General features: G+C 30.0%; 22 protein-coding genes. 6 read left to right on the top strand and 16 right to left on the bottom strand.

Annotated elements, in window-relative coordinates:
- Window positions 1-295 precede the first annotated feature (295 nt).
- The 8 genes from QZ138_RS06400 to QZ138_RS06365 all read right to left on the bottom strand — a co-directional run bounded on the left by QZ138_RS06400 (window position 296) and on the right by QZ138_RS06365 (window position 26854).
- Window positions 296-1345 carry a hypothetical protein gene (locus QZ138_RS06400; RefSeq protein ID WP_292887640.1) on the bottom strand — a complete coding sequence of 350 codons (1050 nt, stop codon included), beginning with the start codon at window positions 1343-1345 and terminating at the stop codon, window positions 296-298.
- Between the two features lie 141 nt (window positions 1346-1486).
- Window positions 1487-6634: an Ig-like domain repeat protein gene (locus QZ138_RS06395; protein ID WP_292887637.1), complete on the bottom strand. Its 5148-nt coding sequence runs from the start codon at window positions 6632-6634 to the stop codon at window positions 1487-1489.
- 90 nt (window positions 6635-6724) lie between these two features.
- On the bottom strand, window positions 6725-8920 hold the full coding sequence (locus QZ138_RS06390; RefSeq protein WP_292887635.1) for a right-handed parallel beta-helix repeat-containing protein: 2196 nt from the start codon (window positions 8918-8920) through the stop codon (window positions 6725-6727).
- 69 nt (window positions 8921-8989) lie between these two features.
- Entirely contained in the window at window positions 8990-14359 is a 5370-nt protein-coding gene (locus tag QZ138_RS06385; protein ID WP_292887633.1) for an Ig-like domain repeat protein, read from the bottom strand.
- Window positions 14360-14409: 50 nt separating this feature from the next.
- Window positions 14410-19968 carry an Ig-like domain repeat protein gene (locus tag QZ138_RS06380; protein WP_292887630.1) on the bottom strand — a complete coding sequence of 1853 codons (5559 nt, stop codon included), beginning with the start codon at window positions 19966-19968 and terminating at the stop codon, window positions 14410-14412.
- Window positions 19969-20014: 46 nt separating this feature from the next.
- Complete coding sequence (locus QZ138_RS06375; RefSeq protein ID WP_292887627.1) at window positions 20015-22504, bottom strand: hypothetical protein; 2490 nt, start codon at window positions 22502-22504, stop codon at window positions 20015-20017.
- Window positions 22505-22601: 97 nt separating this feature from the next.
- Window positions 22602-25130, bottom strand: a complete 2529-nt coding sequence (locus tag QZ138_RS06370) for an Ig-like domain-containing protein (RefSeq protein WP_292887624.1) — start codon at window positions 25128-25130, stop codon at window positions 22602-22604.
- Window positions 25131-25210: 80 nt separating this feature from the next.
- Window positions 25211-26854, bottom strand: a complete 1644-nt coding sequence (locus QZ138_RS06365) for a hypothetical protein (protein WP_292887622.1) — start codon at window positions 26852-26854, stop codon at window positions 25211-25213.
- 1077 nt (window positions 26855-27931) lie between these two features.
- Here QZ138_RS06365 and QZ138_RS06360 point away from each other — a divergent pair.
- The gene (locus tag QZ138_RS06360) at window positions 27932-28246 is read left to right on the top strand and encodes an HNH endonuclease (RefSeq protein ID WP_292887619.1); all 315 of its coding nucleotides are present in this window, start codon (window positions 27932-27934) and stop codon (window positions 28244-28246) included.
- Window positions 28247-28385: 139 nt separating this feature from the next.
- Window positions 28386-29417 (top strand): RhuM family protein, encoded by a 1032-nt coding sequence (rhuM, locus tag QZ138_RS06355; protein WP_292887616.1) that lies wholly within the window; start codon window positions 28386-28388, stop codon window positions 29415-29417.
- A gap of 105 nt (window positions 29418-29522) precedes the next feature.
- Here the strand turns inward: rhuM and QZ138_RS06350 are convergent, their stop codons facing one another.
- Entirely contained in the window at window positions 29523-34139 is a 4617-nt protein-coding gene (locus tag QZ138_RS06350) for a hypothetical protein (protein WP_292887613.1), read from the bottom strand.
- A gap of 10 nt (window positions 34140-34149) precedes the next feature.
- Window positions 34150-34746 (bottom strand): hypothetical protein, encoded by a 597-nt coding sequence (locus tag QZ138_RS06345; RefSeq protein WP_292887610.1) that lies wholly within the window; start codon window positions 34744-34746, stop codon window positions 34150-34152.
- Window positions 34747-35128: 382 nt separating this feature from the next.
- Here QZ138_RS06345 and QZ138_RS06340 point away from each other — a divergent pair, with 382 nt between their 5' ends.
- Both QZ138_RS06340 and QZ138_RS06335 read left to right on the top strand, forming a co-directional pair.
- On the top strand, window positions 35129-35842 hold the full coding sequence (locus QZ138_RS06340) for an Eco47II family restriction endonuclease (RefSeq protein WP_292887607.1): 714 nt from the start codon (window positions 35129-35131) through the stop codon (window positions 35840-35842).
- On the top strand, window positions 35843-36556 hold the full coding sequence (locus QZ138_RS06335; protein ID WP_292887604.1) for an Eco47II family restriction endonuclease: 714 nt from the start codon (window positions 35843-35845) through the stop codon (window positions 36554-36556).
- Here QZ138_RS06335 and QZ138_RS06330 read toward each other — a convergent pair.
- The gene (locus tag QZ138_RS06330; protein WP_292887646.1) at window positions 36553-37551 is read right to left on the bottom strand and encodes a DNA cytosine methyltransferase; all 999 of its coding nucleotides are present in this window, start codon (window positions 37549-37551) and stop codon (window positions 36553-36555) included. The genes QZ138_RS06335 and QZ138_RS06330 overlap by 4 nt on opposite strands.
- A gap of 120 nt (window positions 37552-37671) precedes the next feature.
- Between QZ138_RS06330 and QZ138_RS06325 the strand changes: the two genes are divergently transcribed.
- Both QZ138_RS06325 and QZ138_RS06320 read left to right on the top strand, forming a co-directional pair.
- Complete coding sequence (locus QZ138_RS06325; protein ID WP_292887601.1) at window positions 37672-37836, top strand: hypothetical protein; 165 nt, start codon at window positions 37672-37674, stop codon at window positions 37834-37836.
- Window positions 37837-37853: 17 nt separating this feature from the next.
- A complete protein-coding gene (locus QZ138_RS06320) occupies window positions 37854-39743 on the top strand; it encodes an AAA domain-containing protein (RefSeq protein WP_292887598.1) in 1890 nt (629 codons plus the stop codon).
- Between the two features lie 3 nt (window positions 39744-39746).
- Here the strand turns inward: QZ138_RS06320 and QZ138_RS06315 are convergent, their stop codons facing one another.
- From QZ138_RS06315 to QZ138_RS06295, 5 genes are all read right to left on the bottom strand, one after another.
- Window positions 39747-40145, bottom strand: a complete 399-nt coding sequence (locus tag QZ138_RS06315; protein WP_292887596.1) for a hypothetical protein — start codon at window positions 40143-40145, stop codon at window positions 39747-39749.
- Between the two features lie 49 nt (window positions 40146-40194).
- A complete protein-coding gene (locus QZ138_RS06310; protein ID WP_292887593.1) occupies window positions 40195-41109 on the bottom strand; it encodes a hypothetical protein in 915 nt (304 codons plus the stop codon).
- Window positions 41110-41118: 9 nt separating this feature from the next.
- The gene (locus QZ138_RS06305) at window positions 41119-42057 is read right to left on the bottom strand and encodes a hypothetical protein (RefSeq protein WP_292887590.1); all 939 of its coding nucleotides are present in this window, start codon (window positions 42055-42057) and stop codon (window positions 41119-41121) included.
- Window positions 42054-42539, bottom strand: a complete 486-nt coding sequence (locus QZ138_RS06300) for a hypothetical protein (RefSeq protein WP_292887587.1) — start codon at window positions 42537-42539, stop codon at window positions 42054-42056. Before QZ138_RS06300 ends, QZ138_RS06305 begins: the two co-directional genes overlap by 4 nt.
- A gap of 226 nt (window positions 42540-42765) precedes the next feature.
- Window positions 42766-44046, bottom strand: a complete 1281-nt coding sequence (locus QZ138_RS06295; protein ID WP_292887584.1) for a helix-turn-helix domain-containing protein — start codon at window positions 44044-44046, stop codon at window positions 42766-42768.
- Window positions 44047-44553 lie beyond the last annotated feature (507 nt).

Genomic DNA, 44553 nt, shown 5'->3' with positions numbered 1-44553 from the left:
ACATTATTAATTTAATGTCATCTGATTTGATGGTTTCTGCAAACTCCTTGGCTATTTTAATTCTATCATGCACATAAATCACCCAGTACAATAAGTAATATATTATATTAAATTTATTTATAATAAATATATTGCTTGAACAAAACTTCAAAGATTATCCCGAATCATTCAATAGAATGATTATCTAAGTAATTATTTGTTTTATCAAGTATTTAAGTATTTATATATTAAATAAAGCAAATATTACTGGATATTTACAAAATTACAATGTTAAAGCAATACTTATCTTCCAATATTACAAAGGCTTTGAGATAACCTTTACCTTCCCATTTACAATTTTCCAATCATACATTCGATAAAGCGAGATGTTGCTCATAACCTTAATATACTCCAGCTTTAAAAAGTCCGGATTGTCCTTGTAATAGCTCTGGCGAGTCTTGTTTTTTCCACGGCCATGCAGCAAATCAATGCTGTCCATAGCCAAGAGATCACCTTCCAAGGTTCCCTGACTCAGGTATGTTGAGTTGAACTTACGAAGCATGTGGGGGCGAAGCCTTGCATATCCGCCAATCTCTCCAAAGCCCAGATAGTCATTGAGCACTTTGAACTTGTAATTGACATGGTTTAACTCATACTTTAAAAGCGGACTTTCCAAATCAAAGTCCTCCTGCTTTAGCTTCACTTTGGCAATCCTCTGCACGCATTCGGGATTGAGGAATGTGTAGTAGGGCTTATCGGTCTTTTGTCGAAGCAGCTTGCAGGTGCATACCACATTGTTTTTTCGTGACAGATATTTCATTGCATCTCTAAAATCGTCTTTTTTGTGATACATCCTTGTTCCTTCAAAGAATGTCCGGTTGGTCATGGATTTGGCCTCACACCTAGTTGTACCTGATGAAATCATCACCAATATCCAGAGCTTAAGATTATCATCTGCAAACTCTAAAGCTAGCCTCAGTTCATCCTTGGTCGGCAAATCATCAAAGCTTATTACATCGTTTCTGGCAACATGTTTACTGTTCAATGGCGGAATAAAAGGTATCTTTACCCTGTTGTAATGGTAGAATGTCTTGATTTTTGATATTGAGTTTGGTATTGTGCTTCCTATATTGTTTTTAATCAGATGGTCTCTAAATGAGATTATCCTGTCATATATGCTTAATCGGTTTTCCGGAATGTTGTTTTCCTGTTCGGTTATTGCTTCTGTTAACAGGTCGCATAGACTCATGTTGTGGAATGTTGTGTATTTGTTGAATGTTGTCTTGTATGATTTTTTAGATCCAACACTATGACCTGATTTTATGTGAAAATCATCTATCAAATCCTGGTCTCTAGTATAATACATTTTCATAACCTCTGAATTATTTTCGATTGATTAAATATGCATCCAAATGTAAAATGCATTTCGTAATATTCTAGTTATCCACCAAGTATATATAAGTTATGTTACTGTATTGATACCTGAAACAGAAAAAGAAATCAGATACTATCTTTTAAACTTTATAGTTCTTTTAATAGTATCCTTGCCATAAGTCACTTTATAAGTGTATTTTTTACCTGCTTTAAGCTTTTTGTAGACACTGTTTTTAATTGTAAATGCTGCAACACCTTTACTGTTGGTTTTAACCTTAAATGTCTTCTTGTTGAACTTCAAGGTCACGACCTTGTTTTTAAGGTACTTGCCGTTCACTTTCCTCAAGCTGACTTTGATTTTAACCTTTTTTGATGACTTTTTGACATTGATGTTTTTTGCTTTTATAATGGATTTGACAACAACCTTATTTTTAACAGAAACACCACCATAGCTGGCTGTTATAGCATATGTTCCCGGCTTGAGATTTATTTTAAAAGAAGCATAACCGTCCGTATTGGTTTTGACACTATACTTTTTACCGGCGATGGTGATTGTCACTTTCACACCTGCCCCAACAGCCTTGCCACTTGAGGTATAAGCCCTGACCTTGAAACACTTGTTTTCACCATAGTTCTGGGTTAAATCATTATTATTCATCAATCTGTTGAATATAAAAATTGAATTGTATGCAATCTCACCTGTTTTTGGGTTGATTGCCTCAATAACATACCTGCCGGGATTCAGGTTGATGTTCAGCCTTGAAATGCCGTTAGGAAGAGTTGTTGCAGTAAATGACCTATCACCAATCCTGAAAGTTACCTTGAAATTGCCTATTGCCTTACCTTCACAGTCAAGGAATACTGCAAAGTATTGGGATGATGTACCATACTGTTTGGTAACGTCAATGCCCGATACGGTTGATTTTACTTCAACAGACACATTCAAATCCTTAAAGCAATACCTTTCAGAGCCATTATACTTTATTGATGCTGTGTAGTTTCCGACATTTAAATTAAGCTTCAGATAAACCTTGCCTTCACCATCAGTTGTAAGCTGATATTCCTCATTGTTTAGTTTAACATGGATGATTTGATTTTCCAACGGGTTGTTGCTTGCATCGGTTAAAAGGACTTCTAGCTTCTGATTTCCTTTATAATACATTGTGACGTTATGAGAAATCAAAGAAACATCAATTATCTCATCAACCCTAAATGAACCACTTATCTTTTGGGATGTGTAATTTTCATTGCCTTTATAGAACGCCTCATAGGAATATACTCCTATTGGAAGCCTTCCAATTATCAGACTGCCTTTACCATTGCGTACAATCACATCATACTCTCTGGAATACAATTTAACACTTACACTACCATCCAAAGCCTCATCATTTGAAGTCAATCTAACAGCAATTGAAACCCGCTCATTTACAACCACATCCCTGATTTCAACAGACAAAGTGGTTTTCTTTTGAGAGATATTGATTATATAAGTGGTATTTGACGGATTGTAATTGTTATCCCCTGGATAATATGCCTTAACTGTGTATACTCCGGTATCCAGTGGTGAAATGTACCATAATGCTATTGCCTCATCGATTTCCTTATCCCTTGAAGTGTAATATCCCGGCATACTGAATGTAACATGACCTGATGCATTAGGAGGAAGATAAGCATAAATCAGAACGTTTTCACCAAGTGCTGCATCCGCCTGTATGGAAATTTCAGAATCGGCTTTGAATACTTCAAAGCTGGTGGAATTAAAAGAACTGATATAATATGCATCCCCATTATAAATGGCAGACAGACTGTAAATACCTGCATTTAAATTATCCAATGACAGCACTGCCTCACCATCAACAATCCTTACTGTTTTTGTGATGTCTCCAACTGCAAATGTCACGTTTCCTGTTGCGTTGCTGTCCAGTTTAGCAGAGACATTGAAAGCATCACCATAAGTTATATTAGCCAATTCCAGAATTACCTCGCTTCTTAAATCCTTGATATAAAAAGTGGAATTTAAAGAATTCGGATTATAATTTCTATCACCATCATATGTAATATTGATAATGTGGTTTGCTCCACCGATATTAGGTACAAATAAAACCGCCTGATTATTTTCAATTTCAACAACAGTTGACTGCCCATCCAAAATAAATATTACATTACCATAAGTGTTATCAGACAGCGTCAATGTAATGTTTGCATCCTCACCAGAAATTACATTACTGACCGCCAAATCAAAAATTGAATCAGCCTTATCAACCTTAAACATAACTGATTTGACTGTTGAGTTGAAATAGTCATTAGTATAAAATGCATTTAAACAATAATCATCAGCATCAATATAAGAAACAGTTATTTGTGCTTTTCCATCACTTATATTAACAATTTCACTGAAAACACCATCAACTGTAAAATTAACACATCCTTTGACGTTTTTATCAAAACTTGCAGTAAAAACCAAAGGAGTACCATAAGTCTCATTAGTAGCAGTGAGATTAAACAAGATCTTTTTAACTTCCAGACTATTGGTTATTGTCTGATTTTTATAACTTGCAGCGATTGTGTAATTTCCCTCATTCAGGTTAAGGTTGAGGTATCCGTAACCGTCATCATCGGTAGTGACGTTATACAATATGTTTTTGAAGTTTATTGTTACAACTCTTGACGGCAACGGCACACCGCTAGGCTCAATTAATCTGAAGGCATATTTAAAATCATTATGCTCATATGAAGTTACGTTTTCACTCATCAGGATAAATTCATCAGCAACACCAATTGTAGTATTCCAGCCAGCATCCGCCCAGTAATCATCACCCTCATAATAGACATAAATATAATTAGTTCCCTTATCGTAATTGACCGGGAAATTAGCCTCACCATTAGTGAGATTCATTCGATAGATTTTATAGTTAACATAAAGGCTGATTTCACCTGTGCAATTCTTATTTCCGGTTTTGACAAGAATGTTTCCTTTAAAAGTGGTTTCATTATAATTCACTTTTACATTTAATGTTGTCGGATATTTCAATACACTAAAAGAATGGCTTGAAACGGCTTTTGAAAACTTGGCATCACCGTCAAAAACCAGCTTCAGATTATAATCCCCTGCCCTAAGGTTAGGTATGGTAATGTTTGTAGTAGTGTCATTTAAAAATATCAGATAATTATTGCCGTTAATATTTAATATAGCTTCTCCTCTTAAATCATCCGGATTAACTGTGATTTTAACGGTTTGAGTTTCACCTAACATAATGTCCGGCGCTGTGATATTAAATACCGGTTTGTATTTCTTGATTTTTAAAACACCACTGACATTAGTGCTTTTGAAATAGGCGTTTTCCACATAAGATACTGTAATGTTGTATTCACCTTCACCAAAACCTGTTAAAGCTATCCTATTTTCCTGATTATCATATAAGTATATTACCTTTTTTCTTATGCCGTTAATGTATAGCACTGCAGTTGACTTGGAGCCTGCAGGATCTAAATTGACATTGAGATAATAACTTTGATCTATGAAAAACTCAGGAATGGTTAAGTTCATGTATACGCTTCGTTTATTAACAGTGACTTTTGATGTATAGTATGATTTAAAATAATTATCTGACCCATTATATGATACTTCAAGGTTGTAACTTCCAGGATTTAAACCGTGTATTGTATAATTTGCATGACCATTTATGAGTGTAATATTATATACATTACCACTAATAAAAATCAGCACTACACCGTCAGGATTCAGATTATCCTCACCCCTAACACTAACATCAATAATTAAATCATCCATATAACTTAAATTACTGTTTACATTAACATCAATGTTTGTTTTGATTTTTCCCACATCAACCTCAACGATTTTGGAAAAATCATTCAAAACAACAGGAACAAAATACAATCCTTTAACGTGAGTGTCACTGAAAGTATAGGTAAGCTGATTAGCGAAAGTATAATTACCATCATTGATTTTAATATCTGTTTCAGGCACTAAATCCAAATTCAAAGTTGCATGTGTATTAGTTATCCAATTAATTTGAATATCACTTGATTTGCCAATGTTTAAAGCAGAATATTGTGGTGTGATGTTTAAAACCAGCCATGAATTTACCTTCTCATCTAAATTTAAGGCACCTGTGGCATATGGGTTTTCATTTGAGCCCCACCAGTTGTTGTCCAATGATATGATTTCACCGCTGGAGATATAAACATCCTTTGACACTCCTTCAAAAGGAGCATTTCCCAAAAAGAGATTATAAGTTAAATTCAATTCACCTGTACTGTAGATTGTTGGTGAACCTCTACTTGGAATTGAATACACGCCAGTGTTGTTTCTAAAAATGTTGCTATATGCTGTGAAGGTTCCTGCATTATAAATGGCACCATAAATATATTGGAAATTAGCTTTGGAGACAACATTATCCTCAACTATGGATCGGATTAATTTGAAGTTGCCTGTATTATATATTACTCCCCCTCTTGATTCCTGTGAAGAGCGGGAATTGGCAATTAAAGTGTTATCAATTGTCAAATCACCACTGTTGGCAATTACACCACCATATGAAAAATCATCACTCAAAGATTTTAAAAATTCTGAATGATAGATTATTAGTTTTCCGTTGTTGTAGATACTTCCACCATAGGAGAACAATCCTGAAGTGGAATGAGCGATATTTGAGATGAATTTTGAGTCTATTACTGTTAAAGTACCACTGTTACTTATTGCACCACCATAGATGTTTTTATTGTTGTTGCTGTAGTCCAGGACATTGTATTGGAATGTGCAGTTGTCAAGTATGACTTCGCCGCTTCTGATTTCAAGAGCAGATCCGTAAACTGAGTCAGGATAATTAATACCGTAAGATTCAGGAGACTTATATGCATTAACAAAGACCATATTTTTAAAAGTGACCTTAGCATTACCTGTAACTGTAAACAAATAGTTTTTGCATTCACCATCAACAACCGTGTTGTTTCCAATGAAATTTACTGATTTATCAATGATTACTCTTGTGTTTTTATCACCGGCATATGTGTCGCTTGTTAAATAGATATCTGAACCGTTATCTGCATTATCAACTGCCTGACTAATTGATTTAACAGGACTTGTAATGTTACCGGTATTTAAATCATTACCTGCTTGATTATCAATATAAATTGATGAATCATGATTTATATCCTCCAATTCCATCGTATCATTCACTTCAGCACTTACTGCTGAAATGCTTAATAATACTGTGAATATGAGGATTATTAGTATTGTTTTTTTGAAAATCTTTAACACCTCAAAATTTATCGTTAATATTTTAAATTATGTTAAAGATGATATATAAAAATATTGAAAAAAAGAAGTATGATTAGTCAAATTTTTTGACTAATCGAAATTTGAATTTTTACGTTTATATCCCGCAATTATTAAAATCAATGCAGCAATCACATAAAATATTGAAGGTATAAACTCACTTTTGGTTAAATCTTCAATTTCATATGCTTTTTTAGAAACACCTGAAGACCCACCACCAGATTGTGACCCTCCGACTAATGATTGAGTGCCTGCATCAGATGGAGTTGCATCAGTATTGTTAGACACTATATCTGATGAAACAGCAGTTGTAGCCTGTGATGATGAATTACTATATGAGTTGGAATTACCATTATTATGGGAAATTCCATTGTCAGCACCATTATTGTTATTGCTACTGCCTTTATCCTCATTAATTTTTCTATCACCATCACTATGTCCTGTTGGATTATCAATAATTGTTTGAGTATACATTTCACTATTCTGTGAAGATGTACCTGGAATTATTGGATTATAAACCGGTTTGTTGTTATTGCTTACAGGATTAATGCCTGATCCATCAATAACATTTGAAATACCATTATTATTAACAGGAGTAATATAAGAATATTCCTCACCATTGTCCAGATTATTGTTCAGATTTGCAAAGTAATCAAAAGCCCTTATGACCTGATTGTTTTGAAAATTGATATTGTCATGTCTTGACAAATCACCATAACTAAAACCGTCATAGCCGTTTTTTGCATTTTCATTATAAGAGACTAAAAGATTATTCGCCACAGTCGAATCCTTGGAATCCAACAGATACACAGACTTGTAACCGTCACTGAATACAGTATTATTCTGTATACTGTAGGTATGGTCGCCGTCTGTGGACTGGCGGTAACTTACTCCATAAATATTATCGTCAATGTTTACCGGACCGACACTGTGCACTTCAATGATATTGTTTTCAACAGTTGAATTGGAATCCTGGGTTTCCACACCTGCAACCAAAGCCCATTCATGAGTTCCTGCAAGACCTGTAACGTTAATGCAATTATAGGTTATTGACAATTCCGTATTTCCATAGTAGTTTTGAGAGTAAATCCCAATGTTTGGACCGTTGGAAAATGAATACAAATCATTTCTTGTAATGTTCACCTTACTAATTGGTCCTGAAATCTGAATAGGATATGCAGTTCCTGCAGCCAGCCTTCCACCGGTCGTTACAATCGAGATATCATTATTTACTACAGTTAGATTATTTAAATTATAAATATCCATTCCGTATAAATAATTGTCAAGACCAGGATATGTGATAAAATCACTCATATGAATAGAGTTATTAGCTATCAGTGCATTATCACACTTACTGATCAGTAAACCATCTAAAGTAGGATACAATGAATCTTGTCTGTAATTAACCTCTGAAATAATAGTATTGTTTATGAACCTTAATTTATTGCAGTTTTCAACACCTACTGAAAGTACAAAGTCTGAATCCAGGCTAGTGCCATGAGCACCATGATTAACATCCTTTAAAGGCAAGGATGTTGTGATTGTGTTGTTTTCCATTAAAGAATCCTCATAGTTGATTACTTTTATGGCACAATTATAAACATTAATGTCATTGTTGTGGCCTTCAAAGTTGATTTTAGAGTTAGTCAGTCTCAAGTTCCTTGAAGACATCCTGTCGCCAACACCGCAAATCGCATAAGCCTCACAATTATAAGGCACATTATAGTTGATGTCAAGATTATCCAGATATATATTATTAGTATTGAATATTATTACCGCACCATCATTATCGCTTAAATCACAATCCAAATCAAACTTAAGATTTGACATTGAAACATTATCTCTGCAGATATCAAAAACTGTGTTTTTGAAAACCGCTCCATCACCTTTAATAGTGATATTTTGAGCATTGATTGACAACTTACCTAGATTACTGAAAGTGCCCTCAAAGACAAAGACCTTATTGTCATAATCATCTTCCAGATTACTGTCTTTGAAATATGTGGCGATATTTTCAGGAGTAATATAGATTGTCCTGTTTTGATTTACATCCGGTTCATCAGGCACATCGGGAATATGTGGAACTTCAAGAACAGAATCACTGACATTGATGTCTGCCTGAGAATCATCTGAAATATCCTCAAGAGCCAGATTATCAACACTGATACTCTCTTGAGAATCATCAGCCACACCAATATCGCTTGCATGAACCGCAGATAATGCCAACAATAACACCAATCCTAAGATCAATTTCTTCCAGATTTCCAAATCACCTCCTAAACTTTTAAATGATTAAATAAACATAATAATATTAAAATAATAGAGGAGTAAAATCCTCTATTTAAATTTTATAGTCTTTTTCACATTGTCTTTACCGTAAATCACTTGGTACGTGTACTTTTTACCTGCTTTAAGTTTTTTATATATGCTGTTTTTAATGGTAAATGTCACAACACCTTTACTGTTGGTTTTAGCCTTGAAGGTTTTCTTGTTGAACTTCAAGGTTATGACCTTGTTTTTCAGATACTTTTTGTTAACTTTACTTAAAGTAACTTTGATTTTAACAGTCTTTGCTGACTTTTTAGCATTGATGTTTTTGGCATTTACAATGCTTTTAACAGTCACAGTGTTTTTGGTTACTTTACCATTGTATGATGCTTTTATTGTGTATTTTCCAGGTTTAACAGCTATCTTAAAGCTTGCAATTCCTTTGCTGTCTGTTTTGACATTATAGTTTACACCATTGAAGCTAATTGTCAGAGTTTTGCCTGCCAGTGGCGCACTGTTTTGAGTCAGCTTAACCTTGTAGTATGAATTGCTAGTGTATAAAACTGTGATGTCGCTTCCTTTTAAAACAGGATTTGGAGCAGGCTTAACTGTGAAGCTGACAACACCACTGGTTTTATTAAACCTCAAATCACCACTATATGTAACATTAACATTATAACTGCCTGCCGGCAGATTAGGAATAACTTTAACTACAACCCCATCTGCAATTTCCTCATCATATGCAACTCCATTAACGGCAAATGAAACCCTGCCTGTTGCCTGGCCATCCAATTTGATAGTGATGACAGTATCTTTACCTTGAGTGCTACTTGATACTTTAACATCCAAAGAAGGATTTTTCAAAGTACTCTTAGATAAGGCAAACACTTTATTATCCTCAGAAGTTACATAGATAACACCATTCTTATCCATAACCGGAGAGCCTGTGATTTTAGATCCTAAATCTGATTTCCATAAAACATTACCTTCTGATGTGATTTCATAAAAGAGATTATCACAGCCAAAGTATAAAGTAGTATTTAAACCAATTAAAACACCAGAAGTAATGTTTAAATTGGAAACCAGATATTCCTTACCATTATTTGATAAATCATACTTGTAAAGGTTGCCTTTGGAATTGGCAGCATATAAAAACTCAGAATCTGAAAACAATTGATTGCCGGCACCACCAGTTATCCTGGTTTTCCACAATTGAGTGCCCTGAGGATTATATGCAACAATCACATCACCTAAAACAGCATAAATACTATCATCCTCACCAACCACCGGTCGGACATTTTTAAAATCACCAGTGATAATGGAATTTGACCTTAATGTTTTGGCATCAATTATTCTAAGCCTGCCCTCACTTAAAACAACAATAACATTTTCGTTTAATGTTGGTGAAGCCAAAGGAGCATATTTGCCAAGATCAATCAAGACCGGATTTCCTCCACCTTCCCATAACTTATACGGAATTTTAACAAGATTATAAGTTCCTGTTTTTGTTTGATATTCACTTACAATGTAAATATTGGCACTGGAATCAATTACCGGAGCATAGACACTTGATCCCTGATACAGGTTAGAAGAGCCATACTTTTCACCGCTACTTTGGTTAATGAAATACAATGTATCCCCGGATTTAGGTGCAATTACCACATCACGACCAATACATGTTCCTGAAAAACTGCTTTCACGAGTATCCGGAACAAATACATAATTCAACACACCATCTGGAGTGAATGAATAAATATTATCCTTAGTTGCAATGTAAATGTTGCCATTACTGTCAATAGTCAAGTCCCCTGCAATTTCCCCATCAATTTGAACAGTAAATAACATTTCACCATTAGTTTGTGATTCATAAATTGTCTGATGAGTATTTTGTGTGTTTGCTCCATTGTTTGTCCATTGAGGAGACTGATATTCACAAACCTTAAACTCAGTTGTATTGGAAACTGTAAAGTAATTATTTCCATTATAAGTTGCAGTAATAGTGTATTCTGCGATTTCCAAATCTTCCATGACATATTCAATATTGCCGGAAATAGGTATTGTGATTGTATCCTCACCTATTGTGAAAGTACCTGTTGTTTTTGCTGGAACAATGATTTTGATAACAGCGTCTTGACCAATCATAATATCACTAGCACTAATGGAAAATGTTAAATTGCTTTTAGCAATTGTAAAAACAGATCCCACTGTTTTATTGAAGTATGTATCATCACCAGTATAGAAAACAGTGATGTTTTTATTAACTCCCGCATCTAAATTAGCTATTGTGATTTGGGCTCTACCATTATTGACACTTGAAGTGTTTGATATGCCATCAACAGTTACAGTAACATTACCAGTTGCATTATCATTTAAATAAACATCAATGACTGCTATTTTACCGTAGGTAATGTCATTTGCTTTAATGTTCATTGTAGCTTCAATATTGTCAACTTCTATTTTAACAGAATCACTGCTTTCAAGATATTTATCATCACCACAGTAAATGGCTTTTATAATATAGTCTCCACGAATAATGTTTTTAATTGTGTAATTTGCTTTTGATTGTGATAATGTTAATGTTTCAAGTTTACTGTTAATGTAAAGTGAGATATTTCCTGTTGCATCAGCATTTGTTGTAATTATAATGATTAAGTCTTTGTCAACTTCAACTTCACTTAAATTTACTTTAACAAATGAAACATACTTATTGACAATAACATCAGTAGTTTTTACTTGTGAAGAATACTTCTGATTGCCTTCATAATTGACAATGACATTGTAATTATCTGCACTTAAATTACTGAAAACAAATTCAATAATTGGCTTTGAAATTTCTTTAACTTGAGTGATATTTCCAACATTTACAGTTAGATTACCTCCTGCATCACGAGGAACACTAACTTGGACAACTAAATCCTCTCCAATCTTAATATCCGATGTTTTGATGTTAATATTTGGATTGGATTTTAAAAATTCAAAGTTAAGTGATGTTAAGACATTATTATAACTCGCAGTTAAAGTTGCATTCTCAAAACCGGTTAAAGTAAATATAATCTTTGAATTTAATGGAGTAGCGTTTAAGTTTGTTATTCCATTAATTGAATTTAGATTTAAATTGATTTTTGGCAAATTCAAATATTTGGAGTCATTCAAGTAAAAATTAAATTCCACATTTGCAAACTGATTATTTTCCAGCTGTTTTTTATCAACGATTGTTTTTAATACCAACCAGTTAGTAATGATTAGATTATTTGGTTTGACTTGATTTTCCAAAGTGTTGCCCCACCAGTTATAATCCAAAACGTAATTAGAACTGCCTTGGATAACTTCAGTATTGTTTAACAAGATTGAATCCTGAATGCTTGCAAAACCATTATTCCTGACAATTATATTATTGTTTGTAAAAATTGACTTGGAAATAAATATTGAATCGCCTTCAATAAGTACAGATACGTTATTATCATTGAAAATACAATTTTGAACTGATAAAGTGGAATTAATCTCTTTAATGAAAGTATCACAACTTAAATTACTGATTTTTAGATTTTTCAATGTGAAATCATTGTTGGTGATAAATGAAGTGGCACCAGTTAATGTTGCATCATTTTCACCTTTCAAAGTCAAATCATAATTTACAACTAAACCAGATTCACTGTATTCCCCATCCAACAATATTATATTCTTACAGTTTACCGCTAATTCCAATGCGTTTTTAATTGATTTAACTGGAGTATTTCTGGTTAATCCATTGTTATTGTCGCTACCTTTATTTTGTGAGACAAAAATATACTCACGAGTACTTGTTATTGTAACTTCATTGGATTTGCAATTAGAGATAGTTGGGATGACATAGACTCGACAAATATCCAAATCACCAAAATCAACCGTGAATTTAGTTGAATTAACAGTTTTTACATACTCATCATTAACATAAACATCATATAATGTATTTTTTAAAATATCTGAATCATAATAACCTGGATTAGATAATTTAGCAGTGACCTGTAATGTAGCCTGATCATTACTCTGACTAAGAGTTTTCAAAGTTAAAGCAGAAAATTCAATAGAATTACCAATATAAGTATTATTAGCAATAGTACAAATTGTACCAACTACACGAACATTTAAAACATCCCCTACACGAGTATGATTAATGAAAGTATTATTCACAATAATAACATCTGGAGAACCATAACTACCTGCTTCAATAGCACAAATTGCAGTACCAATAGACGCAGAATTCGCAACAAATACTGTGTTTCTAACTTCAAGTGAACCTTCATCCATCAAAGATATAGCACCACCACGACCAGTACCATCAGTTGAGAGCTCATCTAATGACCAGCAATTGTTATTATTGTCTTTAAATAAACATCCTTCAACATAGATTCTAGGAATTCCACTATACTTACATGCGCCAATTGCACCACCACCATTATTAGTAGTGCAGTTATTGCCTTCAAATGTGGTATTGTAAATATTTACAATATTATAAACATATAATGCTCCACCATTCCATCCAGCAACATTATCAGTGAAATTACTGTTATAAATATTGGTAACCCCTGCACCATAAGTAGTTATACCTCCAGCCCATGCAGCAGAACGATTCTTGTAAAACTTAGTGTTATACATCGTAAGAGTACCCCAATTCATACCACATGTTGAATGCTCATTACCATAGTTATTGTAGAAATAACAATCACGCACTATCATCTCCTGACCCTCAGAAACCATAATACATGCTTTAGGAATCTTATTGTTTACAAAAGAACAATTTTCTAAAACTGCTTCACCCTTTTTAAGATGAACAACTGAACCTGCACCAACCATTGTATCAATAGTATCAAATGTGCAGCCTTTAATTAAAGTAGTACCACCACTACATAACTGCATTACAATACTATCCGGTTGTTTAAAAGTATGAATCCATTTAAAAGTAATGTTTTCTAAAATAATATCAATAGCAGTTCCTTCAGCAAGAATTGGAATGTATGTTATGTATCTACTGTTGCTTTCATGATATACTCCTCCATCAGGACTGCCATCTCCAATATATGATCCATTACTTCCAATAATTTTTACATTATTGTTAATTTTTATTTGATAATTGGAATCCTTAGGATTTGTTGGATAATAATTTGTATTTTCCTTCAATCTTAAAGTATAATCCTTATCTGATAAAGAACAATAATACTGCAATTCATCCCAATTATTAACTATGATTTCATTAGATTCACTGCTTTTCAAGCCATTTTGACTGTTAGAACTTTCTAAGATATTACTGGGATTAACATCATTATGAATTTCTAAATTCGGTTCAATATTGGATGTTTCTTCACAAATTGTTGAATTATTACTAATGTCTTCTGCCGATGCATATGAAACACTAAAGATTAGAACTGACAACAATCCTAAGAATACTAATTTTTTATTCATGTTCCACCATCCAAAAATATAATAAAAAGAGAAAAAAATATTTTTTCTCTTTATTTTACTTTAATTGTCTTTTTAACCACATCTTTCATGTAAGTAACTGTATAAATATATTTTTTACCTTTTTTGAGTTTATTTAGAATGGATTTATTGAGTTTAAAAGTTACAACTCCTTTTTTGTTGGTTTTAGCAGTGAATTTCTTACCATTAATTTTCAAAGTGATTTTTTTGCCTTTCAAGTATTTTCCATTAACTTTTTTCAGGGAAACTTTAATCTTGAATGATTTTACAGACTTTTTAACATTAACATTCTTTGCATTGATAATGTTATTTACTGTCAATTTCTTGGTTATTTTGATATTAACATAGTTTACACTGACTTTATAACTTTTAGGAGGTAAATTTATTTTAACTAATGCATAACCGTTTTTATCAGTTTTTACATTGAATTTATTAACTCCAATAGTTATTGTTACATATTTTCCAGATAATACTTTGCCATTTTGGGTTAAACGAACTTTATAATAAGAATTGCTAGTGTAGAGAACTGCCATATTGGATGCAGTTAATGTTGGAGTGGAAACTGAAGTTGTTTCACTAAAACCAGCGTATTTCTCATCACCATCATAACTCACAATGACACTATGGCTGCCTAAACTTAATTGAGCAATATTTATTTCTGCTTTTCCTTTGTATAAAAACACATTATAACTTTTTCCATCAACAATAACTGTTACTCTACCACTAGCATCATTTGCCACTGATACAGAAATTACTGAATTTTTTGAGTAATCCAAACTAACAACACACTTAGGCACTATTACTGATTTAAAATTATTATTAAATCTTAAATCACCAGAATAATTAACATTAATGCTATTAATATCTAAAATAGAAGAAATTATAGTACATGTCCCATCTTTTACGATACCTGAATAGGTGGCTTTGTCAATTGTTACATTAACATATCCAGTTGCATCACTATCTAAAGTTATTATAACTTGATTACCATTGACTTCAACTGCAATATCCGCATTCTTTAAATCGCCTTGCGTAATGGAATATAACTTATTATCATTGGAAGTTAGATAAATAACTCCATTTTTATCCATTATCATGTTGTTAATACTGGTATTTAAACTGGATTTCCATAAAATATCACTATGAGAGGATAATCTATAAAATACATTGCTAGAAGCAAATAATAAATCACCCGCATTAGTGATTAAAATGTCAGATGTTACTTTTAAACTTGAGAATAAAGTTTCTTTACCTGTGATTAAATCATAACGATATAATTCGCCTTTTGAATTAACGTGATATAATCCATTATCTGAATCTAAGATTAATTTATCACCAGCACCACCAGTTACTTTAGTTTTCCATAACTGAGTGCCTTGAATATCATAGGCCACAATGGCATCCCCTAAAACCAGATAAATAATGTTTTCACAAATTACCGATTTTACAGGTGCAAAATTACCGGTCATTATAAATTTAGTTGATAATGTCTTAGTATCCAATCCTCTAATTCTTCCTTCACTTAAAACAATGATAATATCATCACTTACAACAGGAGAAGTTAATGGTTTATAATTTCCTAAATCAATTAAAGTGATTTGTCCTCCATTTTCCCAAGCTCGATATGGGATTTTAACCAGTTTATAACTTCCAGAGGAATATTGGTATTCACTGGCAATGTATAAATTAAAATTGGAATCTAATGAAGGTGCAAATAGACTTGAACCTTGATATAGATTAGAAGATCCGTATTTATTACCTGAACTTTGGTTGATGAAGTATAATGTATCTCCACTTCTTGGAGAAACAATTACATCACGACCAATGATGATTCCTGAAAAGTTACCAAGATAGTCACTAGATTCAAAAGTCCATATTAAAGAACCATCATTTTTGAAAGAATAGATTCCATTTGAAGTTGAAACAATAATATTTCCATCACTGTCAACAGCCAAATTATTAACAGTTGAATTTAATATGTTTAGATAATTTATTTCACCGTTAACATTAGTGTCATATCTTGTTGTTTCATCATCTCCTCTCCATTGTGGCAGTGCATATTCTAAAACACTGAATTCTGTTGAATTATAAACTGTAAAGTAATTATTACCATTATAAATTGCAGTAATTAGATAATCATCGATTTGCAAATCTGGAATAATATATGTTATATCTCCAGATAGTGGGATGTTAATGATGTCCTCACCTATTGTGAAAGTTCCTGTTGTTTTTGGCGGAACTTTAATCCTTATAACAGCATCCTGACCAATCATAATATCACTGGAAGTGATAGTAAATGTTAAGTTAGCTTTTTTAATGGTGAAATTACTTGTTTCTGTTTTGTTGAAGTAAGTATCATCACCTGTGTAGAATATTGAAACATTTTTAAATCCTGCATCAATACCCAAAAGAGTAATATTTGCTCTACCATTTAAAACACTGGATGAATTGGTAATGCCATCAACAGTAACGCTAACATTTCCTGTTGCATTGTCATTTAAAAATACTTGGACAATGACTTTTTCGCCATAAGTAATGTCTTCAATTATATTGGACAATGTTGCATCAATATTGTCAACTTCAATAAACTTATAATCACTGCTTTTTAGGTATTTATCATCCCCATTGTAGATTGCAGTTATTCTATAGTCTCCACGAGTAATGTTTTTAATGGTATAATTTGCTTTAGCATCTGTTAATGTTAATGTTTCTAGCTTGTTGTTAATGTAAAGTGAAACATTACCTGTTGCATCACCTGGAGCTGTGATAGTTAATATTAAATCCTCATCAACATTGATTGTGCTTAAATTTAGATTAGTGAAAGATTCGTATTTGGAAACTGAAACTTTTCCTGTAATTTCTTTTGATAAATACTTATCATCGCCAAAATAATTTAAAACAAGATTATATTCGTCTGCTTTTAAATTAGTGAAATTGAAAATAACATTATTAGAATCGATAATTTTAAATTGAGATTGATTTGAAACATCAACAGTTAAATTACCAGCTATATCCTTTGGAAGTGATATTTTAACTATTAAATCATCACCTACCATAATATCATCATAATTTATTTTAATATTAGGATTGGATTTGATAAATTTAAAACTGACATGAGTTTCAATGTTATTGTACTTAGCTATTAACTCCCCATCCCCTAAAGCAGTTAACTTAAAAGCAATTTTAGAGTTAGAAGATGTTGAATTAACTGAACTACCATTAATGCTTGTTAATACTATATTAATATTTCTTAAATTAGTATATTTACTAATTTGATTATTATTTAAGTAAAAAGCAAAATTAACATTAGTTATTTGATTTATTTCTAACTCATTAATATCTGCTGTTGCATTTAGGACTAACCAATTATTAATTCCATTGAATGGTTTTGTTTGGAAATTTTCTAAAGTATTACCCCACCAATTATAATCCATATCATACGCTCCAACAATTAAATTGGAATTATTAAGTAAAATTGAATTTTCAACTGATGTGAATGTGTTATTTAATATAAGTCCATCGTTATTTATAATAATTGAATCAGTGATTGTTACATAATCCCCTTTGATTAAATTAACAACATTATTATTTGTGATAATGACATTACTAATTGATAAATTACCACAAATATGTGTTATGAAATTATTTGAGTTTAAATTATTAATAGCTAGATTTTTTAAATTAAACTGATTAGATGATATGGTAAATGAAGTAGCACCTGTTAATGTTGCATCATTCTCACCTTTCAATGTTAAATCATAATTTATAGTTAAATCAGATTCACCATATTCACCATCTAACAGAATTATATTTTTACAGTTCACTGCTAGTTCTAATGCTTTTTTAATTGATTTTACTGGAGCATTTCTACTTAAACCATTGTTATTATCATTACCATTATTTTGTGAGACAAAAACGTACTCACGAGTACTTGTTATTGTAACTTCATTAGATTTACGATTAGAAATCGTTGGAACGACATACACTTGACAGACGTCCAAATCACCAAAATCAACCGTGAATTTAGTTGAATTAACCGTCTTTACATATTCATCATTAACATAAACATCATATAAAGTATTTTTTAAAATATCCGAATCATAATAACTTGGATTAGATAATTTAGCAGTGACTTGAAGTGTCGCTTGCTCATTGCCCTGACTGAGAGTTTTCAAAGTTAAAGCAGAAAATTCAATACTATTACCAAAATAATAATTGTCTGAAATATTACAAATAGTACCAACTACACGAACATTTAAAACATCACCCACGCGAGTATGATTAATAAAAGTGTTATTAACAATGATTACATCTGGATAACCATACTGATTATCTCCAACAACACAAATAGCAGTACCAATAGATGCTGCATTTGCAATAAAAACTGTATCGTGGACTTCAAGTGAACCTTCATCCATCAATGAAATAGCACCGCCACGACCAGTACCATCAGTAGATAACTCATCTAATCCCCAACAATTATTAGCATTACTCTCAAACAAACATCCCTCAATATAAATATGTGGAGCGGAATTATATTTACAAGCACCAATAGCTCCACCACCATTATTGGTAGTACAATTATTGCCAATGAAAGTAGTGTTGTAAAGGTTTAAATTCCCATAAGTATATAATGCTCCACCATTCCATCCGGCAACATTATCAATAAATGTTGAATCATAAATGTTTGCAACCGCATAAAAGTGAGTGTGAATAGCACCTGCCCAAACAGAAGCCCTATTTTTATAAAAAGTAGTATTATAAACAGTTAACACTGCACAATTATTAATACAACCTGGCTCTGTTCTTGCATAATTATTTTCAAAATAACAATCTTTAACTACCATACGAGCATTATCAAAACTATTTTTATTATAAACACTCACACAACCAAAATCCGTTGTACAATTGATAAAACTACAATTTTCTAAAAGAGCATCACCTTTTTCAAGATATACAATACATGAATGACCTAAATTTGTATTAATATCTTCAAAAATACAATTTTTAATTAAATACTCGCCATCACCACCCATCTGGAGAAATACTGCATCTGGATTATATAATGTGCAAATCCATTTAAAAGTAATATTTTCCAATGTTAAATCCATTTGATTACCATAAGGTACAATTATTGGAGTATATGGAATATAGGTTCCTGAAATCAAACTAGACCCATTATAAACAAGATGGTGATTTGGAGCACTATCACCAATATACGAACCATTACTTCCAATAATCTTAACATTATTATTAATTTTTATCTGTTGATTTGGATCATTGACCCGTGGATAAAAATTTGTATTTTCCTTTAGTCTTAAAGTATAATCTTTATCTGATAAAGAACAATAATACTGAAGTTCATCCCAATTATTTACAATTATCTCTTCAGATTCCTCAGTTTGTATTAATTCAGAAGATAATGAATTTTCAAGCTTTTCATTTTCACAAGAATTTACTTCATCATTTATTTCAAGTGATGAATCTTCTTGAATTGATGTTATATTTGTATCTTCAACTGCAGATACAATATTAATTCCAAAAATGAATAGAATTAATAATATTATGATAAATGATTTTTTATAATTCATTTTAAATCATCTCCTAAGCATGATGAAAAAATAGAGAATTTAATCTCTATTTTTTAACTGTAATTTTTTTGCTTGAAGTTTCTTTTAAATAAGTTACTTTGTAGGTGTATTTTTTTCCAACTTTCAATTTTTTAATGACCTTATTTTTAATTGTGAATGTTGCTACTCCTTTTTTATTTGTCTTTGCTTTGTATGTTTTTCCATTGAATTTTAATGAGACTTGTTTTCCTTTTAAGTATTTGTTATCTACTTTTTTTAAAGTGACTTTAATTTTAAGTTTTTTAGCAGTTTTTTTAACATTTAAATTTTTAGCAACAACAATACTTTTAACAGTAATCTTATTTTTAATTATTACACCAAGATAATTTGCAGAAATAGTATATGCTTTGGATTTTGGAGGTAAGTTAATTTTTACACTTGCATAACCATTATTATCCGTTTTAACAATTTTTATTCCACCATTAACATTAATTGTAACAGTTTTACCAGTGATTGGTTTTCCCCCACGAGTAACTTTTACAATATACATTTTACTACTAGTGTATTGTATTGATACATCCTGTGCAGATAAAATAGGTTTTGGAATAAGAAATGATTCATTTATCATGCTAGGATAGAATTTACAGTTTCCTGAATAATAAATAATTGCTTCATAGCTACCTGAAGGTAAATCATCAATATTAATACTAACTTTACCATCAACTAATGTTTGAGTATAATTTTTTCCATTAACATTTACTGTTAAATTACCCTCTACATCAGTTGGTAAATTAAATATAAAACTTCCAACACTATTGCCTGATGGAGGTGTGAAAATTAAATTATTCTCCAAATTAACTTCAAATTTCTCAGCGGTTATAATTCTTTCAACTGATTGATTAACATACTTATTATCATTAGAATAAATTATTTTAATAAGATTTTTGCCTTCTACAAATCCATCAATTAAAATTTCAGTTGTATTTGAAACATCAATTGTGAAATTTTTTTCACCTAAAAATATTGTAATAATTCCTGTTGCATCATAAGGCATTTCAAAACTAATTTTATTAACTCCAACTTTAGCATCAGATGGAATAATTGGTATAAAATCATAATCTAATACTTTAGATACAATCAACATAGATGAACCTAAACCATGAACTGTATTCTCATTATTGTATAAAACAATTTGAATAGGATATATTCCTTCAGTTAAAATATCTTTGATAGTATAAACAAACAAATCAGTATTATCCACTTTTATTTTATCATAAGTTTTATTATTAACTGTAATATTAAGAAATCCTGATACTAGTTTGTTGAATTTGAGAATGACATTTTGATTATCACCATAATAAATATTTACAGGTTCAGTTTGAATATCAACAGTGTTGAAGTTTAATTTAATCTTTTGGTAATCTAATTGGAAAACGATTATGTCATTTAATGAATTGCTAGTATAATTGGCTTTAAAACTACCATTTATTAAAGTAACTGTTGATTGGATTCTTCCCGTAGTTGATGTTATGGTTACTGTCATTGGTGGGAAATTTTCCATTCCTTCACTACTATTAGTACCATTCCAAGTCAACCTACCAACAATCTCATACTGATTATCACCTAAATAATTTTCATAAACAGAGAATATTGCATATTTAATTATTGGAATATCCCTCTTTACATAATTACCATCAATAAATGTTCCAATATTTCGAACATATTCAGCTATTTTATTTTCACCAAACCATACACCATTTATAGAAATATTCTTATTATTGTTCATGGTTTGTGTTAAGTAAGACACTTTTGAATTTAGAAAAATGCAATTCTCAAAATAAACAAATTTAGACCCATCCAAACTATTTCGAAATAACTGATTTTCAAAATCTCTAATAATACAATTAATAAACCGTGAATTGAACTCTTTACTGCCATATAATTTTGTACATGATGTTGCTTTGAACGTGCAATTGATGTATGTTCCATAATCTGCTGTTCCTATAAATGGAGTGAATTGGCCTCCCTCAGCAGTAACTGACGAATTAAAAATGATATTTTTCATTGTGAAATTAGAAGTAGGAGATTGTAGTGAAAATGCTTGTTGATCCCACCAATTATCTTTTTCATTTCTAATAATCACATCACCATTAATTCCATTAATAAATAAATTACTTGTATTGAATTTTAATAAAGAACCTAAATAATAAGTTCCATTAAATATATTAATTGTTGCTTTATTTTCACCATTTACATTTTTGCATGCTAAATCTAATGTAGCATATGGATTATTATATGATCCATTTCCACCATCACTTGTTTTATTCATACCAACATATATTTCGATTGAATCATTACAATCTAATACCTCTTCTTCTTGAGAATTTTTTTCATCAAATAATGAATCATCATATTTGTCATCAACAACTATTTGTTGTTGATTTATAATGTTTTCAGAACTAATATTGTTTGTAATATTATCATTTGCAAAAACTAAACTACAAGATATAATTACATAAAATATTAAAAATATTATTAATAAAGACTTAATTTTCATTTTAATCAATAGATAATAAGTAATAAATCAAACCTCCTTAACAAGAATCATATTATTATTTAACAAATTAAAAAAAAATAATAGAGAGTTAATCTCTCTATTTAACAACAATATTTACTTTTTTACTTATGGATTTAAAGTAGTTATTTCCACCAAATTTAATTGTAGCTGTGTTTTTACCTTTTTTAGTTAATTTTGTTATTTTAAAGGTTGCTTTACCTTTTGCATTTGTTGTTGCTTTGTAGGTTTTGCCTTTAACTTTTAAGGTAACTTTAGCTTTTTTAATTGTTTTTCCTTTGTTGTCTTTTAAAACAATACTGTATTTTTTGGTTTTTGTTTTTGCTTTAAAAGTGGCTTTTTTAGCAGTTATTTTTGGTTTTGCTTTGTTTACCACTACTTTTGCAGTGTTTGATGATTTAGTGTTGATGCCATCTCCTGCATAAGTGAATGTTGCTGTGTAAGTTTTTGGAGTTAATTTTGAAACATCAACTGAAACTTGTCCTTTAGCATTGGTAGTTAAAGTTTTAGAAATTGTTCCAACTTTAACTGTTACTTTTTGGTTTGCTAATGCTTTACCATTAGCAGTTAAACTAACAACTAAATTTTTAGCAACATTATAAGTGGTAGTTACAGTAGTAGCCTTTATTAAAGAATCAATTTTGTTTATAACTACATTTGCAGTAGTGCTAGATTTAAGATATAAATCATCACCAGCAAAAGCAATATTTGCAACATAAGTATTAGGTGCTAAAGTAGAAACATCAATACTAACTTGACCACTAGCATTAGTAGTTAAATTATTATTGATAGTGCCAACAACAACATTAACAGTTTTATTAACTAAAACTTCACCATTAGAAGTTAAAGTAACAACTAACTCTTTAGCAACATTATACATAGTAGTCACATCAGTTGTTGTGAGAGTTGTTTCTTTTACAGCAGCCACCTTAATGATTTTTGTGTTAGGTTCATATTTATCATTACCTGAATATGTAATGTTAATTATGTTTTCACCTAGGCTAAATCCAGTAATATTAACATTGGTAGTGTTTCCATTGACTGTTTCAGTAAATTTATTAGTATTACCAATAGAAATAATAACTTGGCCTTCTGCATCATTTGGTAAAGAAATAGTTATTTCTTTAATATCTCCAACTTTAACATCAGTAATTTCACTAATATTAAAAGTATAATCTTTTACTTTAGATATTGTTATTGTAGTTGTGTTAAATCCATAAATATGATTTGTTTTATCAATAAATGTTACATTTACTTCATGATTTCCAATAGTTAATTCCTCAGTAATAGGGACAGTGATTGAATTAGAATCATTAACTTCAGCAGAATATTTTTTACCATTAACATTAACTGTAACAGTACCATTAATAAGTTGTGGGAAAGTTATAGTGATATTTTGTTTATCCCCAAAGCTAATAGTTGGAGCATCTAAACCTAAATCTAAGTTAGTAAATGTTAAATTAATTTCTTCAGAATCTAATTTAGCAGTGATTTTATGTTCAGAAGAACTACTGGTATAATTAGCTTTGAAAATACCATTTGTTAATGTAGCATTTTGTATTTCTCCGGTAGTTGATGTTAAAGTTACTGTCATTGGTGGGAAGTTTTCCATACCTTCGCTACTATTAGTACCATTCCAAGTCAATCTACCAACAATCTCATACTGATTACCATCTAAATAATTTTCAGAAACTGTAAATATTGCATATTTTTCTAGGCAGGTAGTATCCATGTTAGGAAGTGTATTTGTACCTAACCAAATTCCATTAACAGTTATTTTTCCATCATCACTTATGAACTTAGTGGAATCTGAAAAAGTTGAATTTACCAATATGCAATTTTCAAAATTACATAATCCTGCTGTACCTTTTGAACTAGTAAATAACTTATCTTTAGCATTAACGAAAATACAACCAACATAATTAATATTATATTCATTTCTAACTAATCCAACATACTTATTTTTAAATGTAAAAGTACAGTTATTAACACTAATAATGCTATTTGTTAATGATACAGCCTTATTGGTGTTTCTATCAAACCCATATACAACATCCCATTTAACACAAGAAATATTAAAAATAATATTATTTATAGTCAAATTTGAACCAGTATTAATATGAAAAGTTCTAGAGGGTCTATCGTCAGCAGATAAAATGACATTATCTCCCAATCCATTAACTGTTAAATTAATATCTGTAAACGCAAAATCAGGGTCTGAACTAGTAGCTTTTATTTTACATGGAATTTGATATTCCCCATCAGCAATATTAATTATTGCATTTTTAGCAGAGTTATTAATAATTTTATCATGCGCATCTTGAAGATTAGAAAATGGATTTTCTTTAGATCCATCACCACTTGAAGAAACATTCTGATTTACCCAGACTTCAGTTGTATTAGAATCAGATTCTAATATTTGTGACTCATCAGACATAGAAACTTCAGAATCAATATTAGATTCAGAAATATCATCCAAAACAACATCAGTCTCAGCATTTAATAAGTCACTAGACTCATTTAAATCAACATTAGTAGCTGAAATCACATTAATTGATAAAAAAATTGAAACAATTAATAATAAAGTAATTAAATATTTATGTTTCATTTAGATCACTTATGAATTAAATTTAAGAATTTTTTCTTTTCATAATTTTTTAATTTGTTTATAATATGATTTCAGCATTGTTAAGGATGAACTGGACAGTTTGTACAATTACAACCATGATTACCAGAAATTGTTACATCACTGACATGAAGAACTGCATTATCCCCAATATAATTAGTTGAAGTTAAACAATTATTAGTAACATAAGTAGTAGGTTCTGAGCTTTGTATATACACTGCATAATCTCCATTAATTAGGTTAACACAATTATTTGTAATGTTAAATATAGGATTTCTAAGACCCCATTGTGAGAAACTAATTCCATAAGCATTAGAACCATTAACATATCCTTGCTTATTGTATACTTTTATTTTGTTTCCAGCAATATATCCATAATCGTCTTGAAGTTCCATACCAGTAACTAATGACCATTGATGGAAACCAGCATTACCTTCAACATAAATTGTATTATTTAAAATAGTTAAATTAGTAACTCCACCATAATTTTGTGAATATATACCAGCATTAGGTCCATTATTTTTTGTATTAATATCATTATTCATGATTGTAATACTATGACCTCCAGTTGACTGGATACCATATGCAGTACTAGTACCATTGTTAGTACCATTTATAATTGTTCCACCCATACTTCTTAATTTGATAGTATTATTGTCAATCTTTAAATTGTCACATCTGTAAACATCAATTGCATATAAGTAGTTTGCACTACCTACTTGAGTTACATTATCAATTTCAGTTACATTATTGTGACCAATGTATGCATTTTCAGAGTCCAATACAATTACAGAATCCAAAGTAGGATAACCTCCACTAAAGCAGGTTACATTTACTTTGATATCATTATATGATAAATTAAATCCATTTGAATTTTCAATTCCTACAGCAGCAACTCTGTCCCAATCCATAGGAGTATCACCATCATAATATTTTACATCTTTTAAAGGTAAATATGCAGTTATTTTATTGCCTGTAATCAATGCATTTTGACTGTTTTTAACTCTAACTACATAATTTATTACATTAGCATTTGTATAATTACAAGTATAAGTTATTGTATTGTTTACTATTTTTGCATTTGCATCACCATCAACATTGATAGCTACAAATTCTGTACTATTAGGAGCATTTAACTCCATTATCACATTATTTACTCCAACATCTCCTGCAGAAATATCAATGACATGACTTAGAGTAGTTGTTGCAGTTGTTGTAAATGTACCGCCAGTTAAAGTTATATTTCCTACAGTTAAATCAAAACCAACATCTTGAAATGTAGCATTAGTTGCATCAATATCCATAGCATCATCAATAATAAAATAATCAAAATTTAATGAATTAAAGTTTCCATTGAATTTCAAATCAACACCATTAACAAGTAAATCCCCAGTATAATCATCAAAATAATTCTCATAGTCATAATCATTTACTTGAATTGTGATTGTATGATTTCTTGTAGGTTCTTCAACAATTTTACTACCATCATTTATTTGAGTATCATCAACACTATCATCAGTTTCCACATCCTCAGATCCAGAAACATCATCACTTTCTACATCGTCTACAGATTCCACTATATCATCAGTGATGATATTAGTATCATCTGGTACAGTTATGTTATCTACATCTGTTGCACTAGCTGCACTAACGCAACAAATCATAACAACCATCAATAGAAATATACTTAAATATTTTCTTGACATTATTTAACCTCCATAATGGATTTTTTAAATACAAATTTTTTTCTAAAAATTTGCAAAAAATATCATTTTATCCAAAAAGAAGCCAAATCCACTCTTTAAATTCTGAGAGATTATATCAATCTATCAGATTTTTAAGCTTAAATTTAACTCCACTTGAATTAAATGAAATTAGCTTTAAGCAGTTATTTTTTACTAAAATAAACTTAAATGAACTTAAAGCACTAATTAGTACAGATTACTTTAACATCCATACTATATAATATAATTATATCTAATTATTAATATATACTTTCCCATTACTCAATCATGCTTGATTTTATTAAAATTTGCAAAATCATCAAAACCCAATAAATTTCTTGCAAAAAGGATAACAAAAATTTTTAAAACATCTTAAAGAAATTATAAGTTCAAAAAATTCTTAACTACTTATTTAAAGGTTAAACAATTCAAATAAGCTAATTTAAATGCCATTTTAAAAAATCAAGTTCACTGGTATTGCACAATAATTCTAAAAAAATAATTGGATTATCCACTCGTTTAACACAACTTAGATTGGAATATTTTTTTCAATTAACTAAAATCAACTAAAGACGCTAAATCCACTAGTTTAAAGATAAAATCACCCAATTAACAACCTTTCCAATTTTTTAAGCCATTCTTTAAAATCAGCCAGAAATCACCCTAAAAAAATCAAGGTAACCAAAAGGTTACAATCACCTAAATCAGCAAAAACAACCTAAAACACAAAACCATTCAAATCAGCAAAAACTCTTTAAAGTAAAATAAAAAACATGAACTTAAAACATGAATTTGAAAGTTTAAAGCAAAAATCAAAAAGTAATTATTATTGGTAAAATCTGAGAGATTGATATAATCTCTCAGATACAACCTTTTTCAATCAAGTGATTGAATGAAGATTTTTTTGGAAAAATTATAATGAGGTAGAACTATTATAACCTATCCAATATTTTGAAATTAAATAAGATCTGTAAAATAACTAATGCAATTATTTTACAATACTACTTTTTTGGCCTTTTAGTATAAATAGCTACCCTTATTTTTAAAGTGAGGATTACCATGACAACAGAAGATGAATGGATTGACATTGAAAAAAGCAAAAACATTGACGAAGTGAGAAACACCAAAGAGTATAAGGACTGGGTTAAGGATGTAAAAGAACGGGATAATAAATGCTGTGTCTTGTGCGGAGCCGGCCAGCATCTGGAGGCTCACCACGTTTTCTCGTTTAAGAATTTCATACCTCTTAGACTGGATTTGGATAACGGAATAACCCTCTGTCACTGGTGCCATAAAAAGTATCATGCCTTTTACAATCTGGAAAACACCAATCCGGTGACACTTCTGAAATTCTTTAAGGAGTTTAGGTTTTAGTAATATCGCCTAAGAGCGAAAATTGTAGCAAACTAGCTTAGTATATACAAAAATCTTACTTTTCAAATGCTCTCTCTAATTCTTTATATACATTATAAACCTACTTATTATTATATCAATTAGACTCAGGAGCTTGAATATGAATAATGAAATTGTAAAAACATTATTGTATACCAGTGAAGACGGAGCAGTGGCCATAAAGGTAATTATTGATTCTGAAAATGACACAATGTGGACTACACAAAAAACCATGGCAGAATTGTTCGGTAAAAATATCAAAACCATAAGCAAACATTTAACTAATATTTTTGAGTCCGGAGAGTTGGTAAAATCAGAAGTTACCTTCAATCCGAACGATTCCACTAATAGTGGAATCGTTATTATAAATCCCGATGCGAAGACACAACCAATATTATACAACCTGGATGCCATTATCTCAGTGGGCTATCGCGTAAACAGCAAACAGGCAACACACTTTCGCAGATGGGCGACAAGCGTGCTTAAGGAGTATATTGTAAAAGGTTTTGCACTGGATGATGAATTATTAAAAAAAGGCTCAAGATTCGGGAAAGATTACTTTGACCATTTGCTTTCAAGAATCCGTGAAATACGTGCATCAGAGAGAAGATTCAATCAGAAAATCACTGATTTATATGCAACAAGCGCCGACTACAATCTGGATGCCGACGAAACAAAAGACTTCTTTGCCACAGTACAGAACATGCTACTCTTTGCAATAACCGGCCAGACCGCCGCTGAAATCATAAAATCCCGAAGCGACAAAACTAAAGTTAACATGGGACTGACAACATGGGAAGATGCACCTCATGGAAAAATCCTGCAGGCAGATGTGGTAATATCAAAAAACTACTTAAATGAAGTTGAATTGGATTCACTGAATACCCTGGTTGACGGTTTTTTGACCTTGGCAGAAACAAGGGCAAATTCCCAAAAGCCAACATTCATGAAAGACTGGAAAACATTGCTTTACGGATATCTTGAATTAAGCCAACTGCCACTACTTGAAGGAAAAGGTAAAGTTTCAGCTGTTGAAGCCAAGACACATGCGATTAATGAGTATAAGGAATTCAGAATAGATCAGGATAGAAACTATGAATCTGATTTTGATAACCTGATTAAGTCCATTAAACGACTGGAAGGTAAAAAATAATACATATCTGGAGAATACCTCTCCCAGATACTTTTGAAATCATTTAAGGAGTTTAGGTTTTAGTGGATAGTAATATATAATATATAATTAGACTGCCAGTATTAATTACAAATTAAATTTTTCTTTTGACATTTCAATAGCTTTCATTAAATTATCTAACTTAAAAGGAACATGTTTCGGATATATTTTTAGGCTATTTATCAAATACTTAGCATGATTTTTATATAAATTGCCCCTTAAATTTTTATTTACTTTAAATTTTGAAGTAGAAATTGCAATTACATAAAATGTGTCATTTTTATTTGAAATAAAAATATAACCTGTATTATGGGATATTCCATATTCTTCATCAAATTCTTCATTGATGACATTGGTTATTTTATTGATATAACCAATATCTAATTTTAACTCATTAATTTTGACATTCTTTTTAAAAATTTCAAATGAAAATTTAGAAATGTTTTCAGTAGCCTCTATGGTGAAAACTTGATATATAATATCATTATTTATATCAAAATAATATTTAGCATCACCTTCTTCAGTTTCTATTTCATTTATTACTCCTACTATAGATGCAGATAATTCTTTAAAACTTATTTTTTTAAAAATATTTAATTTTCCTTCAAGTTTAGAATCTTTATAGTAATAAATTCCTGAAAAATCTAAAAATTTATTAAACTCATCATGAGAATATCTTTTGTTCCCTAAAACCATGAATACTATATCTAGATTATTTTCATTAGCATAACTCTGCAATAATTCTTTATCAAACATTAATAAAGATCCAGTATTATCTATTTCAGAAAAATCAAATCCAACAACATCATTTTCATGGTAAATAAAACTATCAAAATCCTTATAGTATAAATTAAAATAATTAAATAGCTTTTTATTTACTTTTAAGTAATGATTATTATTTATTGAATCCCATTCCATTGCGCTAGAATTTATCACTGGAAATTCGACTTTTAAATTCAAAGGTCTTATTATTCTATCCTCATCATAATCATTTTCATACAACCAATTAAAAGGTGATGAATTTGGAATTTCTTTGTTAAAAATATTATGTAAATCATAAGATTCCGGTATTAATTTCCACTCAATCCTACAATATTTAAAATAATCTATAATTTTTTTAGATTTATTTCTAGGAATTAATAAACATTTAATTTGAAGACTAACATCTTTATCTGGGAATTGATATTTGTCTTTTAGTAACGGTAATGCTTCTTTCCAATTAAAATATCCTTCTAAAATTAAAGCATTTAAGTTTGAATCCCCAAAATCATATGCTGTTTCAATAAAATTTATAGGATTAGGTAAATCATCTATGGTTAACATATAATCTTCTTTATCAAAATTAGCAACATCATATAAATTAATAAAAGGATTTTCGATTTCTAGATTACCATCCAAATTTAAAATAGTTGGGTCAATATCTCTAATAAATAATTGCCAAGCCCCATCGAAATCTATTTTATCATCATTGCCAAAGTGATTTCGATCAATTTGTTCATATTTATCAGAGACTTTAGCTAAAATTTCATTAAGGACAATCCATTGATATTTTTTACCAATTCTTTCAACAACTGCTTTGTCACGATTTTGAAACCTAATAAATGTATCAAAATCACCATGCAATCTTGCATCATAACCTAATTCAAAAATTCTTTTTAAAGCTAATTTCATTAAATCATAATATGAAATATCATCTTCGTTTAATTGATCTTTCCAAATAGCTAAATTTGATTGAAACACATATTTACCAAAATCACCTAATCCATAAAAATTCCCTTCATTATCATGTTCAACACCCATTGAAAAAAAGATTTTTCTGATAGCTTTATGTTCATCCTTTAACAATCTTATTTCATCATCAGATGGAATTTCTGGAAAATTCTCTTGGAAATAAGGAGGTTTTATTTTATCTAAATTAATTTCAGGAATATCCATTAAATTCAAAATATACTCTATTGTATTTTTAGCATAATCTCTAAGTAAAATATTTGGATAAATTTCCCCTTCAACATTGAAAATTACTTCATAAACATAAATAGCTAACCTATCAAGATTTGAATTGTTTGTATTTAATAAAGTACAACCATATGCAACTGCAAACAATCTTTCATAAACATAAGGATCATTGACATTTTCAAATTGTTTTAGAATTTCAATCAAGACATCAATTCTATTCTTCAAAATATAAACTAATGCTTTTGTCGAATAATCTCTTAATTTCCTATGGGAACTTGTTAAAAACCATGACAATATAATTGAATATAATTTGACTGAATTATCACTGTAATTTGTAAAACTATTTGTGAAACAAAATTTCACGATAGTTTCCAAATCATCAGATTCCATATAGTCTTTATTAATAAATATTGTCCATAAGTAATCCCTATCGGGCAAACTCATATTGAATAAAAATTTATGAGTGAACTCTGCATTCAATAAATGATTTTCAATTGGAGCTAGATATATTAAAGTTTTTAAAAAATCATCAGCAGTCCCATGATACTTTAAAACATTATTTTTAATATAATCCAAAATATTATCATTTATTGAATAACATCTCCATTTTAAACTATAAACAAAAGATTCAATAATATTATAATCTTCTTTTAGGTTTTCGGGAATTATTGAATAGAATTCCTTTCCAAATTTCTCAGGAATATAAATTGAAAGCATGTTTAAAATTTCTTCATCTGAAAATTCAATATCCGGATGTAGAATTACTCCACTTTCCGGATATTTACTGAATAAACTGCAAAATTCTTCCAAATTTTTATTATTTAATAAATATTCCACATTTAAATAATCAGCAAGCAATTGAAAAGTGATATAAACACCCTCAAGATTCCTCCACTTTAATCTGATTAATAAACCTTCATCAATTAGTGAATTTAAAAAATTAGTTGCGAAATTATAATCTTTTAAGAAATTAAATACAATATCATATGCCTCTTCAAATTTTAATCCGCCATATATTCCTTTTTCAATTAATTTTAATAATGACTTTTTCACTAAGTTTATTTCATTAGGGTAATTATAAATACTTGATAAATTCTTGTTTATCGATTTAAAATATGCTTCAAATAAGTTTATCAATCCATTTAAATCTTTAATTGTTCTATCATTTGAAATTGTTTCACAATATAATTTCAAAAAAAGAGGATTGTAAAATTCGTGGCGAAATAACTGACTATTATTTACAGGTAAATTATAATAATCAAAATATTTTAAAATAACTTCTTGGGTATTGTACTTAAATCCTTCTAATGTAACATTAGAAACTATTTCATTAAACTTTTCATGAAGTTCCAAATCATCAAAGTATTCTTTTCTAATTGATAATGCACAACCAATCCATTTTCGTTTAGATATTGAATTTAAAATTTGAGTTAAATAATTATTCCATAAATTTATGCTTTGACTTTCATTTAAAGCATCGATTAATATTAAAATGCGGCTTTTTTGAATTTGAGCTTTGCATTCTAATGCATCTAGAAAATTTTCGAAGTTAAAATTCCTTAAATCTAATTCATCCATGATTGTGATTCTAGGATTTTGATTGTTTGAAAATTGATGGCCGAAAAGTAAAATACAATTTTCATTATTTTTAATTTTTTCATCTAATGTTTGTACAAATAAAAATGTTTTTCCAATACCTGCATCCCCATTAAATATGATAAATGGATTATTAATAACATTTACTTCTTCTGATTCTAAAAAAGTTTTAAATTGATTTAAAGAGTTTTTAAAACGAATATTAGAAAAATATAAATTTTTCAGTAATTTTTCATCATCTTTTTTAGCATTATCCTGTAATGAATCTATTATTTTTTCTAAATTTAAACTGAGATTGGATATATTTTCTATATGGCGGTTAATTTTAACAATATCTAACTTATCCATTTGAAAATATCTTTCTTCAAAGTTTAATAAAATCTGTTTAATCTCTTCCATATTTGTTTCAAAATTTGAATTGAAATTTAGATTATTTAATTCTTCGAGATTTAATCTATTTATTTTATCATTACAGCTCCAAGAATAATCTCGCAAAGAATATAAATATTGATTGATTTCATTGAAAAAATATTGCCTGAATGATTCGTTTCTTGATAATGAATTAAAATATTTTTCATTACCTGTTTTAATACTTAAATCAGGATTATATTTATTTTTAAAACTTAAAATTGTATTTTCGGCTTGTTCTTTAAACCAATGACTTGGCAGTTCTAATTCACCAAACCAAAATGATTTAAAACCCTCCATTTCAGGAGTGCTGATACGTTCAATAATTTCAGATTCACCCCAAAATTCTATTTCTAAATCATCCCTAGCATTTTCAAATTCTTTCCATTTTTTAATTTTATCTTTCAGGGTTTTATTCATCTTAAAAGGAGCATCAGTTGGAACTGCAACTATAATTTTTTTAAGATTAAATTTTTTAAAATTATTTACTGCATCTTCAATTGATTTTTCAATCTGATTCCATTGACTAGTGCCAAAAGCTGTCATGAAATATTTAGCTTGCCAACCTACAATCGAATCATCATCTAATTGCCAATAACACTCTAATCCCCCATCAGGATTTCCTAAACGAGTGAATTCTATAAATTTAGGATTTTTTTCTTTTCTAGCTAATTGACAAATAAACTCTTCAAATCCTGCTCTTTGATCTCCATCAATAGGTAAAATATTATTAAAGTTAACCATTTTAACACCCTTATTTATAATCTTCTTTTCCTGTGTCCGCATCATAATAAACGTTATCTCCATACTGTATCAAAGTCATTGAATCGATTTTGCAAGGTAATTTTCTTTTAGAAATTAATATGCTCGAATGATTATTTATTACAGCATTATAAATATTATATTTAAAAAAACCTAAAATAGGATTAATAGCAAAAATAGGACTATTAATATAAATAGCAATTATAAAAATAAACATTACACCCGTTGGAATTAAATCAACCCATGAAAAATTTACGAAAATAAATGGAACTAAATAAGTTACAATGAAAATCCCATAATCTGAATTTGAAGAATTATTTATTTTGCATTCAAATTCCATTAAATCTTCAGTTTCCCCAGGATTTAAAATCCATAATAATAATAACCATGTCAAAAAAATGCAAACTACAATAACTATCACACTAATAATAACAATACTATTATATTTAATTAAAGGATTGGGCTCAGTAAAAAGATTTAAAATAAATTTTAATAGTAATACTAAAAATAAAGGTGAAAACGCCACAATAGACCATAAAATTTTCCCTCTACTATTTAATTTCATTTGAAATTTTTTTGAATCAGACATTAATTTAAACCATTATTACTTTATATTTTTAATTTTAATTTCATCTATTGTAAACTTTTCCAAATTAATATAATGAAAGTTTGTATGTGATTGATTTGAATAAATAATTTAATTTATTAAATTCATTTTTAAATGTAAAATTCTTAAAAAAATATATAAATTAAACTGCATCTTATTTTAGAGTTTAATCAATATAACATGATTAAACATAATTCTATTAATAATACTATGATGAAATTTTTTTAAATATTTTAAAATTACAAATTCATATAAAATATTACTCTATTTAAATTTTAATCATCAGAAAATTATAGTTATAACAAAAATACTATAAAACAAGAAAAACAGAACTAAGATTAATTATTTATCCAAGGTGGAAAATATGAACAAATATGTAGAATTTGTTTCAGATGAGGACTTTCTAGAATGTGTCAGAAAAGTTGTAGACTCATATCAAACCCTAGATGAAAATATAACTCCCACATCAATATTGACCGAAAGCAAAAACACCATTGATGAATTCAAAACTATTTTTGATGTTTGTGTAAACCAGATTAGCTTTGATGAATGGTCAAAAATAGAATTGACAAGACAGCAAGACAAAACTATCAACAATAAGATTGGAGAATTTCATCAGGAACTTTTAGGAAAAGTCAATGGATGGGTGGATTTAGGTGTTGGTGATGAAACAGAAATTGATCTTAAAAAAGAAGACAACACAGTATTCATTGAACTGAAAAACAAATACAATACCATGAACTCTTCATCTGAAAAGACATGTCGTGAAAAGCTTGAAAAAGTTATTGAAAAATATCCTGATGCTACTGCATACTGGGCATATGTTATAAGCAAGAATTACAAATCAGAATGTAGAGTTTGGAAATATCAACAAAGAGAAGATGAAAGAATAAAAAGAATAAGTGGAGATAGACTATATGCAATGATAACTGGAGATTCTCAAGCACTTGAAAAAACATTTGATGCAATACCAAAAGCGATAGTTGAAATATTGAGCGAAGATTACAGACTAAGCAAAGATGATGAAAAACTTAAAATGGAATACAACAATATAATATTCAAAAATGAGGATGATTAAATGACAAATAAATATGTTGATTTTGTTTCAGATGAGGTGTTTCTTGAAGAAGTTAAAAGAGTTATGGATTCTTATCCAAATGATGCTCAAGAAATACCATCAGCAATAGACTTACTAAAAAAATCTAAATATGGACTTGATGAATTTAAGATAATGTTTGATTTATGTGTGAATGATATTAGCTTTGAAGAATGGGTTAAAGCAGAACGAATAAGACAAAATGGTAAAAGCATTGAAAACAAAATGGGTGAATTCCATCAAAGATTGTTAGGTAGAGTAGAAGGTTGGCAAGATTTAGGAACCGGTGACAATAGCCACGTTGATTTAAAAAATGATGATGGAACCATATACATTGAATTGAAAAATAAATATAATACAATCAATAGTGGATCAGGAAAAACTGTGAGAGAAAACCTTGAAAAAATTGTACAGGAAAATGAAAATGCAACTGCTTACTGGGCATATATCATACATAAAAATTACAAATCAGATGACGTAATCTGGGAAAAGAAGAATTATGAAAATAATGAAAGGATAAGAAGAATTAGTTGTGATAAAGTATATGAATTAGTTACCTGTGACCCTCATGCTTTGAAAAAAACTTTCAGAGCAATCCCCATTGCAATTAATGACATATTAGGAACTGAGAGAGAATTTTCAAAGGAAGATAAAAAGATAATTAAAGAATATGAAGACCACATCTTTGATGATTAAAACAAAGTTGTCTGACCTTCTTTTCTTTTATTTTTTCCAGTTAAAGCTTTAATCACTTCACGCCCAACTGCTTCAGCAACCCTTACAGGAACGGCATTGCCTATCTGTTTATATTTTGATGTTATTCCTCCTTCAAATTCCCATTCATCTGGAAATGACTGGATTCTTGCATATTCCCTTACTGTAAATGGTCTTACCTCATCAGGGTGGCATCTTTCAGTTTGTTTTTGGCATGGTGAAGTTGTCAGTGTCAGGCATGGCTCATCCCATGATATTCTTCTTGCCATTCCACGTTTTCCACCACCCGAATAGAAACTTTTACCCATATACTCTTTTTGAACTTCTTCTGGAAGATCTATCCAGCAGCCACCAGGAGGAACAAGTTCAAGCACTTCCTTTTTCTTATCGGAGTATTCTGTTCCTTCAGATTCGGGAACATCTTTTAGGGCATCACGCAGCACTGGATTTCCTTTGACTTTTTTTGGATAGTTGAATATCAATCCTTTTTTGGTTCCAACAAGAAACATCCTTTTTCTTTTTTGTGCTACACCATAGTCCACCGCATTCAGGACTTTGTATTGGACATCATATCCGAGTTCGTTTTCCAATACGTTTACTATGGTGTCCATGGTTCGTCCTTTGTCATGCCTGACTAAACCTTCAACATTTTCGATTATGCACATTTTCGGATTGGTTTCTTTTATGCATCTTGCAAAATCAAAGAATAGTGTTCCTCTTGTATCATCAAATCCCCGTTTTTTACCGGCATATGAAAATGGCTGGCATGGAAGTCCTGCCACAACTATATCCGGATGATATTGAGTAAAGTCAACTTCTTTTATATCTGCATGTAGCACATTCCATTCAGGCCTGTTTTTATGGAGTGTTGCTACACAATCCTTGTCTATTTCCACAAGCAGTTCGTGTTCAAGGCCTGCTTTTTCAAATCCGAGTGCCAATCCTCCTGCACCTGCACATAATTCTACAACTTTTATGCAAATTATATTTTGTATTAACTAGTATATAATATCTACCCAATGATATTTAAATGTTACTTTTTCAACTATTAAAACAAATCAAAAATGTTATTTAACATAAAGAATATAATATTGACTATGAAAATCAATGAAGAGACAAAAGTGAGAAACCAAGGTGAAATTTCCCTGATAACTACAATACCTAAAACCTATGTAAAGGCTTTGAAAATAGAATCCGGAGATACCTTAGAGTGGATACTTGATACTGAAACAGAAAGACTAGAATTAAATATAATAAAATAATAGTGGGAGAATAACAAGTGATAACAGAAAAACAAAAAAAGTCCGTGAAAAAATACGAGAATAAACTTAAAAAACTTATTAATGATGAAATAACTTATGAAAAATCAGAGAATTATGAAAAACTTAGAACACGGTTGATGGATGGAAAAACAGATGAAAAAGAAACCATACTTCATTTAACATGTACATTTAAAAATTATAATGAAAATCCCAAACAAGTCAAATTTAAAAGTTATGACATAATTGATACTGAAATCAATGAACTGGACAGAGTTTTAATTACTGATGAAAATTTTCAGGGCATGAATCAAGAAGGAAAAGTAGTAAAAATAAAACCAAAAGAAATAATAATTGAATATTGTAAAGAGGATTTTAAACCAGATATTTCCCATTCATATCGAATCGATTTATATGTAAAAGAAGGCACATACAATCGCCAACTAGAAAACTTAAAGCCCCTTTCACCAGATGGAAAATATGCACTACATTTCGCATTAAAACATGAAGAACCTAAAAATTACAAAAAACAAATTAAACATATTAATTTTTACGATACTGAATTAAATACATCACAACGAAAAGCTGTTTTTAAAAGTTTAAATAGTAAACACTTCTTTTTAATACATGGCCCTTTTGGAACTGGAAAAACAAAGACCCTAATTGAAATCATAAGACAGGAAGCTCTCATAAAAGAAAAAATATTAATAACTGCTGACAGTAATGCGGCTGTTGATAATATTGCACAAAGATTAATAGACATCGATTTAAATATACTTAGAATAGGAAATAGCAGAAAAATTAGTGATACAATAAACGAACATTCTTTATCTGTACAAACTAAACAACATCCATGTTACTCCAAAATTGAAGAAAATAACAACATCATATCAGAATTATATAAAAAATTAGATAAAACAGATATTGAACCTCAGGAAGTTAAATACATTAGATTTAAAATAAGAGAAACACATGAAAAAAATGACAAAATATATTCTAAAATTCAAAAAGACATCATTGATAACCATAAGATAATTTTAACTACCAACACATCAGCAGCTTTAGATGTGTTATCCCATTGTCATTTTGATGTTGCAATTATAGATGAAGCCTCCCAAACAACAATCCCTAGTGTTTTGATTCCTATTGCAAAAGCAGATAAATTTATATTAGCAGGTGATCCAAAACAATTACCTCCAACTGTTGCAAGCAATAATAATGAACTAAAGATAACATTGTTTGAGATATTGCAAAAAAATTTTCCTGAGCAACAGAAATTCTTAAATGTTCAAAATAGAATGAATGAAAAACTTATGGAATTTCCAAACAGGGAATTTTATAATAATAAATTAAAATGTGGAAAAGAAGCAAAAAATTATTTTCTTAAAGAAAATGAAGACCCCTATTTTCATGAAAACCCCATACTTTTTATTGATACCTCCAAAGATAAAAATAATGAAGAATCTCAATATAAAAATTCAACATCAATCTATAATACGTTAGAATCACAAATTGCATCAAGAATTGCTAATCGATATGTCAAATCAGGCATTCCTAAAAGTGAAATTGGAATTATAACTCCCTATGTTGACCAAGTTAATTTAATAAAAAAACAAACTTCCATTAATGTTGACACAGTAGATGGTTTTCAAGGAAACGAACGAGATGTAATCATAATATCTTTAGTTAGAAGTACTAATTCCAAAAATATAAGCTTTATTGCAGACCCTAAAAGATTAAATGTAACACTTACACGTGCAAGAAAAAAATTAATAATTATTGGCAACACCAAAACACTAAAACAAGAATATATTCTCAAAAAATTGATTAAATTTTGTAAAGAAAATAAATCAATTAAAAGTAGCAAAAAATTTAAAAAAAATAATTATAATATAAATAAATACTCATAATTACTAGAACCTATCAATACTTCGATTATGAATCCATTCACGATGCTTTCCAATAGATACCCTTACTATAACATCAATCAAATCAGTTTCATCAATCTGTTTGAAATAATATTCAGCCGGACCTTCAAGCATCTGCCTTAAATCATAAAAAGGTCTTGGTTTGACAGCATCCGGATGCATCAATCCATATTTTTTCAATAGCTTAACATTTTCTGTTTCGTATTTCTCCAATCCGGATTTCTGCACTTTAGTCGCCACTGTCTTTTCCTTTTTGCAGAATATCTTTGCAATCTGTGATGAATCAATTAATATACTAGATTCAATTAATAGCAATGTTATTTCATGCCCTTTAACTGTTATTGTTGTTGGATGTGAATTTTCACTATCTAGTATTAATTTCATTTTATTTCCTCAGAAATATGTTTAGCTAGGAGAATTAACTCCCAACTATTTAAGCCCTGAACTTACCTTTAATAATCCTATTAGGTGCATTCATCAAAACACCTACTGAGGTGAGTATGAATAGCTTTGTATACATCGGCAGTTCATCACGAATATCTTTACGCATGAATTCAATCAACGGATAGAAATCATACACATCACCGTCAGGTCCGAGTGGTGCAACAGTTGTTCCTGTTATCTTTGAGTATAACAATTTCATTCCAGGATTTTGATAGTCCATACCGATGTATGTTTTCTCGGCAATTTCAGATCCACCGTCACAAACAGCAGTGCCCAATAAATCAATATTGTCAATACCATAATATGATTTGATTGCCTCTACTGGTTCAACCTGCCTGTTGCTTGCAAACATATCAGACTTTAATGTGGTCAATGACTTATAATTGACTGCCATGCTGTTTAGGTTACAGAAGCTTCCGGCAGACTCTTTAAACTTTTCTTGAGCTTTTAAAATAGTAACTCCACTATCATCACCAGAACTATGATTATATGTTGCTACCTTATCGTTGTTTAAAATCATGTTGATGGCAGCCTGCTCAATGCTTCTTCCTATAAGAATCCCAACATCCTGAAGCATATCATGCACACTTATCAAATTGGAATCAAGCATCTGCGCTGAAACATTCAAAACACCTCCGATTGTATCGATTGATACTGTATCACTTACAGGTTTTCTTACATTCAGCTCCTGAAGTGTTGCTCCAGGCGCAACATCCTTTGCTTCGCCCAATTGACCTTTTGCTATTATCTCATCGATATTTACGCGTTGGGACATGTAAGTGTAATATTGGCTGTTTTCCTCAATTTCCTGCTTTGGAATCAGTCTTGTAAATCTCATCCATTTGGCTACGATTTGTGCCATCACTTCGTCTTGAACTTTAGCATTGTTTCCTTTAGTTAACATTTTTATCACCTATGGTCTGCATGTACCTGTAAGGGCAAGATGCGGTTTGTTCAACAATATTCCAACCTTGGACTGGATGAACAGTTTTGTATACTGCGGCAGCTCATCATAAATGTCTTTTCTCATGATTTCAATGATTGGATAAAAATCAGCAATATCTGGATCTGATGTGATTGGTGCTACAGTTGTTCCTGAAGATTTGGAATACAATACGGTCAACGGCGCATTCCTTAAGTCAAATGCAATGTAGTCCTTTTCTCCAAGCATTGCCCCGCCGTCTGCATGGGTTGTTCCCAAAAAGTCAATATTATCCACACCATAATAGCTTTGTATTTCCTCTATTGGCTGAACCAGCTTATTACTAATATATGCCAATTGCTTAATATAGCTTAATGTCCTGTAGGATTCCACCATTATTGTCAAATCAGCACCTGCACCGGAACTACCTTTAAATGCTTCCTGTGCCTTGATGACAAACTGACCGAAGGCTTCCATGGTATCCTCGGTTTGTGTGGTATTGTATGTTGGAACCTTAGGTGAACTTACAAGAGTATTGTAAATGTTTGTCTCGATTTTATTTGCAATGAGTGTTGCCACATCCGCCAATAAGTCCTCAAAAGAAATTCTGTCACTGTCAAAGACATCCTTGTTGACGTTTAAAACACCGCCCACTGTGTCAATGCTGATAGTGTCGGTTACAGGTTTTCTTATGTTTAGCTCTTGTAAAGACGCACCCGGCGCTAGGTCTTTTGCCTCGCCCAAAAGTCCACGTTTGATTGCATCATCAAGATTGATGTTCTGTCTGAAGTAGGTATAGTAATCAGAGTTTTCCTTGATTTCCTGTTTTGGAAAGAGTCTTGCCAATCTCAATCTTTTAGCTGACTCATCAGTAATTGTTTGAGCAATTACCTCATTTTGCACTTTTGTATCGTTTCCTTTTGTTATCATGCTTCACCTATGTCATATGGTCTGAACACTTCAATGTAGTTGTAATCATCGGAACTGGCAACAGGGTGCATTGCAATATATTCCCCATCATCAGATTTGATTGCCCCAGTACTGGTTAGGGCAATCCTGTCATTGACCTTAATGTTTGATAATCCACTAGCTAATTTTAATCTGAATAAATGCCCTAAAACTAAGATTGATGTTTTTCTTCTGCCACCTGTCATGGTGACTGGATCATTAACTGCAATACCTAAAATTATTTCTCCTTCTGAAGCAGTGTATTTTTTAACTGTTGGCTTTCCAATGTCTGAGGCATCAGATAAAGTCACTGCATCATCGACCTTGATTTTATCTCCTGCGTATTCATAACCAGGAGTCTCACCGGTAGGAGTTGTTACGGTGGTTGCAGTGATTGTGCCCTCATCCAATAGGAAAGTTGTGACTTCTTTTCTCTCTTCGAGCAATATTATAGAATCTGCCATTAAATTTTTCCTCCACTTAATTTATTATATAATTTATTATTTATAATATATAAATATTTATATATTATGGCTACTTTTTTAAAAATTTAGGGAAGATTTACAATAACGATTAATAATCAAAAATAATAAATAGAATAGGAATAAGTCAAAAATAAAGTTTGATACCTATTTCTATATTAAAAACAATATGGTTGATTAATTTATCTACAGCACAAACTTGTTAAATCTATTTATTTGACCTAATATTAATATATGTGGCATACCCCTCAGAAATAACATCAATTAAATGCCTTGGAAGACCAGTTGCTTCAATAATTTTAATAGCAAATGTCAATGGATTAAAATCCTTAAATTGACATTTTGAATATCCTCTATTTGGAATATTAATTGAAGTTTTAAGATTAATAGGCAGTTTATTTTCATTAATGAACCCCATATATTCATCAGAATTCATAAATGGAGTAATTGAATCAAAATTATTAAATTTATATTTAAAAATTAATTCATGATTACAATTAAATTTTTCCAATAATCTTTTATATTGGGTCAATATAGTTTGAAATGCAAAAATAGATTCTGCCAAATCTATAATTTTTAAATCACCATATTCAGAAACAAAGGAATCATAATAAATTAATGATTCATATTCTCTATTCAATGAAAGATTATCATATACATTAAATGGGAATATTAATTTTAAGTGCCCTTCTTTAAATAATTCTAACGTGAGTCCAGTTTGCATAGGGTCATTATCATACACGTGCCTTAGTATATAAGAATCTACAGAGCCATAGACATTATCAAAATTAATGGAAGCAGATAATTCTAACTCGTCTGTTAATTTTACATTTGAGTTAAAATTTTCCTTAAGATTTTCAAAGAATTCTTCAGAATAAAAATCTTCAAATAAAACCTCCTCAGGATTATTTAAATAAACATAAAATTCCAAATAAGGTTGAGTATAATACTCATCAAAGAAAAATGTATTGTCCATGAATGAATTTATATTTTTTTGAAAAGATTGTTTTTTATCAATTAATTTATCAAATTGGTATCTATTATCAATAGCTAATAGTTTTGAAGTTTCACCAATCCTCAGATAAATACTACCATTACTAATATATGGTGCATCATGACCCTCAAATACTTGAACTACTAAAACAAATTTATTTTTAGGAATTTCTACAAGTTTAGTCTCAAAATAAGGAATGGGATCAATGTTATCTTTAATAATATTTGTAATTTTATCAGTAGGCTTTTTATTATCTTCCAAATCAAAACCAATAATTTCAGAAGGTTTACTTTCATTTTCATTTTCTTCTATTCCAATAATATACCAACCCCCCAATGAATTTGCAAAAGATGCAATTGAATTGGCTATCTTTTTATTTTTAGGAAATGATCCTTTATATTCCATAACCCATCCTTCTGAAACATCATTTTCTGTTAATTTTTTTAAATCTTCGTATTCTATTTCTGAGATATTTTTATTAAACGGATTGTACATTCTATCACCTTTTAAATGGATTTATTCATTTATTATTTATTAAACATTTTAATAAACATAATTTATAAAAGTATCATTAATTTAATTAATTCTAATTTATCATACTCTTAATCATCAATAATTTGTTCAGTTCTAAAAATCCAATAATAGCATATATTAAAAATAATAACTATTATAAATCACTTCCAATAGATAGGGCATTATATAAAGTAATCCTTTCTAAATCAATGATTAAAAGAAAGATTCAATCATTAAAACATGACGAAACGACATTAAATTATTCATGTGAACTTTAAAAAGAAAAAACTAAGAATACTAATTATAAAGAGGTATTATAAATTATGAACAAAGATTTAAAACGAATATTGAATCAAATTGAAAACATTAGAAAATCTCAAATTAGAATAAATGATAGTTTAATGAATTCAAAGTCTGCTATAGATAGCATAAGAGCATTAGACATGCACCAACCAAACATCACCAATACAGCAAAATTAATGAGAGACA

It is taken from the genome of Methanobrevibacter sp. UBA212 (genome assembly GCF_905233225.1).
Classification (GTDB): Archaea; Methanobacteriota; Methanobacteria; order Methanobacteriales; family Methanobacteriaceae; genus Methanocatella.
This window is presented reverse-complemented; position numbering and strand designations above follow the sequence as displayed.

Bases quoted from the DNA above. Each gene is read 5' to 3' on its own strand.
- QZ138_RS06380 (WP_292887630.1), bottom strand. From the start codon at position 19,968: ATGAATTATAAAAAATCATTTATCATAATATTATTAATTCTATTCATT.
- QZ138_RS06345 (WP_292887610.1), bottom strand. From the start codon at position 34,746: ATGTCTGATTCAAAAAAATTTCAAATGAAATTAAATAGTAGAGGGAAA.
- QZ138_RS06385 (WP_292887633.1), bottom strand. From the start codon at position 14,359: ATGAATAAAAAATTAGTATTCTTAGGATTGTTGTCAGTTCTAATCTTT.
- QZ138_RS06295 (WP_292887584.1), bottom strand. From the start codon at position 44,046: ATGTACAATCCGTTTAATAAAAATATCTCAGAAATAGAATACGAAGAT.
- QZ138_RS06365 (WP_292887622.1), bottom strand. From the start codon at position 26,854: ATGTCAAGAAAATATTTAAGTATATTTCTATTGATGGTTGTTATGATT.
- QZ138_RS06400 (WP_292887640.1), bottom strand. From the start codon at position 1,345: ATGTATTATACTAGAGACCAGGATTTGATAGATGATTTTCACATAAAA.
- rhuM (WP_292887616.1), top strand. From the start codon at position 28,386: ATGAATAATGAAATTGTAAAAACATTATTGTATACCAGTGAAGACGGA.
- QZ138_RS06350 (WP_292887613.1), bottom strand. From the start codon at position 34,139: ATGGTTAACTTTAATAATATTTTACCTATTGATGGAGATCAAAGAGCA.
- QZ138_RS06360 (WP_292887619.1), top strand. From the start codon at position 27,932: ATGACAACAGAAGATGAATGGATTGACATTGAAAAAAGCAAAAACATT.
- QZ138_RS06310 (WP_292887593.1), bottom strand. From the start codon at position 41,109: ATGTTAACTAAAGGAAACAATGCTAAAGTTCAAGACGAAGTGATGGCA.
- QZ138_RS06340 (WP_292887607.1), top strand. From the start codon at position 35,129: ATGAACAAATATGTAGAATTTGTTTCAGATGAGGACTTTCTAGAATGT.
- QZ138_RS06370 (WP_292887624.1), bottom strand. From the start codon at position 25,130: ATGAAACATAAATATTTAATTACTTTATTATTAATTGTTTCAATTTTT.
- QZ138_RS06375 (WP_292887627.1), bottom strand. From the start codon at position 22,504: ATGAAAATTAAGTCTTTATTAATAATATTTTTAATATTTTATGTAATT.
- QZ138_RS06315 (WP_292887596.1), bottom strand. From the start codon at position 40,145: ATGAAATTAATACTAGATAGTGAAAATTCACATCCAACAACAATAACA.
- QZ138_RS06325 (WP_292887601.1), top strand. From the start codon at position 37,672: ATGAAAATCAATGAAGAGACAAAAGTGAGAAACCAAGGTGAAATTTCC.
- QZ138_RS06300 (WP_292887587.1), bottom strand. From the start codon at position 42,539: ATGGCAGATTCTATAATATTGCTCGAAGAGAGAAAAGAAGTCACAACT.
- QZ138_RS06335 (WP_292887604.1), top strand. From the start codon at position 35,843: ATGACAAATAAATATGTTGATTTTGTTTCAGATGAGGTGTTTCTTGAA.
- QZ138_RS06305 (WP_292887590.1), bottom strand. From the start codon at position 42,057: ATGATAACAAAAGGAAACGATACAAAAGTGCAAAATGAGGTAATTGCT.